The 57,671-nt window shown below is 36.8% G+C and carries 30 protein-coding genes and 1 pseudogene (2 of these 31 cut by a window edge); 8 read left to right on the forward strand and 23 right to left on the reverse strand.

The window, feature by feature from the left end:
• Positions 1-409 carry the final stretch of an accessory Sec system S-layer assembly protein gene (locus ABH966_RS11215; protein WP_370078373.1) on the forward strand. The gene continues 494 nt to the left of window position 1, outside the view, so only the last 409 of its 903 coding nucleotides appear in the window; the start codon falls outside the window, past its left edge; its stop codon occupies positions 407-409.
• Positions 410-1,156: 747 nt separating this feature from the next.
• Here ABH966_RS11215 and ABH966_RS11220 read toward each other — a convergent pair.
• Complete coding sequence (locus tag ABH966_RS11220) at positions 1,157-2,077, reverse strand: C40 family peptidase (RefSeq protein ID WP_370078375.1); 921 nt, start codon at positions 2,075-2,077, stop codon at positions 1,157-1,159.
• Between the two features lie 248 nt (positions 2,078-2,325).
• Between ABH966_RS11220 and brnQ the strand changes: the two genes are divergently transcribed.
• Positions 2,326-3,645 (forward strand): branched-chain amino acid transport system II carrier protein, encoded by a 1,320-nt coding sequence (gene brnQ / locus ABH966_RS11225; RefSeq protein WP_370078377.1) that lies wholly within the window; start codon positions 2,326-2,328, stop codon positions 3,643-3,645.
• Between the two features lie 207 nt (positions 3,646-3,852).
• Complete coding sequence (locus tag ABH966_RS11230; protein WP_370078379.1) at positions 3,853-5,238, forward strand: S41 family peptidase; 1,386 nt, start codon at positions 3,853-3,855, stop codon at positions 5,236-5,238.
• 561 nt (positions 5,239-5,799) lie between these two features.
• On the opposite strand, the gene ABH966_RS11235 is transcribed toward ABH966_RS11230, so the two are convergent.
• From ABH966_RS11235 to ABH966_RS11255, 5 genes are all read right to left on the reverse strand, one after another.
• Positions 5,800-6,396, reverse strand: a complete 597-nt coding sequence (locus tag ABH966_RS11235; protein ID WP_370078381.1) for a TetR/AcrR family transcriptional regulator — start codon at positions 6,394-6,396, stop codon at positions 5,800-5,802.
• A gap of 343 nt (positions 6,397-6,739) precedes the next feature.
• Positions 6,740-8,278, reverse strand: a complete 1,539-nt coding sequence (gene murJ, locus ABH966_RS11240; RefSeq protein ID WP_370078382.1) for a murein biosynthesis integral membrane protein MurJ — start codon at positions 8,276-8,278, stop codon at positions 6,740-6,742.
• Entirely contained in the window at positions 8,275-9,375 is a 1,101-nt protein-coding gene (locus ABH966_RS11245) for a glycosyltransferase (protein ID WP_370078384.1), read from the reverse strand. The genes murJ and ABH966_RS11245 overlap by 4 nt, the downstream gene beginning before the upstream one ends.
• Positions 9,372-10,517 (reverse strand): polysaccharide pyruvyl transferase family protein, encoded by a 1,146-nt coding sequence (locus ABH966_RS11250; RefSeq protein WP_370078386.1) that lies wholly within the window; start codon positions 10,515-10,517, stop codon positions 9,372-9,374. The genes ABH966_RS11245 and ABH966_RS11250 overlap by 4 nt, the downstream gene beginning before the upstream one ends.
• Before the next feature lie 350 nt (positions 10,518-10,867).
• The gene (locus ABH966_RS11255; protein ID WP_370078388.1) at positions 10,868-13,129 is read right to left on the reverse strand and encodes an S-layer homology domain-containing protein; all 2,262 of its coding nucleotides are present in this window, start codon (positions 13,127-13,129) and stop codon (positions 10,868-10,870) included.
• A 238-nt stretch (positions 13,130-13,367) separates the two neighbouring features.
• Between ABH966_RS11255 and ABH966_RS11260 the strand changes: the two genes are divergently transcribed.
• Complete coding sequence (locus tag ABH966_RS11260) at positions 13,368-15,323, forward strand: S-layer homology domain-containing protein (protein WP_370078390.1); 1,956 nt, start codon at positions 13,368-13,370, stop codon at positions 15,321-15,323.
• 229 nt (positions 15,324-15,552) lie between these two features.
• Here the strand turns inward: ABH966_RS11260 and ABH966_RS11265 are convergent, their stop codons facing one another.
• On the reverse strand, positions 15,553-16,836 hold the full coding sequence (locus ABH966_RS11265) for an oligosaccharide repeat unit polymerase (protein ID WP_370078392.1): 1,284 nt from the start codon (positions 16,834-16,836) through the stop codon (positions 15,553-15,555).
• A gap of 434 nt (positions 16,837-17,270) precedes the next feature.
• On the opposite strand from ABH966_RS11265, the gene ABH966_RS11270 reads away from it, so the two are divergent.
• The gene (locus ABH966_RS11270) at positions 17,271-19,196 is read left to right on the forward strand and encodes an S-layer homology domain-containing protein (RefSeq protein ID WP_370078394.1); all 1,926 of its coding nucleotides are present in this window, start codon (positions 17,271-17,273) and stop codon (positions 19,194-19,196) included.
• A 724-nt stretch (positions 19,197-19,920) separates the two neighbouring features.
• Here the strand turns inward: ABH966_RS11270 and ABH966_RS11275 are convergent.
• From ABH966_RS11275 to ABH966_RS11305, 7 genes are all read right to left on the reverse strand, one after another.
• On the reverse strand, positions 19,921-21,816 hold the full coding sequence (locus ABH966_RS11275) for an N-acetylmuramoyl-L-alanine amidase (RefSeq protein WP_370078396.1): 1,896 nt from the start codon (positions 21,814-21,816) through the stop codon (positions 19,921-19,923).
• A gap of 181 nt (positions 21,817-21,997) precedes the next feature.
• Positions 21,998-23,986 (reverse strand): N-acetylmuramoyl-L-alanine amidase, encoded by a 1,989-nt coding sequence (locus tag ABH966_RS11280; RefSeq protein ID WP_370078398.1) that lies wholly within the window; start codon positions 23,984-23,986, stop codon positions 21,998-22,000.
• Positions 23,987-24,161: 175 nt separating this feature from the next.
• Positions 24,162-26,057: an N-acetylmuramoyl-L-alanine amidase gene (locus ABH966_RS11285; protein ID WP_370078400.1), complete on the reverse strand. Its 1,896-nt coding sequence runs from the start codon at positions 26,055-26,057 to the stop codon at positions 24,162-24,164.
• 248 nt (positions 26,058-26,305) lie between these two features.
• Positions 26,306-27,229, reverse strand: a complete 924-nt coding sequence (locus ABH966_RS11290; RefSeq protein WP_370078402.1) for a C40 family peptidase — start codon at positions 27,227-27,229, stop codon at positions 26,306-26,308.
• Between the two features lie 824 nt (positions 27,230-28,053).
• On the reverse strand, positions 28,054-29,136 hold the full coding sequence (locus ABH966_RS11295) for a CAP and S-layer homology domain-containing protein (protein WP_370078404.1): 1,083 nt from the start codon (positions 29,134-29,136) through the stop codon (positions 28,054-28,056).
• A 307-nt stretch (positions 29,137-29,443) separates the two neighbouring features.
• Entirely contained in the window at positions 29,444-30,103 is a 660-nt protein-coding gene (locus ABH966_RS11300; protein WP_370078406.1) for an S-layer homology domain-containing protein, read from the reverse strand.
• 59 nt (positions 30,104-30,162) lie between these two features.
• Positions 30,163-33,639, reverse strand: coding sequence for a hypothetical protein (locus ABH966_RS11305; protein WP_370078408.1), 3,477 nt, complete (start codon positions 33,637-33,639; stop codon positions 30,163-30,165).
• 594 nt (positions 33,640-34,233) lie between these two features.
• Here ABH966_RS11305 and ABH966_RS11310 point away from each other — a divergent pair.
• From ABH966_RS11310 to ABH966_RS11320, 3 genes are read left to right on the forward strand one after another with little or no spacing between them, the layout of a single operon-like run.
• Positions 34,234-34,911: a hypothetical protein gene (locus tag ABH966_RS11310; RefSeq protein ID WP_370078410.1), complete on the forward strand. Its 678-nt coding sequence runs from the start codon at positions 34,234-34,236 to the stop codon at positions 34,909-34,911.
• Positions 34,911-36,167: an efflux RND transporter periplasmic adaptor subunit gene (locus ABH966_RS11315; protein WP_370078411.1), complete on the forward strand. Its 1,257-nt coding sequence runs from the start codon at positions 34,911-34,913 to the stop codon at positions 36,165-36,167. Before ABH966_RS11310 ends, ABH966_RS11315 begins: the two co-directional genes overlap by 1 nt.
• A gap of 19 nt (positions 36,168-36,186) precedes the next feature.
• Positions 36,187-36,549 (forward strand): hypothetical protein, encoded by a 363-nt coding sequence (locus tag ABH966_RS11320; protein ID WP_370078412.1) that lies wholly within the window; start codon positions 36,187-36,189, stop codon positions 36,547-36,549.
• On the opposite strand, the gene ABH966_RS11325 is transcribed toward ABH966_RS11320, so the two are convergent.
• The 9 genes and pseudogenes from ABH966_RS11325 to ABH966_RS11365 all read right to left on the reverse strand — a co-directional run.
• The gene (locus tag ABH966_RS11325; protein WP_370078491.1) at positions 36,538-38,037 is read right to left on the reverse strand and encodes an S-layer homology domain-containing protein; all 1,500 of its coding nucleotides are present in this window, start codon (positions 38,035-38,037) and stop codon (positions 36,538-36,540) included. The genes ABH966_RS11320 and ABH966_RS11325 overlap by 12 nt on opposite strands.
• A gap of 200 nt (positions 38,038-38,237) precedes the next feature.
• Positions 38,238-38,393 carry a hypothetical protein gene (locus ABH966_RS11330; protein ID WP_370078413.1) on the reverse strand — a complete coding sequence of 52 codons (156 nt, stop codon included), beginning with the start codon at positions 38,391-38,393 and terminating at the stop codon, positions 38,238-38,240.
• A gap of 68 nt (positions 38,394-38,461) precedes the next feature.
• Positions 38,462-41,614 carry an S-layer homology domain-containing protein gene (locus ABH966_RS11335; RefSeq protein ID WP_370078414.1) on the reverse strand — a complete coding sequence of 1,051 codons (3,153 nt, stop codon included), beginning with the start codon at positions 41,612-41,614 and terminating at the stop codon, positions 38,462-38,464.
• Positions 41,615-42,739: 1,125 nt separating this feature from the next.
• Positions 42,740-43,744, reverse strand: a complete 1,005-nt coding sequence (locus ABH966_RS11340; protein WP_370078415.1) for an acyltransferase family protein — start codon at positions 43,742-43,744, stop codon at positions 42,740-42,742.
• Between the two features lie 638 nt (positions 43,745-44,382).
• Complete coding sequence (locus tag ABH966_RS11345; protein WP_370078416.1) at positions 44,383-48,882, reverse strand: endonuclease; 4,500 nt, start codon at positions 48,880-48,882, stop codon at positions 44,383-44,385.
• Between the two features lie 86 nt (positions 48,883-48,968).
• A pseudogene (locus tag ABH966_RS11350) lies at positions 48,969-50,804 on the reverse strand (bifunctional metallophosphatase/5'-nucleotidase); the annotation flags it as partial.
• Positions 50,805-51,919: 1,115 nt separating this feature from the next.
• Positions 51,920-55,375 (reverse strand): S-layer homology domain-containing protein, encoded by a 3,456-nt coding sequence (locus ABH966_RS11355; protein WP_370078418.1) that lies wholly within the window; start codon positions 55,373-55,375, stop codon positions 51,920-51,922.
• Between the two features lie 601 nt (positions 55,376-55,976).
• Positions 55,977-56,693: a WecB/TagA/CpsF family glycosyltransferase gene (locus ABH966_RS11360; RefSeq protein ID WP_370078420.1), complete on the reverse strand. Its 717-nt coding sequence runs from the start codon at positions 56,691-56,693 to the stop codon at positions 55,977-55,979.
• Positions 56,690-57,671, reverse strand: partial view of a nucleotide sugar dehydrogenase gene (locus tag ABH966_RS11365; protein WP_370078422.1) — the 3' portion only. It continues 290 nt past the right edge of the window; 982 of the gene's 1,272 nt are visible here — the last part of the coding sequence; its start codon lies beyond the right edge, outside the window — the gene reads right to left on this strand; the stop codon is at positions 56,690-56,692. Before ABH966_RS11365 ends, ABH966_RS11360 begins: the two co-directional genes overlap by 4 nt.

A 57,671-nucleotide genomic window follows, 5' to 3' on the forward strand; every position in this document is an offset into this window, starting at 1 on the left:
TAACCTTGTTTCCCTTCGCGGTCACCAATTAGAATTAGACCCATCATGGGAAAAACAACTACCTGAAGCACAAAAAGAGGAACTTGCAAAAATCGTAAAAACTTTACCTAAGTTAGGTGAAACAGAAGTAAACTTCACCGGCCTACAAGCGAAACTTGCTGATAACGGTAATTTTAATGTGTCTATCTTCATTCGTAACGGACATAATAAAGCTATTAACCTAGAACAATTACCACTAGAAATTATTGACGCAACAGGCAAACAAATTGCAAAAGGTTCATTTAAAATGGATCCAATATTAACTGTGCAACCAAACTCAACAAAGCCATGGACATTTATCTTCCCTGCAGAGCTTGTTGACGCGAAAGATGCCGACCTTTCTCGTTGGACAGCACGCGTAACGCAATAAAGTGTTGAAAACCCTTCTTTTTATAGAAAGAAGGGTTTTTTATTTGTTTATTTTCTTCTCGGTGTAACGGCGTTGTTTGATGTTTATCAGCGAATATGACCGGCACTTTTATCAGCGATGTTCCTTGTTCTATCAGCGATTCTGGCACTTTTATCAGCGATATTCCTTGTTCTATCAGCGATTCTGGCACTTTTATCAGCTATGTTCCGGGTTCTATCAGCGATTCTGGCACTTTTATCAGCTATGTTCCGTTTTCTATCAGCGATTCTGGCACTTTTATCAGCTATGTTCCGTTTTCTGTCAGCGATTCTGACTGGCACTCTTATCAGCGATGTTCTGGGGTTTATCAGCGATTCTAGCTCTTTTATCTGCGATGTTCTGGGTTCTATCAGCGATTCCGGCACTTTTATCAGCTATGTTCCGGGTTCTATCTGCGATTCTAGTACTTTTATCTGCGATTCTAGTACTTTTATCAGCGATGTTCTGGGTTCTATCAGCGATTCTAGCACTCTTATCAGCGATGTTCCGTTTTCTGTCAGCGATTCTGACTGGCACTCTTATCAGCGATGTTCTGGGGTTTATCAGCGATTCTACCTCTTTTATCTGCGATGTTCTGGGTTCTATCAGCGATTCCGGCACTTTTATCAGCGATGCGCAACCTTTTATCAGCGATTGTTTGACTTCATACCTGCATTTTACCTAACATAAAAAAGCGATATTTGCATATTTGCAAATATCACTTTTACTTTATTTAATAGCGTCGAATCGTTTATAAGCTACTAATCTTGTAGACCAGTAAGAGTATGTAACGTCCGAAATTTCAACACCGTCTGATCCTGCATGGATAAATTTATTGTTACCTATATAAATACCCATATGAGATATTCCATCTTTATACGTATTTTGGAAAAATACTAAATCTCCCGCTGTCGGATTTTTAACTTGTGTTGTGTTACCGTAGAAATATCCTTCGCTACTGTCTCTTCCAATTTTTAAACCACCTTGATTAAAGGCGTAGTAAATAAAGCCACTGCAATCTAGGCCTTCGGATGTGTTGCCACCATAGAGATATGGTGTTCCTACTAATGAATTAGCTACGTCTACTGTTTTCTTATAAATAGCTTGTCCATTAGCTGTAGGATCTTTAGTTGTTTCTGTTGATGTTCCCACACCTGAAGATCCGTTATTATGTACTGTATCACTCTCGGGTATTGAAGCTACTGGAGATAATTTTAACACCTGTCCAACGTAAATTGTGTCTGTCGTAAGTCCATTCCAGTCTTTAATGTCCTTTACTGTCACATTATATTGCTTAGCGATTTTGGATAATGAATCGCCTTTAACGACTGTATGTGAAACAGCTGTGGGCTTTGATGGTGTTGTCGGCTTTTGTGTTGATGGATTTGTTGTTGATGGATTTGAAGGTTTTACCGCATCATTAGTAGCTTGTTTTGAAACTTCAAGCTTTTGCGCGACATAAATCAGATCATTCTTTAAATTGTTCCAGCTTTTTATGTCTTGTACTGTTACTTTATTGTTTTGAGCGATTTTAGTTAAAGTATCTCCTTTTTGCACGGTATATGTAGCTGCCTCTGCGGTCTGAAATGCTAAAAAAGAAGTAGCAATAGTACTTAAAGCAAGGATTCTTAATTTTTTTGTCTTTTTCATATCAATTTGCCTCCGTTCGTGCTAAAATATTTCCTTGTGTGTCTATCATACTAGATATTTTAGAAATCAGATATCAGATAAATTGACTATTTTTCAAACAATTTATGAAAATTACTGATTCCGACAGATTCTTACAAATTGTAATAGAATATTAATTGCAAGATTAGTATTCATGTGATAACATACACTTCTGTATTTAAAATTTTTAGAAAGTTTCATCTTTTCAATCTAAAGGAGTTTTAATTTTTATGAAGAACATCTTGCTTTTCATCAAAGAAAATTTGGCAGTAGGTTTACTATTATTTGCCTTATTTTTAGGTGCCGGAAATATTATCTTCCCCCCATTATTAGGCCAACAAGCTGGTGAACATATAACGACAGCAATGATTGGTTTCTTAATAACTGGTGTCGGATTACCGCTATTAGCAATCGTTGCAATTGCGAAGGCGGGTGGCGATCTACAAATACTAGCAAATCGTGTCGGCCCTACCTTTGGTATTATTTTTACATCAATCGTTTATTTAGCGATTGGACCATTTTTTGCAGTGCCGCGTACGGGTTCTGTATCCTATGAAATCGGGATCGTCCCATTTCTTCCAGAGGGAGTAGCAGATCATTGGGCACCACTTTTCATTACTTCTGTCATATTTTTTGCCTTAATACTATTATTAGCTATTAACCCTTCAAAACTTGTCGATCGTGTTGGGAAAATTTTAACGCCTGTTCTATTAGGTGTTATTCTATTACTAGCTATTAAAAGCTTTATTTCCCCAATGGGTGAACCAGGGGCAGCTATAGGAAAATACACTACGTCACCATTGACTGAAGGCTTTGTTAAAGGCTATTTAACAATGGATGTACTAAGTGCACTCGTATTCGGAATCGTTATTTTGCAAGCATTGCGCGACATGGGTATGTCAGATACTAAAAAGCAAGTCAAAACGACAATTTTCGCAGGAATTATTGCGGCTATTGGCTTATCATTTGTCTATATAGCACTTGGACAAATTGGTAACACTAGTGTTAGTGCAATTGGTGCTTTTGATAATGGTGGTACTATAATTGCGAAGTCAGCTGAAGCTCTTTTTGGTACACTCGGGACTATTATATTATCTGCCACAATTTTACTAGCATGTATATCTACTGCTGTAGGTTTACTGACTGCCAATGCTCAATTTTTCAATAAACTATTTCCTAGTGTTTCGTATAAAACGTTTTTGATAATTTTCACAATATTCAGTGCGGCTATTACAAACGTAGGTCTTGAAACAATTATTAGTGCATCACTACCTGTATTATTAATCATCTATCCGCTAGCAATAGTGTTAATGGTGCTGTCGCTTTTCGATAACTTCTTTAAAGGTGGAAAAATTGTTTACATTTTAGCATTAATTCCTACATTCTTTGTTAGTTTGAATGATGGTTTAAAGGAAATGGAGATTACTATTACACCATATGTGAACATTTTAAAAGCTTTACCATTATACGAGCAAAGTCTGGCATGGCTTGTACCTGCAATAATCGGTGCGCTTGTCGGCTTCATCATTCATAAGCTAATAAAAAAATAAAGCTCTTCATCTAACTAGAATCTGCTTGCTTTTTGCGAATAAGCCTCAAGCTTCTTTTAGACAACGACTGTCTAGGAATCTTGCATAAACTTATTTTTTCGCAAATGGCTAGTAGATTCTTTTTTTTGTAGGTAATCCCCTCCTTTTCCTATTCACGGTTATATGGAAATTCATGTATAATGAAGGTAATTAGAAAAGAGGTGTCCTATGAAAAAAGTATTGTGGTCTTTTGTATTCGTTCTATGCTTTTTCATCATTCCATTTACAAACGCTTCTGCTGCAAGCAATGAACAACAGCTTGTAAAGGAAATCAAGGCAATTATTGAGGAAAACTATGTTGGAACCATCCATGGAAATTTGCAAAAAGCTAAAACAATTCCTGAAATCATTGATATGCTAGACCCTTATTCTACATATTTTACGAAGAAGGAATTTGAAGAATTTATCAATAGCATCGATCTATCAACTATTGGGATTGGTGTAATCATCGAAGAACATGAAGATGGCATTCATATTTTACAAGTGTTTGAGGATAGCGGTGCATCTAATGCCGGTGTAGTTGCTGGAGACATTATTATCGCCATTAACGGACAATCCGTAGTAGGAAGCTCTACCCAAGAAGTCTCGTCCTTATTAACTGGTGATGAAAATACTAAAATTGAAGTGAAACTCCAGCATGCAGATGGTAAAACTTCAACTACAACCATTACACGAAAAAAATTCACATTACCGAATGTGGAATCTGCGTTACTATTTGGGGATGTTGGCTATATTGCTATGTCATCCTTCTCAGAAGATGGTGCAAAGCTTGTCAAGGATGCGCTTATTCAATTAAAACAGCGTGGTGCAACCTCTTTTATACTTGATTTACAAAACAATGGTGGCGGCTATGTATCAACAGCTGAGGAGATTGCAGGGCTTTTCCCGAATGCAAAAATTGCCTACTTACTGGAAGAAGCACATGCCTCTTATAAAATACGTGCAGTCAAACAAAACGAAAAATTCCCAGCTGATACACGTATTCTAGTAAACCGTTATAGCGCTAGCGCCTCTGAAATGTTATCAGCAACATTACAAGATCAGCAATCTGCTATTTTATACGGAGAAACTACGTATGGAAAAGGCTGTATGCAAGGCTTTTTTGAACTGCAGGATGGTAGCTATTTAAAGCTTACGATTGGTAATTTTACAGGTCCATTAGGGAAAACGATTAATGAGGTTGGGGTAAAACCGAACGTCCAAACAAAGACTGCTCCTATTTTCCAGGCACATTATGATGCAATTAAAGCACAATATACAAATTATAAAGAGCTTGCAAGCTTAAAAAATGTACCAACTTCTAAAACATTTACTGTAAAATTCTCACAAGCTCTCTCTTCGCAAATTGCTGAAGGTAGTGTACAACTTGTCGCTTTAGGCGGTAACGAAGTACCGATTACTACAAAAGTTGATGGTAGTTCATTACTTGTTACCCCATCAAAACCGTTAAACAGTGGGCAAGAGTATATGCTACTCGTTCATCCATCTATTCAAAAAGAAACAGGCAATAAGCTTCAAAAAGGCGTTTATCTTCATATTACAGTTAAGAAATAACAAAGAGGATGGGACATTAGTAAGTTTTTGAAGCATAATTTTAAAATTTCACATGAGAAAAGCGCAAGAAATCAACGTTTTTAAAATTGATTTCTCGCGCTTTTTTAGATTTTGACCAGTTTTCCCCAGCATCTTTTTTTCAAATTTATAAGGCTCATTACCAAAAATTGTGGATGACATTTTTTAACGTATGCCATTTATCTAAGTTGATTGGAGTGGAGACTGGGCGACTCCTTGGGGATTAGCAATAGAGGAACGAAGGCTAAAACCATCACATCCTGTGATAACGCCTTCGTGACCAACATCGGTGCTGTTGCTGTCACTTCGTTGCACTACGTTTTCGCACAGAATGAAACCCTTTTGCTGACGCTTCGTTAGCACTACGCTTTCGCGCAAAAGACATCTGTTGGCCCGAGACCCTGCAGCGAAGCGACAGCGGCAAATGTTTTATCTGTGCGAAAGCGAAGCGTCAGCAACAAATGTTTTATCTGTGCGAAAGCGAAGCGCCAGCGGCAAAGCGCCCAGTCGGAACGGAAATCAACCACACGTTTTGGTTATGAGCTATTTATAATTTGCTTCTCTTACAAAGTATAAATGAACCAAATCGCTCGCCAACTCGCATGGCTGTTTTTTTTGTTCAAGTAAATTAGTTAATATTAAACGCTCAAAGGACCCTACAAAACTATCTACAACTATGTTTATGTCTGCACAATATGATTGTAATATGTGGGTACAATCATAACGATGTATAAGGTGAGTAAATTGCTGTGTAAGTCGAGATTTAATTACAAGTGACTGCTCAGATTCGAATAATCCGATTTTTGTTAATTTAGGATTATCAGTTATATAAACGAATAACATATGTACTTTTTGCTTTAGCTCTCTAACAAAGCCTTCTAATCCCTCTTCAACTTCTTCTGATTGTTTACTCATAATTTCATCAAACCCATGCTGAAATCGTTTATTCAGATCGGTGTAGAGAGAATCCTTACTTTCAAAATATAAATAAAAAGTTGGCTGTGTTACATTAGCGGCTTTTACAATGTCACTAACCTTTGTACCATGATAACCTTTTTCAGAAAATATCTCTAAAGCCTTTTCAAGCAATAATTGTTTACTTCGTTCACCATTTGAATTAACCTTCCTACCTCTCGCCATACTTCCCCCTTATCTAATTTGCAGTAGACATAGTCCTTTAGGCATCACTGAATAATGCCAATTTATCCATATCTTCATAAAAAATTCCGCTTTTAATAAAACTAATTATAATACAGCTCCTATTTTTTCACTATAAAATATTATAAATATAACAACTTTTTTGCAGATAGATCTTATAGTGTCCAATGAAGTTTTATTTCCATAGTCGTAGTGGAATCAAATGGGTGCACCTTAGTAAAAACGAAAAATCCCTTTATCAAACAACAATAAGCACATATTTCCTAATCAACATGCCTGAAAAATAAAAAAGTGGGTATCCAGTTTATAAGATACCCACTTTTCCTTATTGTTTTAAATATTTCCGTTTTAATTTATCACTAAATTCTTTTACTTCCTTCACGCCAAATAATAAGTATGAGCCAACAACAACTGCACTAAAAATAACAATGCCTACAATGAAAGTTATCCATATGCTGTCAAATACTAAAAACTTGCTTGAAAAATACAAAACAATCGTGATTATAATCATTGGTGGAACTGATCTGAAAAATTGAAGTTCTTTGCTAAAGATCCCCATTTTCAAGTCATATTTATAGGCTGCATAAATAATCAGCATAATAAAGTTTGTTACTGAACTCACTAATGTACCCCATGCAATTGCTTCTGCTCCACACTTATCGACAAGTAACATAATAACGGCAATGTTAATAACAAATACATTTATTAAGCTGAAGATAACAGGTGCCATAGAGTCACCCTTTGCATAGTAAAAGCGCGTTATATACCCGTTTGCAGCTAAAAAATACATCGATAAACAGAAGATTGCCAGTACTGGTGTAGTAATTGCAGTTGAAGCTGCATCAAAATTACCACGTTGGTAAACAACCTGCACAAGATTCTCTGCGTAAAAATATGAGTAGACTGTTACAGGATAAAGTAACAACAATAGATAATGTAACCCTTTTGTGTATAGGCTTTTAATGGAAGTAAGGTCATTCTCTGCTTCTTTTTGACTCAAAATTGGAAAGATAACTGTCGTTACTGCTGTAATTAAAATTGCTTGCGGGAATTGCATAAGCCTTGATGCATAGTTTACAGCAGCTACTGCCCCTTCAGATAACATTCCTGCAAAAACACGCTGTAATAATGCATAAATTTGAATGGTAGCGCCACCGAGCATAATCGGTAAAGTCATTATCCACAATTGCTTTGATGCAATATTTCGTTCAAATGAAAAACCAACCTTATGTGAATCCAACTTGCGATATCCAATAATTAGGAAATATACCATTATTACCGCACTGACTAATGCACTAATACCATATCCCATTGCGTCGATGCTTGGAATTTTAGATAAACCTACAGCAATCACTAAAAAGATTGCATTATAAATTAAAATGGCAAAGCTAGACAAATGGAATTTTTGATTTGCGTTTAGCAATCCACTATACCATGAGGACAATACAAGTAAAATTGACGAAGGCATCATCCAATAATATAGATTTTTAGCTAAATCTAGCTCACTTTGACTAAACGTTTTTTTATCTTTACTTTGGTTAAACATCTCCATAATTGGGTTAGTGAACGCTAACATTAGAATTGTCATTATTGAAACCGTTAACAAGACAATTGTGAAGGACTGTTTAACAAATAGCGCACGATCCGTTGTTTCCCGATTATAAATTGAGATAACAGCAGTAGTAAATGCACCACCTACGACTAGATATAAAAAATTTGGAATTGTGTAAGCTGTGAAAATACTATCAGCAATATGGCTACTACCATATTGGTATCCGATAATCATTTCACGTAAAAATCCGAATACACGGGCCACGACATTAATAATCGCAACTGCCCCAACTATTTTTATAAACTTATTCATAGGCCATCCCCACCTTCAATGGCCGACTTATAAATCTCTATACAGCGAGCTGTTATATTTTTTTCATCGTGAATGGATAATACTTCATCGACCGCTTCACGATTCATATATTGTTCTTTTGGCGTGTTCACGGCACGCAGCATCTCCTCAGATAAAACCATCGCATTTTCGGGCTCCACTAAATGCCCTGCGCCCTCTCCAAGCAAAGATACAAGTCCGCCTACATTTGAAGCAATAACAGGTGTATCTGTCGCTAATGCCTCTAATGCCACTAATCCAAAACCTTCTAAATGGGATGGTAATACAAAGACATCACTTGCTTGGAACCACTTTACTAGTTCTTGTTGTTTTAGTGGATCTATAAATTTGACGTCTTCACTGATTAATGGTTGCAAAGATTGGAAAAATGCCTGGTCTCTTCTAGAACCTACAATATTTAACTCTAAAGGCCGAGATACTTTTGTTTTTAGCATTTGGAAAGCCTGTAACAGCTCTTCAACGCCTTTTTGTTTTATAACATTTCCTACAAATAAAAATTTGAATGGCTCAGTAGCTAATTGTAGTTCATTGCACACTGCTACTTGATTTCCTTTTGTAAAAACCTCACGATTCACACCCATACTAACAACAGAGATTTTACCTTTTTCAATCCCAAAATCTTGTTCAATTTGTTGAGCTAAGACAGGACCTACTGCGATAACATGTTCACTTTCACGTAAAATACTCGCTGTCCAATTGCGAATTCTTGTGTTCTTCTTCGCCATGCGCTCAATATCGCCACCATGAGCTGTAACGATAAATGGTATACCAAACATTTTCTTTAATAGGAGCGACAGCATACCAGATGGAAACACATAATGTGCATGTGTGACATCAATAGACTTTCTGTTTTTTAAGCCTTTCATCAATGTCGATAAACCCCATTTTGTATATTTCATAATGGTGTTTTTCTTACCTGTTGACGGATTAGTATTAACAGATATATCTACGTCTAGTCCTGCTTTTTCAAGTGCAGTGACTTGATTTTTCACAAAAATACCGAATGATAAATGATCAGATGTTGGATACATATTACTAATGACGAGTATTTTTTTCATAGACGTGTCACTGCCTTTTTCATTAATTCCTGACCACGCATGGCCTCTTTATGAATATGGGTAGCAATTTGTTTCGTCTCCGCAATCGACTGATCCCAATTGCTACTTAGTTTGCCAACTAATGTGGATAGAGCCTTCACATCATCCTCTACATCCTGCATTTGTAAGCAACGATCTGATGCGCCCACAAAGGACATAAAATCCTGTACTTTTGTATGATAGGATATCGCAATAATCGGAGTTTCTGAATTTGTTGCCAAAATAAGCGAGTGCAGACGTGTACCGATAATAATATCCTGTTCTTCAGTTACATCAAGTAATCGCTCAGGCACCAAATTTTCATCAATAATTTTTGTATGTGCATGTTGTTGCATTTTTTTCTGAATATCCTTCGTCACAGTGACGTCCTGCGGGAATTTTGTGGCAAAGAATGTAATTTCGACATTATGTTCAGAAATTACATGATCTAAATTTTTCGCCATGCCTGTAATGTACGCATCATATTTTTCAACATTGCCCTCTGGCCAATAGTTTGCATTATAGTACGGAACCGCTGATACACCTATTTTAATTGGTTTTTCGGCGTAATGTTGACGATCACCTTTTAATGTAAATGCTGGATCACCAATAATATCTATTGGCTTTTTCACCCCAATACTTTGCAAAAGCTTTTTAGACTGAGGATCACGTACAGAGATATTTGCTGCATAACGACACATTGCGCGAATACTAATTTTCCCGGAAATCGTATCAAGTGGTCCGGCGCCACATCCGTAAATAATGTAGGGAACATTACTTTGTTTTGCCATCATTGCATACGCTCCATACAGGTGAGCCTCACGTTTATAAAAATCCATAAGAATACCACCACCACCAATGATGAGGAGGTCAAATGTTGATACATATTGTTTATTGTTTTTATAAGTATGGATAAACGTTTTAAATAAATTACTCTTCCTGTAATACAATGGATAGCTATGTACCCCATAACGTTCGGATGTTTGTTGTGTGTTATTACTAAAAACGGTAATGTCATCACTAGTTACCGAAAATGTTTGTTTTACTTGTTGAAGAATGCCGTATAATATTGATTCATCACCATTATTATCATTGCCGTAATTCCCCACAATGCCTATTTTCATTAAAAAACATCCTTTTACTTTTTAATACTGAGATTATACCACAATTGCACATTTCCGTTCTTTTAAAACTAGTAAAAATAAGATGAGCTTCAAAAGTCGCTACTAATTTTGTGATATGTTTGCTCATCAACGTAACGTAAGGTTGATTTCCGTTGCGGCTTGGCGCTTTCCTGGGGACGCTAATCAACTTATATGGTTATAAATAAATATCAATTAACTATCGATTTGCAAGGTATACAAGCCTAACTGCCCAATCTATAACCTTTTTATTTAAAGAGAAAAATAGCAAACTAGGTAACATTACTAGTTTGCTATTTTTTAAATGCTAAGCCATTCTTTAAGGACGACTATTATTGATTAATTGCTCTATAAAGGAATAATCCGAAATGAGCGCGACTAATCGCTTCATCTGGCTTAAAGGTGTTATCACCATAACCAGTTGTAATTTTGTTTGCAGCTAACTGTTGAACATATGTGTATGCCCAATGATTCTTCGATACATCTTTAAAGTTTGTGCTGCTTGTTCCTTTTAGATTATAAGCTAATGCTACAACCTTCGCCATTTGTGCACGAGTTAAAGTACCATTTGGATCAAAGACATTATTGCCTTTACCACTCATAATACCAGACTCAACTACAGCTGCGATTTGTTTATAATAATCGTGATTCGCTGGAACATCCTTAAAGCCTGGATTTTTGACGTTTGATGTTTTTAAATCAAGTGCGCGGCTAATAATAACTGCTGCATGTGCACGTGTAAGTTTGTCATTTGGTCTAAATGTGCCATCTGGATGGCCTGTAATAATATTATTTTTTGTTAAATACTCAATTTCTTTATAGTACACATAATTACTTGGAATATCTTTAAACAACGCAGCCTTTGCTACAGTTACAGTAGCCTCTACACGCTTTGTTCCTAAAATCGCTACTACTTTACCAGTAGCACCTGGATTTTTAGCTGTAAACTTACCATCACTAGTAATCGTACCGATATTACCATCTACAGACCATTTCACCTGTGATGCATTGTAAACTAGAGGTTTGCCACCGTCATCCTTTGCATCTACAGTAAATTTAACAGTTTCGCCTGCTCCTACTGTTTTTGACTTTGGTGCAATGTCCAATACTGCTGGAGCATCTACTACTTTTACTTGGAATGATTCAACAGGTGAGCCATCGTGGTTGATGAAAATGCGATCATTGCCAGCTGTCGTTGAAGTATAGTTCAAGCCGTTAACTTTTAAAGTATTATTCTCAGATGTTAGCGATACATGACCGTCTAATGGTAGCGCATTATAGTTATCATCTAAAATATATTGTACTGCTATACTAGACGAAGCACCTGCTAAAAGAGTTGCATAGCTTGTACTATTCGTATATTTAATTTGTGTACCTTTGCCAGTTGGTGCCGTACTTACAGCTTGTAATGTTGCGGACACAAGACGTTGCGCATTGCCTGCATTTAAAGGTAGGTTCGCTAATATGACATTATTATTACCGGGATTTCGAATACCCATCGTTGTTGAGCCGCCACCATCTAAGTTAATTGCTCGATCAACACCAAGTGACACTAAATAGTTCGCAAGTTGAACCATATTCATCCCTGCGCTATGTTTCTGTTTTCCATCAACCGTAATAAGGTGTACTGTTTTTCCATTATTACTTGTCGCTACAATAGTACGTGCAGTAACCGCTTTTGCACGATCACTAGATGTGCCCATCATAATGTAAGGTTTATTATCTTTTACTAAATACGGACCACTTGCCATAATAAATTTCGCATCCTGCCAAAGCTTATCAATAGCGAAGTTAACACTCAGCTCATCTCCAACTGCAATTTGGCTTAGCTTACTGTGCCAATCCCCACCTTGTAAAGATACGACAAAGCCAGTTGACGGGATGGATATTTTTTCTTTTGATCCATAAGGTGTAATTTGTGTAACTTTCCCTGTTAATGTTTGACCGAATTTGTTTTCAGTAATCGGAGCTCCAGTATCTACTACGATTTCAAAACCATATTCATTTGTATTTGTTGTTTTACTATAAAATTGTGGTGTGTAAACAATCGCTTCATATATATTACGTGCACGATTCATACCTGTCATTTCATAGTCTTTACCTTTGTGAGAAAGGGTTACATTAAAATCAAAATAGTCAATGACACCACTGCCATCTGCTGCAACCCCAAAAGCTGTAGGGACATTCATATATTCATCGGAGCCGTTTGAAACAGCACCACCATTTAAAATAACATTATCTTTACTTAATAAAAATAATGGGTAACCTGCAGACATATCGAAGAAACTTGCATTAATAGCACCAACTACACGATTCCCTTCACGTGAATTACGATTAGCATTTGCTACTGTCGATTCTCTGCCATTGACATTCGCAGGCATACCTAATTGTACTTCCGTCGTTTCGTCTACATTAATAGCAAGATGATTAATAGAATTTGTATTGGTACTGCTGTATGTATATTGTTTATACTGCACACCATGTGATAATTTATAATCCTTTTTGACCGTTTGGGCTGCATAGGCATTTAACGGACTAACAACCATTGACAATAATACAACTAAAACTAGTAAATTTTTCGCTATTTTTTTCATTTTTTTTGCGCTCCTGAGTAAAATGGAGCCTTCAACTCTCCCTTCACATGTTTTACTTCTACAACACTATCAAAAATATGTCAAAATATCCATGGAACATTTATGCTATTTTCCAGTTTTATATGAATTGTCATGAAAACTATTTATATAGTCTCATTTTATGATATTTCTAACATTTGACCCTTATCGTTACTCTATAATTTTGGTAAAATGGTGTAGAAATCTAGGAGGGTAAAATATGAAAAAACTATCAATCATTGCTTTGCTCATGACAGTAATCGGCATGCTTCTTTGGCAACCCCAACTGGCATCTGCTGACGAACTAACAGGGCATTCACATGAAAAGGGTCTTCGTTATTTAATTTCCAAAAATGCATTAGTAAAAGATGCAAAAGGAAGTTATCGTCCAGATGCCAATGTGACACGCGGAGAATTTGCTTCTTATTTAACTAAAGCCATGAATCTTGAAGCGACAAGCGACATAGTCTTTAAAGATATCCCGGATACATATGTACATGCAAAGGATATTAAGCTTGCTGCTTCAGCTGGTATTATTACAGGTTACGGAGATGGTTCATTTAAGCCTAATGCCGCAATTTCAAGACAGCATATGGCGGTTATGATTGAGAGAGCTATCAATTATTTAAACATTCCTAAAGGTACTTCTTCTATTACCTTTAAGGATAATGCAGCTATATTAAAAGACTACCGTCAAGCAGTAGCTATAGGTGCACAACTAGAAATTATTAAAGGCGCAAATGGTTACTTTATGCCAGAAAAAAATGCAACTATTGGACAAGCATCTTCGTTTATTGTACGTCTAATGCAACTTGCTGGTGATCCAGACGCTGCTGAACCAAACGGTGGTAATTCTAACGGCGGTAATACTAACGGTGGCGATACAAATACCGGATCTTCTAAATATGCTGTTAAGGAAATTTCAAACGGCACATTAGTTGGTAATCAAGGATTCTCTACCTTTGAAGCTGCTGAAAAAGCTGTGACAAAAAATACACAGGTTATTGTCCAAAGTGATAAAATTGTGAAAATGTCTTCAGGCTACGTTGTTACAAATAATTATGTAGCACTAAAATCTGAAACAATTAATGACTCGCTTGGTGTTGCGGCAAATACAGAAATGGAATACCTCAGCAGTGATGCAACACAAGTAAAAGTTCGATTAGCTGGTCAAGTCGGCTACTTAAAACACGCTGATGTTACATTAATCCCATTTTCAATGAGCAAAGGTCGTTCTTACTACGAAAATGTAAATGGTGAAATTAAACATACACTTTACGATTACAACACAAATAAGTATTCTTCTAGCTATGTTTTCGGAAAAGCGCCATCATTTATGAAGCAAGGCGAAAAATACTATAGCTGGGACGGTATTTATTTCACAAACGGCAACGGCTCCTCTAAAGGTGAGGCCTATAACTATTATCAATTTTTACCTGCCCGTGCCCAAACACAATATACGGCACAAGAACTAGATGCTTATATAATGAATAAGCTAGCAGAGGTTGAGAGTACAGGAGTTAGCAGTTATAAAGATGCTACAAAGAAAAGTAAGTTAATAGGTTTAGGGAAAACATTGAAAGATGTGGAAGAAAAATCTCAAATTAACGCAATGCTTGTTTTGGCACTTGCTCAGCATGAAAGTGCTTATGGTATGAGTAATCAGGCACAAGACTTAAACAACTTATTTGGTTTGTACGTGACTGATACGAACCCAAAAAACAAAAAGTTTGATAGTGTAGTTGACAATATCAATGAGCTTGTTGAAAAATTCCTACAGCCAAACTACATTACTCCAGGGGGCTCAACTGGTAAAAACTTTGCTAACGGTGCAGTAGTAGGTTCAAAAGCTCTTGGCTTTAACGTGAAATACGCTTCTGATCCATACTGGGGTGCAAAAATTGCAGGACACTATTACCGTGCTGAAAAAGCATTAGGCTTTAAGGATGCCAAAAATCCATACACAATCGGTATAACAACAACAACCGGCTTAAACGTTCGTACAGGCGCAGCTACTAGCTTTAGCCCACTATTCACATATGCACGAAGTGGCATGCCTGTGATCATCACAAGCTCTGCGACAAACGGCTGGTATGAGGTCCTTTCTGATAAACTGTATACAGGAAAAGCTTTCGTTAGCAAAGACTATGTACAAGTGATCAATACAGTAAAATAAAAAAAGAAGTCGTCCTATAACGTAGGGCGACTTTTTATGTTGTTGAAAAGGCTATTATGGCAATGTTTATTGCCCTTCTGCAAAACAAGGGGTAACAAAATGTCATCCAACTTTTTAATTTTATCGAAACAATTTCATGTTTTATCGCCATCCACCTGCCAACTGACGGATAGGAACACCAAATAAAAAAGAGATGCCTCAAATAATATTTGAGACATCACTATTATTGTTAATATGAAAGCTTTTTCTTATCTGTTTTCATAATCGCTGACGCAATTATGACAAAGCCAAGCATTAAAATAAAGATTAAATCAAGTAAGCCTGTATGCATAGACACTGTAAATAAGGTAATGACAAATGCATAAGCTACTGAATGGAAGCTACGAATACCGCCTTGCTTCACTTTATTATAAATTAATGAGATTAATACACCATATAAGAAGAAGCCTATCGCTACAAGCAGATAACCCCCGTCTAAGAATAATTGACCAATAAATGTTGGTGTTGTTGTTCTGTTAGGACGTGTAATATATTTACCTTCAGATTCAGCTAGAGAGTTTACAACTTTTGTTACTTTCATACGTGGTGAAACTTGTTCACCCGGTAAAATTGTACTGAAGATACCAGCATGGATTTCCCCATTTAGGTAACCTTCCTCCTGCGTATATTCGATAATTTTACTTAAAACAATATGGCCTGTTACACTCTCACCATTTATTGAACGAATCCATTTTGGTGTTAAGTTAACTTGCTGCTCTACTGATAACAGCTTTTCCTTTTCTGTTTCAGTCAATTCTACATCTGGTTGTTCACGGCTATTAAATTCTTTCGTTGTATCCTCTGATACAACACGAAGGAAGCCAAACATTGAGAAGGCTACTCCGATAACAAACAGAGCTGAAAGGAACCATGTTAATTTCACTCGTTTTACAACGTAATGGAAGATGATAATACCAGTAAATAACATAATAATTAATGGTGTACGATAACCCATTAATAGGAATAAGAACATTACTGCAGCATAAATGGAGCCGTAGATTAATGTTTTTTTCCATGTTATATTTTTTTCTAAAATCATTTTATATGATAATAACAGTAAAACGCCATACCATAATAATTGAGCAAAGAAGTTTAATTTTGGATCAAGGTTACGTCGATTAGATTCATCAGAAATCCCCAATCCACCACCTTTAATCATCATTAATACATATGCAACTAAACCAAGTAAAGTTAAAAATACGATAAAATGAACAACATATTTCCCTAAGAAGGATAAACCAAATGATGGGATTGTCCATTTTAACTTATCAATAATGTACACACCAATGTAATAGCATAGTACTGCTAAAATTACTGCTGGCCAAATTGATACACGTAAATTAAATAATTCAAATCGATGGAAATCAAATAGACTTGTAAAGAAATAGAGCATTAATATAAAAGGTAAAAAGAAATACGGCGAAAACGTATCAATTTTGTTGACCTTTGCAAAAGTTTGTTTCAGTTTATTCATAAATGTCATACATCTCAGAAGATGTGATTGCCCTCCTCTATCGCGAATCAAAATTGTTTATTCTTTTATTTACTAAGCAAAACAAGAGTTATTATATCATAAATACAGGTAGACTTATAGAAAGGAATGAATTGATTTTATATATAATTATGCAATGTTTTTCTTTTTTTCCTAAATTATGAGTTTATACCCAAAATCTACTACGTAAGTTTCCCCAACAGTTGTCCCTCTTCGCTCTGGACACACAATTTTAGCCTCACATTAATCGACAATCTAATTCAAAACGCCATACGACAACAACCAATTTTTAATGTTTTATCCATTATTTAGTTGTATGATAAATAAGTAGTGCAAATTTCACGGTTTGAGCACAATTCAAAATAGGACGCAATCGCGAAATTGAAGAAAAATACAAAAATAAGGATGTGGATTTAATGAAGAAATTATTCGTTTCACTACTCGTAGCATGCTCTTTTATGCTCGTAGTTTTTTTAGCACCAACACAAGCTAAAGCTGCACAGAAAATCGGTGTCGTTTTCTCTGAAAGTAGTGAAAAATATGCCAATACTACACACCCTAGTGGAACATTTAATGGCCAACTTATTTCTGAAAAGGTTGACTATAGCTCCACATATAATAAGGAACTAAAAGCTTTTCTTCTCTATCAGCAACAAGGTTTCCAAGTAGAGAAAATTTATGAGAAAGACTTAAATAATTTAGAAAATTTAAGTCAATATGATGCAATCGTCTTTGCCTATACAGTCATGATGAATCATCAGCAACGCGAAAATGTCAAAATATACGTTCGAAATGGCGGTGGTGCAATTTTTGCCTTCCAAACAGCCCGTAATGAATCCGCAAAATTCCCTAAACTCGGTCAAATGGATCTCTCTCCATTGATCTACGATGTCGATTCTTGGGTAATGGAGTGGGATAATTTAACTGAAGTCTTCAATTCCCGTTTTATTGACGATATTGTGATAGGAAACTCTGCAATAAGCAATATAAATACTGTTCACCCAATTATTCAAAATACAACAAAAGAGCTTGGCAAAAGCAAGCTTAATCTAACAAAAACAGATCGTGATTGGGTAGAAGTCATGAAGCCTTGGCAAGGTGGATCTGCAACACCTATTTTATATTTCTCAGATTACAATTACACAGACAAACCTAAAACAATGAAAAAAAATGAATTTGGCGCAGCCCATGCGATCGAATACGGCAAAGGCAGAGTTGTTCAAATTGGATTCAAAATCTATGATTATATAAATATTAATGATAAAACGGATTGGCAAGATAACGAAAATGGTGCTGCCTATTCAACAGCTAATGGTGACAAAGATGCACAAGTATTTATGAAGCATGCTTTAAATTGGGTAGCCGAAAAACATAATGGCTATGTGCCCCGCCGTTATAACCTTTCGCTTTACTCTGACGGGGTGCAAAGTTATGTAGCACCGTCTGGTAAATTCGTTTTCTACTCCACTGTAACGGTTAAAAACAATGGTAATGTGCCTGCACGCGGTACATTGAAAGTAGAAATTTTAGACGCAAACGATAAAGTTGTTGGTAATGGACATGAACGTTACATTCCAGGACTTGCTGCGGATTCCTCAACAAACAATGCTGATCAAAAAGACATTAGTACGCATGCGGAAAAATATCAGATTTCTATGCCTGGCGATTTAGCTACCGGAACATATACGATACGTACATCCTTTATAGAGGGGCGCGATGATCGCAAAAATGCTGATGAAAAATTTGCAACGATTGCAGAAATTAAAACGCTCACACGCGCAAAAGGTTCCAACAAAGCGACAATTGCTTCCGCTCCATTCTTCTCAGATGTATCTTCGTCGAATGGTGCCTATTATGATATTAAAAACTTATATGCACTAGGCATTGTGAAAGGAACGAATGGAAAATTTAATCCACAAGGTACATTAACTCGCCTACAAGCAACAGAAATGATTTTACGAGCATTAGGGATTCCAGCATCCAGCTCAGCTACCTTAAATGCAAGTGACATCAAAGCAGGTGATTATGGCTATGCTGTTTTAGCAACAGGCCTACGCTACGGCATTATTGCAGTAGAAAATGGCAAAATCAATGCCCACCAGCCAATGACCCGCGCTGCCATGGCACGAGCACTTGTCAACGGCTTCAAGCTACAAGGTTATACGAAAAATACTTTCTCTGATGTGCCGACATCTCATGCATATTATAAAGATGTTCAAGCCTTATATGCACTTGGCATCACTACAGGCTATGCCGATAATACATTTAAACCAAATGGTACAGTAACACGTCAAAACTTTGCTCAATTCGTAAATAGAACACTTTATGCAAATGCAAAATAGCTATTAAGGTGAAAGTTGATTTTAGTGCGCTGTTTGGGATGCTTTTTTTCGTTGGTAAACACATGTATTGCGCCGGTTGGAGTTCGGTTCGCCGGTAAACCTGTGTATTGCGCCGCTTGAAGTGGGTTCGCCACTAAACTCGTGTTTTGCGCCGCTTGAAGTGCTCGGTTCGCCACTTAACCCGTGTTTTCCGCCGCTAAAAGTTCGGTTCGCCGCTAAACTCGTGTTTTGCGCCGCTAAAAGTGCTCAGTTCGCCGCTAAACCCATGAATTGCGCCGCTAAAAGTGCCCGGTTCGACGCTAAACCTGTGTTTTCCGCCGCTAAAAGTTCTCGGTTTGCCACTAAACCCGTGTTTTCCGCCGCTAAAAGTGCTCGGTTCGACGCTAAACTCGTGTTTTCGGCCGCTAAAAGTTCGGTTCGCCGCTAAACCTGTGTATTGCGCCGCTAAAAGTGCAGTTCGCCGCTAAACTCGTGTTTTCCGCCGCTAAAAGTTCTCGGTTCGACGCTAAACCCGTGTTTTCCGCCGCTAAAAGTTCTCGGTTTGCCACTAAACCCGTGTTTTCCGCCGCTAAAAGTGCTCGGTTCGACGCTAAACCTGTGTTTTCCGCCGCTAAAATACCAAATCGCTGATAGATCGCTTTTTTGCGATGGAAAAATCACTTTTAATACTAATCGAACAAAAAGAGCTACATCGTCTACTATTGAACGATGTAGCTCTTTATTATTATTGTTTTGAGTAATATTCCAAAATCCCTTTGTAGATAGATTCAGCGAATAACTCAATATATTTATCATCCGTCAACTTAGCACGGTCTTCTTTATTTGATAGGAAGCCTAGCTCGACTAAAATGGCTGGAATATTCGTATTTGCAACTACGATGTAATTCTTTTCTCTGACCTTACGATTTTCCATATTTACGTTTTTAACAATTTGGTTGTTTACAAATGTTGCAAGTTCAATATCTTCTTGATACATATCACCTGGTGTTTTAGCGTAATACGTTTCGGTACCTTTTGCTTTAGTACTATCTGCTGAGTTCACATGGATACTTACGAAGATTTCGCCGTAATTATCATGTGAAAAATCAACATGTTTTTGTGGCGGGGAGTACGTATCTCCAGTACGAGGCATCAATACCTTTGCACCTGCTGCCTCTAGTTTATCCTTTACTAGAGTACTAACCTTTAATGTTATATCTTTTTCGTAAATTTTATCGTAATGGGTTCCTACGTCCTTACCACCATGACCCGGATCAATAATGATAATTCGATCTTTTACCGGATTACCACTTTGATTTAATAGCTTTAAATAAGATTTATGGACATACCCTTTTTGACCTTGGTAAGTAACTTGTGCCCAATAACCGTTAATACTGTTCACTTGAACATATTCGCCCTTTTTCAGCTTACTTACTACCGTAGAAGTAGAGTTAGCTTCTTGGCGGATATTTAAATTATCAACCGTCACCCGACCTAATAGATCACCAGAAACTGTTGGTGGTATTGGATCTGGAGTAGAAGGTTTTTCCACTTCAACGTCCGCTGTACTATTAGCCACGATATAACCTGGTACACCGTTCACTACAGTTAGATGATAACCACTTACTGTCTTATAAACAGGTAATTTCACTTTACTATTCACAGTTGAAATTACCTTTGATGAAGAGGTTGGTTTTACGTAAAGATTAGTATTTTGTGTTGTCGCAACTTGCTTTTGGACATTTCCTAATGTGTTACCATCTGCATCTAAAAACTGCGCATATGTTTTGTAAATATAAGCAAAAGTATCTTTATAGGAAACTTTTAACCAATCTCCCTCAACTGTATAGACTGATAGTTTTCCACCTCTGTTGATAGTTCCTACAATATTAGCAGTAGATGAAGAGTCTTTTGATTTACGAATATTTAATCCGTCAGTTGTTGCAGAAACTAAGCCAATAACCTGTGATGAATCAGGTGCAGCTACAACTTTAACAGGGATATCTAAGCGGTATTTCTCTTCTTTTGCACGCGCTACAAATAACGCAAACTGTTTACGTGTCACTTGTTCATTTGGATTATAATTTTGATTGCTTCCCTTTGTAATACCATTATAGTAAATCGTATTCACATATGAAACGTACGGATTATTAATGCCTACGTCTACAAAAGGAGAATCGATATTTTCATGCTCACTTGTATCGAGCTTAAACGCGTTTGTTAACACATAACTCATTTCATCTCGAGTTAAAGGTTTGTTTGGTAAGAATTGTCCCTTGATATTTGTTTTAAAGAAGCCAAGCTGTACAGCGCGTTCCACGTAGCCTGAAAGCTCTGTGCCGGCTGTTACATCCGTGAAGCTTGATTTATTAGCAACTAATGGCTTGTTACCTGAAGCAACAACAGCCATTTTAGCAACTTGTCCACGTGTTACGGTGTTGTTAGGTTTATAATACGTTTTGCCCTTTTCTGTATACCCTTTAATAACACCTAAATTAACTAAATAATTGATTTCTTCATATGCGTCATCCTTGTTCGTAACATCTACAAAGCCGCCTTTTGCTTGTGCACTATGTATTGTAAACAATGAAGCAGAAACGAAAAGGACGCATAAGATAAGACTAATTTTTTTAAAATACAATGTCTTATTTCCTCCCTTCTTGTTCTACCATTAATATTAGCAAAATTTCTCAGTTAAAACTATTATTATACTAAAATTCTAAATAATAGAAGTTTAATCTACAATGATCATTATACGCAAAGTGCTAAATGAAACAAAAAGAGCTACATCGTCTACTATTGAACGATGTAGCTTTTCATTCTTATTGTTTTGAGTAATATTCCAAAATTCCTTTGTAGATAGAATCAGCAAATAACTCAACATATTGATCATCTGTCATTTTAGCGCGGTCTTCATTATTTGATAGGAAGCCCAGTTCGACTAGGATAGATGGAATTAGCATGTTGCGAATTACATAGTATTGCTGTTCTTTGACACCACGATTTTTCATATTTAAGTTATTTACGATTTGATTGTTTACAAATGTCGCTAAATCAATATCTTCCTTAAACATATCACCTGTTGTCACTGCATAATATGTCTCAGTACCTTGTGCAGAAGTATTTCCTGCTGAGTTTACATGGACACTTACGAAGATTTCACCGTAATTAGCATTTGTAAAATCTACACGCCCCTGTAAAGTAGGGAATGTATCACCCGTACGTGTCATCAATACATTTGCCCCTGCAGCCTCCAGTTTGTTCTTGACTATAGTACTAACCTTTAATGTAATGTCTTTTTCGAAAATAGTTTTACCAAAATTGGTTCCTGGGTCCTTACCACCATGACCTGGATCAAGAATGATAATTCGATCTTTCAACGGATTACCACTTTGATTTAATAACTTTATATAAGATTTATGGACATACCCTTTTTGACCTTGATAAGTAACTAGAGCCCAATAACCGTTAATACTGTTCACTTGAACATATTCGCCTTTTTTTAGCTTACTTACTACTGCAGAAGTAGAGTTAGCTTCTTTGCGGATATTTAAATTATCAACTGTCACTCGACCTAATAGATCCCCAGAAATTGTTGGTGGTGTTGGATCTGGTTTTGGATCTGGTTTTGGATCTGGTTTTGGATCTGGTTTTGGATCTGGTTTTGGATCTGGTGTTGGATTTGGAGTCGGAGTTGGATCTGGAGTAGAAGGTTTTTCTACTTCAACATCCGCTGTACTATTAGCCACAATATATCCTGGTACACCGTTCACTACAGTTAGATGGTAACCACTTACCGTCTTATAAACAGGTAAATTCACTTTACTATTCACAGTCGAAATTACCTTTGATGAAGAGGTTGGTTTTACGTAAAGATTTATATTTTGTGTTGTCGTAACTTGCTTTTGAACATTTCCTAATGCGTTACCATCTGCATCTAAAAACTGTGCATACGTTTTATAAATATAAGCAAAGGCATCTTTATAGGAAACTTTTAACCAGTCTCCTTCAACTGCATAGACTGATAGTTTTCCACCTTTGTTGACAGTTCCTACAATATTAGCATTAGATGAAGAATCCTTGGATTTACGAATATTTAATCCGTCAGTTGATGAAGAAACTAAGCCAATGACCTGTGATGAATCAGGTGTAGCTACAACTTTAACAGGGATATCTAAACGATATTTTTCTTCTTTGGCACGCGCTACAAATAATGCAAACTGTTTACGTGTCACTTGTTCATTGGGATTATAATTTTGATTACTTCCCTTTGTAATACCATTGTAGTAAATCGTATTCACATATGAAACGTACGGATGAGTTATACCTACGTCTACAAAAGGAGAATCGATATTTTTATACTCGCTTGTATCGAGCTTAAACGCGTTTGTTAACACATAACTCATTTCATCTCGAGTTAAAGGTTTGTTTGGTAAGAATTGTCCCTTGATATTTGTTTTAAAGAAACCAAGCTGTACAGCGCGTTCCACGTAGCCTGAAAGCTCTGTGCCGGCTGTTACATCTGAGAAGTTTGATTTATTGACAACTAGTGGCTTGTTACCTGAAGCAACAACAACCATTTTGGCAACTTGTCCACGCGTTACGGTGTTGTTAGGTTTATAATACGTTTTGCCCTTTTCTGTATACCCTTTAATAACACCTAAATTAACTAAATAATTGATTTCTTCATATGCGTCATCCTTGTTCGTAACATCTACAAAACCGCCACTTGCCTGTGCACTATGTATTGTAAATATTGAAGCAGAAACGAAAAGGACGCATAAGATAAGACTAATTTTTTTGAAATACAATGTCTTATTTCCTCCCTTCTTGTTCTACCATTAATATTAGCAAAATTTCACAGGTAAAACTATCATATAGATGAAACTGTTACAACTTAAATTCTAAATAATAGAATTTATCATAGTATTGAAAGCATCAAAAAAAGAGCTACATCGTTCATATTGAACAATGTAGCCCGTTTTATTATTTTTTCGCGTAGTATTGTGAAATTCCTTTGTAGATAGAATCAGCAAATAACTCAACATATTTATCAGTCGTCATTTTACCGCGGTCTTCATCATTTGTTAGGAAGCCTAGCTCGACTAAGATGGCTGGAATAATCGTGTTGCGAATAACATAGTATTGCTCTTCTTTAACACCACGATTTTTCATATTTAAGTTATTAACAATTTGATTATTTACAAATGTCGCAAGATCAATGTCTTCTTGATACATATCACCTGTTGAAATTGCATAATATGTTTCAGTACCTTGTGCAGAAGTATTTGCTGCTGAGTTTACATGGACACTTACGAAGATTTCACCGTAATTAGCATTTGTAAAATCAACGCGGTCTTGTAATGAAGGATACGTATCCCCTGTACGAGTCATATATACCTTCGCACCTGCAGCCTCTAGCTTTTGCTTCACAAGTGTGCTGACTTTTAATGTGATAGCTTTTTCGGAATAAGAACCTAAAACAGTTCCAGGGTCCTTACCACCATGACCTGGATCAAGAATGATAATTCGATTTTTCAATGGATTACCACTTTGATTTAGTAGCTTTAAGTATGATTTATGGACATACCCTTTTTGACCCTGATAAGTAACTTGTGCCCAATAACCGTTAATACTGTTTACTTGAATATATTCGCCCTTTTTCAGCTTACCTAGTACCGTAGAAGTTGAGTTAGCTTCTTTGCGAACATTTAAACTGTCAACCGTCACTCGACCTAATACATCACCAGAAACTGTTGGTGGAGTTGGATCTGGATTAGAAGGTTTTTCTACTTCAACGTCCTCTGTACTATTAGCCACGACATAGCCTGGTATACCGTTTACTACAGTTAGATGGTAGCCACTTACTGTCTTATAAACTGGTAATTTCGTTTTGCTATTAACTGTTGTAATAACTTTTGATGAAGAAGTTGGTTTTACGTAAACATTTAAATTTTGTGTTGCAGTAACTTGCTTTTGGACATTCCCTAATGCGTTACCGTCAGCGTCTAAAAACTGTGCATACGTTTTATGAATATAAGCAAATGCACCTTTATAAGTAACCTTTAACCAGTCCCCTTCAACTGCATAGACTGATAGTTTACCACCTTTGTTTACTGTACCTACTATATTAGCAGTAGATGAAGAATCTTTTGATTTACGAATATTTAATCCGTCAGTTGTTACAGAAACTAAGCCAATGACCTGTTTTGTATCAGGTACACCTACACCTTTAACTGGTAGCTCTAAACGATACTTTTCACTTTTCGCACGCGCTATAAATAATGCAAACTGCGCACGTGTCACTTGTTTATTTGGATAATAATTTTGACCTGTTCCCTTTGTAATACCATTATAGTAAATCGTATTCACAAATGTAACATATGGATGAGTAATCCCTACGTCCACAAAAGGAGAATCGATATTTTGATATTCACTTGTATCAAGTTTAAAGGCTTTTGTTAATACATAACTCATTTCATCACGAGTTAAAGGCTTATCCGGTAAGAATTGCCCCTGAGTATTTGTTTTAAAGAAACCAAGCTGTATAGCGCGTTCTACATAGCCTGAAAGCTCTGTGCCGACTTTTACATCGGAAAAGCTTGATTTATTGACAACTAGTGGCTGGTTACCTGAAGAAATTACAGCCATTTTGGCAACTTGTCCACGCGTTACGTTATTATAAGGTTTATAATACGTTTTGCCGTTTTCCGTATATCCTTTAATAACACCTAAACTAACTAAATAATTGATCTCTTCATACGCTTCATGATCTTTAGGAACATCTACAAACCCACCACTTGCTTGGGCACTATGTATTGTAAACATAGAAGCTGAAATGAATAAGACGCATAATATAAGACTGACTTTCTTGAGGTTCAATGTCTTATTTCCTCCCTTCCTGTTCTCGTGTTCATTTTAGCAAAACTGCACCGACAAAACTATCATACGAATGTAACTATTCCACTGTTCTCTAGGCATCACCCCTATTTTTAGTATATTTCATAAAAAGAAGAGAGTCTGCAAGTGCAAACTCCCCTCAATTTATACATTATATAAAAGAACTTCCTTGCAATGTATTACTTTAAACGTAGCCCTTGTCTAAGTAATACGGAATTTGATTATTATTGTTATTTTTGTGCGCGTTCAATAAATGTTTGAAGTTGAGAAATTTTTAACATCTCATCGTAACCGAAGTTACCATTTCCAATACCTTCTGCAATACCATTTGAAGCAAGAATTGAAATAAATTCATTTGCCCAATGATTTGCAGGAGCATCAGCAAATGTTACAACATTGCCTTGTTGCTTTAATCCGAAGGCCTGTACTAATACTTTCGAGATTTGAGCACGTGTTATCGGTGAAGATGGATTAAATTTACCACTACCATCACCAGCAAAGATACCTAACTTCGATACAGCAGCAATTGCACCAGCATGTTCATTTGTTGGTTTTACGTCTGTAAAATTCGTATTTTTATCGGATGTATCCAAGTTAAGTGCTTTAGCAATTTGCACTGCCACTTCAGCACGAGAAGCATAAACTGTAAAGTCAATCGCAGCTTCCTTTACTTCTTCTTTAACAGCTTCTGCTTGTTCACTATCAAATGTTGCTACACGTTTAGCACCAATGTAACGAGAACCCCAATAATAAGGATCATCTACATTTGAGTAACTAACACCTTTACCTGTTTGTGAATGAATCATTTTCCCGTCACCCATGTAAATAGATACATGCGAAACACCTTTACCACTAGTATTGAAGAATAGTAAATCTCCAACTTGAAGATCCTTCTTTGCTACCGCAGTACCTTGTTGATATTGTGAGCCTGATGTACGGTTTAATTCAATACCTAAATCTGCAAAGACTTTAGATGTATATCCTGAGCAATCGAGCCCTTTAGTAGTTGTACCTCCATAAAGATATGGAACACCTAAATATTTTGACGCTGTATCAGTAACATCAGATTCTGTAGCTGCTTCTGCTTTATCTATTTGAGTTGTTGTAAATAACATGAAAGATGCAAAAATCGGTAATAACCATTTCTTTTTCATATATTCGGTATACCCCTCTCAGAACTTTTTTGCCTATAAATAGACTATCATAAAAGATGCTATTTTAACTTTTCAATTGTGTAACGGTTTTTAAAGCACAAAAAAACACTGATATACCAACGTTTCGTGGTTTATCAGCGCTAAAATATGGGTATTAAATAATGGATATTCGGGATTTTTGTAACATTCCTGTAATATTCGCTACGCTTTGTCACAATAGATTACAAGATTTAGTGTAATTTCAATTTTCAACTGTTAAATATGAGCATTTACGAACCAAATTTCCCTTTAATGATGTAAGGGATTCGCGTGGTATTTGATCACCTTTTGCGGGGATTTGCCTTTGCTTCGCGCGGGTAATCGCCCCTTCTTCACGGTATTTACCTCTGCTCTGCGGGTATTCGACCCTTCTTCGCGAGTATTCACCTTTGCTCCGCGAGTATTTGCCTCTGCTTCGCGAGTATTTGTCTCCGCTTCGCGAGTATTTGCCTCTACTTCGCGAGTATTTGCCTCCGCTTCGCGAGCATTCGCCTCTGCTTCGCGAGCATTCGCCTTTGCTCCGCGAGTATTTGCCTCTACTTCGCGAGTATTTGCCTTTGCTTCGCGAGTATTCGCCTCTGCTTCGCGGGTATTTGCCTATGCTCCGCGGGGATTCGACCCTTCTTCGCGAGTATTTGCCTTTGCTTCGCGAGTATTCACCTCTGCTTCGCGGGATTCGCCTCTGCTCCGCGCGGGTAATCGCCCCTTCTTCGCGAGTATTTACCTCTGCTCCGCGATTATTCGCCTTGCTTCGCGCGGGTATCCCCTATCCCGCTTCGCATAGGCTATTGACTAGAAAATAATTGCACCCAATAGTAATATCCATTGCTATCAACTGCAATTGCTACCCCGGTATTTGTGTAATTTTCTCGTAAAATATTTTCACGATGTGCTGGTGAAGCCATCCATGCTTTGACGGCAGCTTCGGATGTTGGAATTTTTCTTCCTATATTCTCTCCTAAGCTCGTGTATGGATAATCGAATAATGTTGCCAAATCCCAGGGCATTCCGTAGTAAGGGGATTCATGCTCAAAATAATGTCGATTCACCATATCTTGTGCCTTAATAACGGCAATTTGCGTTAAAGCTGCATCATAGTTTAGGGGTTGTAGCTTTCTTTTTTGTCGTTCGACGTTGACTAATCGTATTACATCATTGGACATGGTTGGTGAATAATTTTTTGTTGGAATATAAGACTTGGATAAATAGTCGTAGGCTACCTCGAGATTTGTTATCTTCGCTGAAAAGTCGAGACTTCTTTCAACCAAAGAAGCAAATTGCGCACGTGTTACCAATCGATTTGGTGCAAATTGCTGTGCGTTGATCCCTTTAATAACACCAACATCTGCAAGTGATTCAATATAGTCTTTTGCCCAATGTCCCTCATTAACATCGCTAAACTTACTATGATTTTGAGAATCGACTTCAATTTGATACGCGAGTGTTAACATTTTGGCAATTTGTGCACGCTGTAAAGATGCATCAGGGTTGAAGTAATCACCATTTTGTAATATCCCTAATTCCACTAATGCACAAATTTCTTTATAGTACGGATGATTGGCTGATAAGTCTGTAAAATTAGGAGTGTAATCGGTATCTAGTTTTAGCTTCATGGAACGAGCAATTGCAGCTGCAGCCTCCGCCCTAGTAATCGGTTGTTCTGGTCTAAAGAAGCCATCCTGATAATTTGTCATATAATGCTTTTCTAGCATATGTTCTATTGCGCTTTTTGCCCAATGTGATTGTGAAACATCCTTTGCAATATTAGCTGCCAATACTTCTTCAGATGTGTTTGTCAGAGGCACAGCATATGATGTAGTCAGCAAAATAAGAGACATACCAACAACACTAGATACTTTTTTAAACATAGCTACCTCCTCCTTCATTCAAATTATGTATAGTACTCTAATGGAACATATTTGCCACCACATGTTTTCCTAACGACCAAAATAGGGATCGTATCCATTTCAGTATCATGTTTGATTTCCCTCATGGCCCACGTGACGAGGGAATAAAAGCAATATCATCGTTCTAATTCGCAGTTTAAAGGTCTACCGGTCCGACACCCGACTTTAGTTATGAGATACTCATATTCCATTATTACCTAATTTCACCTTTATCATTTTTAAAAAACCACTCTAAGATTGAAAATAACCTAAGAGTGAGTCTTCGCATTTATTCAACGCTAATAATATAGAAATCGTCTTCAGCTTTTTGCAAAGTGCGGTACAGGAATAAAACCATTTGACCGCGTCGAACATCTGTATAGGGTGAAAATGTTGTCGCACTAGTTCCTTGTGTAATCCCATAATCTAATAACGTTTGAATATACTTATTAGTTTCATTATCTTTAGTAAAATCTGAAAAAGTCGCAGATAATGTTGTTGCCTGCTGTAAATTAAAGCCAAGTGTCAATATCTTTGCCATTTGACTTCGTTTAATAAAATGATCTGGATTATAATTTGTACCTTTTTGGATAATACCCTTTTCAGCAAGCGCGGCAATATGCCCGTAATATTTATGAGAGGTCGGTACATCATTGAAGCCAGGATTTACAACATTTTTTGTCTCCAATTTTAGAGCTTCAGCCAAAAAGTATGCCGCTTCCCCTCGTGTTAAATTTTGATAAGGACTAAACGTAGTCGATGTTGTCCCAAATACAATTCCCTGGCTATATAATTCACTAACTGCCTTGTATAGTTCTGCTTCGCTTCCGCTATTTTTTATATCTGTAAATGGCATTGCAGCTGCTTCTGCAGGCATGGCTGCAACACAGGGAACAACTACTGCCGCAGTTGCAAAAGCCCATGCTTTATGTACCTTCTTAGTCGACAAGTTAACGCTTCCTTTCCTTATTATAAAGAAAGAAAAGAGGGACTTGCCCTCTCTCCTTATTACAAACCTAATGTTCTTATATGATCCTGTAAAATACGGTAATTATATACTAAATCCTGTTGCTCAAGAGTAAGTGCGTCGTATAGTTTTTGTGCAGCCAGTACTTTCTTTTCAAACGTTTTAGCGTCTGGATCCAGCTCGCCGATCGCATTTACTACTTTTAACACTACTGCTACATCTTTTTCTGCTTTCTTTAAAGTATCGTAGTTAAGAACTTGTCCTTTTACTTTAGAATCTAATGCTTTATATGCAGCAGAAGCATTCGCTACATCTTGAATATATGTGCTAGAAGCCGGATTAAGACCAGCTATAATCTCAACAACTTTCTTTACTTCACTCATATTTTTCTCAGCTTCAAGCAAAATATTGTAATTAGATACTCGTTGCTTATCTGTAGTACTTAAGCTATCGTAATCTTTTCGTACAGATTCTATCATACCGAAATACAATTTGTCGCTTGGCTTTAAAGCTGCAATACTTTGATAAACTTTAATAACGTTATCTATTGATAGAAGCAGCTGATCGTTATAAACATATTTACGCTGAGTGGCAGTAAGATTATCATATGCTTTTAAAATCTTTTGATATTGGCTGTCCATATTTTTCGATGTCATAAGTTTATCAATCTCATTGACAACACTAATGACAGGCTTAATAATTTTTTCTTGCTCTTGCAATGTTTTATAGTTTTCAACCGCATATTGTTGATCTTTTGGTAATGCATTATATGCTGCACGTATCTCTTCTATACGTTTAATATATTGATTTGCTGGGACAGTCGGAAGCTCATCAATCATGCGCTGTACATTTCCTGCACCTAAGATGCTTGTTTCAGCAGCTTGTAATAAATTGTAGTTTGTGACATATTGCTGCATATCCTTACTTAGAGCATTGTATAATGCTCGAGCTTGTACTGTATCTGCATTGAACGTTTTACTTGACGGCTTTAGTTTGCCAATTAATTCAATCACTTTGGCAGTTGGCTCATAGCTTTGTAGAATAGCAATATTATTGACATATAGTTTTTGGTCTTTTGTCAGTTTATCGTACGCTTTTCGCGCTGAGTTTACTTGACTGACAAATTTACTTGTGCCCGGCTCTATACCATCGATTTGCACCATAGTATTTAAAATTGCTTTTACTTCTTTTTCACGATCTGTTAACACCTTCACATTAGAGACAAGCTTTTTCTGTCCTGATGTTAGCTTATCGTAAGCAACGCGAGCATTCATAAGCTTCGTTAAATAATCTGGATCAGTAGGCACTGCCGCGTCTATCAATTCAATAACTATATGCGCAGATTTCAGCTCAGTCTCAGCTGTGACAAGCTTTTCATAGTTTGTGACAGCAGTTTGCTTTTCTGGTGGTAATGCATCGTAATTTTTGCGCGCAGAATCTAAATCATTTAAAAATGTTTTACTTGTCGGTTTCAATGTTTCAATCAAACCTATTAATGTAGCAACATCTTCAACTGCTGTTAGCTGATTGTAGTTTGTTACGCGTTTTTGTGAGGCAGAGTCTAATGCATTGTACGCCTTACGCGCTGCCAAAACCTTTTTTGTATAATCCTTATTTGCTGGATTTAAAGCTGCAATTGCATTAAAAACCTTCACAACATTGGCATTATTTTTCTCATAAGTTGTTAATGTCTTGGATTGTGTTACTAATTTTTTCGCATTTTTATCCATCGTTTTATATTCTGCAGACATAGCTGCTACTTTCGCTACAAACGTAGCATCTGGCTCATTACCTAAAGCGATAACACGATCATCGAAATTTTTAGCTGTAGTAATATAGCCGTCCGCGATTTGAAGATCAGGATAATTCGTTACAAGTTTTTTCCCGTTAGGTGATAGTTTGTCATAATCAGCAAATAACGCCTTGACTGCTTCCGTATATGTTTTTTGCGATGGGTTCAAAGCCATGATGCGTGCCACAATATCCATCGCCTCTACTTGATCCCCCAACGATTTATAGCTTTTCACATATTCGCGTTTTGCAGAATCTAGCTTTTGGTAAGCAGTATTCGCAGCCTTCGCTTTTTTAGTATAATCTTTCGCAGTTGGGTCTAGCTTTTCCACTAGCGCAATTACATTTAAAACTGCTTTATATGATGTTTCCGAGCTTGTTAGTTCTGACAAATTGTTGACGATTTTTTTGACTGTGGCAGGATCTATTTTCTTCCCATCAGGTGATACTGGTGTATTGTAAGCTGCACGCGCTTGCTCTATTTGAGTAATTTTATCGGAAGCATTAGCAATTCCAGCAATGAGTTTCTCAATTTCTTGCGCTGCCGCTATATTTGCTTCAGCTAAGTCTAAGTCAGCGCTATTTTTTACAAAATCTTTTTTGTCTAATGTTGATAAGGCATCTTTAATAGCCTTTACAGAAGTTCGATAATCTGCATTATTTGACGGTTTTAGTGCTGTAATTTGCTTGGAAATATCAGCGGCAGCTTTAAATAGCTTAAACGTTTCATAATTCGTAACTAAATTCTTTGAGCCAGCATCTAGTTTATTGTAGGCAGTTTCAATCGCTGTTACTGCACTAATAAAGTTTGTAGCAGATGCGAATTCCCCTGAGCTCTTGTTTGTCAGATCTGTAATTTTCGCAATTACTTGATCAGCTGATGATAAGTTGGCTAATACTTCTGTATATTTTTTGTATGGTGTTACCGTTGCATTATTTGGATTATAGGCTGTAATAATTTTCTTTTGATCAGCTGTGAGCTTGTTTAGTTCAGTTGTTATTTTAGCAGCAGTTTCTGCGATTTTAGTAGAATCAGGAGATTTATCGCTAAGAATCGTTACGAGTTCTTCTAATTGAATAACTGTTCCTTCCACTGCAGTTGCATCATCATGCATTTTTAAAAGTTTTGCACTATCTGCCCCGTTATTTTTGAAATAAGTATTGCGATCAGGCTCTGGAAACTCATATTGGAGTGATGTGCCTGTAACATCTTTAACTATAGCCTTAGCCCCATTATTGGTCGCAGTAATAACAGCATCTTTAAATGTATTTTGAACATACAAATAGGTATCTTTCACAGGATCTTTCTCACCTAAAAATGCCTTATATCTATCAAATGCACCGTTAACATCCTTAATGAAAGTTTTACTAGTATAGGAGATACCATTAATGCTTGTACCAATTTTCTTAAGTTCGCTTAATAAAATTATTTGTTGTTCTATATAGTTGTATTTAGCTGTAATAAATCTGATTTCATCCTCATCAAAATTATCGCTTAAAAATGCTAAATCTCTTTTTGCAGCAGCCATTTCTGGTGCTGTCGATCTGTCAGATAGTTTTCCATATTGTGCAATGGTTTGTGATTTAGCGTCTGTTGCTGCTACATTCACATTAGCTACTTGATCTGCCTGAGAGATTGTTTGAGGTTGTCCTTCTTGAGCATTGGCAATTGCTGTCGGAGTTAGTAATAGACTTGTTATTACACCAACCTGTAGTGGTTTCTTCAAAATGCCCACCCTTTCTTTTTTATAGGTAAATAGATATGTATCATTTATTTCTAATTTGCTACCTTTTGTATCGGTGCATTTTATCCTATTTCAAGCTAATCTATTAAAGAAGCTCATCCTCTTCACTAACAGAAAGATAATTTTTTTAGATTAAATAGTCTTTTTATAGGAAGTTATTGTTAGGATACTATATAATTGATTTATGTGCATTGATCTGGAAGAAATTTTGGCAAAAGATGACTAATTTCGAGTAAAAATGCTAAATAGACTTTAGCTGAACAAATTTACTACCTAAAAGATAGGTGCAGCTGACGGCAATTTTCGTGTACAAACGAAGCGTAGAGGAATCAGCGCTCGTCTGCGGAAAGCGCTACTCTATATGTACTTACACCTTATATTTTCCAGGAAATATTTTGTTGAAGCATTACTCAGATTGGTAAATAAAAGCTTTGTATAATTGTCTAAAATAACGATTAAATTTTCTCTTTTTCGAGGGAAATCAATGAAAAACTTAGCATTTCTACTATATTTTTTTCCAGTAATTAGGTGTATACTACAACTTTACTATTTAATTTACGAGAAAGGGAGCTATATATGTTTTATCAATATAAATTTTGGCACAGCTTAATGCATCCCACTTATTTTAGCCAAGCTGTTGAGCAAGGAGAAATAAGAGGCTATAAAAAGCGATCCTTCGCAGTTTTTATACTCTTTTTGCTTCTATTCATCGTTCGTGAGTTTTGGGGCATGGGTACTGAGAGCTTAACAACATTATTTGCATCGAATCATCCAACTGAATACTATACAGCCCGTTTACTATCAATGGTTGGAGTTATTGCCTGGGGAGTCATCTATTATTGCTTCCATTATTATGGCGTTACATACTTGTTACATCTATTAACAGACATTCCTTACAAATGGATTCAGAAGGTACAACTTTATGTAATGGTATTTTTACTTATTGAAAAGACAATTTTATTTGCTGTGTTTTATGCAGTTGGTTACACTACAAACTTCTCCTTCTTCTCACTTGCACCTATAGCTCAGCAAGTAATTGATAAGGATTATGTACTATTTGCTATCAATCAACTAACCGTAGCAACAGTATTAACAATTATTGTGCAATACACGTTCCTCTCAAAATGGGAGGAATGGTCAGATCGAAAGGCATTATTAGCAAAAATTATTGGGCTATATGTAGTAATGGCGATTTTTATCGGAATGATTAGTGTGTTACCACTACAAGAATGGATTACAAGGGGGTTAGGATGATGCGCTTTATTAAATCCAGACCTTGGACAAGTTTAAGTATTTTTGTGATAGCGTTATTAATTGGTGTAAATGCTTATTTTGTATTTAAGGATGATAGTAAAGTAGCAAGATCCTACTTTATCAATGAATTCCAAAGAGCTACACCTGGTGATCGTGTAGAGACGGTGGAAAAGGATGCGATTGTTGCACCAACGCAAACCTATACGATTTCAGCAGATGCGAAAAATCTTGCTGCAATAGATGTAACACGTGGGCAGGAAGTACATGCCAATGATTTACTAGCTACCTACAAAACAGAGGAAGTTGACGGTGAATTAGCAAAGCTTGAGGCTGAACGCACTGCTTACGAAACTGAATTAAGTGATTTAGAATCTGCTTTAGCGGACATAGAATCTGAATACGGAGAAGGCAATGACCCAAAAAGCTCTATTAATACCGACCAAATTAGTGAGAAGTTAAACGTCTCTGTTAAATTTGAATTAGGTCAGCAAGCTTCTCCATCAACTGCAGTGGCAATACTGAACCGTCACATTGCGGAGACCAATCGTCAAATAGCTTTAATGGATGCACAGATTGGCGAAGTTAAAGCGCGCCAAGGTGTTATTTGCCCAGTAGATGGTGTAATCTCAAAAATCACTGAAGAAGCTGGTGCGGTAACATTTGAAATCTATTCATCTGAAAAGTCTATGCTAGCTTACTTATCCGAGGATGAATGGCAAAAGGTTGAAGATGGGCAAACCGTTAGTTTTAAATTGCCGCATAACGACAATGAGCTATCAGGTATTGTATTTCAAAAACAAATGATACCAACAAATAATGAATCCCTTTGGGCAAATGCACTAGCTAAGTCTGCGAAGCTACCAAAGCCTATAAGCTATGAGGTAATATTGCATCAAGATGACATACTAGAAAACATACCATTTTCAACTGTCGGTAAGGCTTCTATTACCGTAAATCAGGCATCCAACGCACTTAAGGTGAAGTCCGCATGGGTGAAGGCTAGAAAGAATAATAAATATAGCGTTTATACGATTGATGAAAATGGCAAAATACGCCTTGAGGATATCGAGGTTGCCTTTAAAACGGCAGATTCTACTATCTTTACAGGCTATATGGATGCCGGAACACCTATTATTGCAAATGAACAACGCAATATTTTAGCTCGCTCCTTCCGTTCAATACCTCTTAAAAAAATCGAGTGGCGAGATTTTAAAGAGATTGGTTGGAAAGACTACGTGAAATATATTGTCTTTTAGTATATAAAAGCCTCCCCGAATGAAAAATTGGGGAGGCTTTTGTGTTGTTAGCGGTTTTTTGATGTTTATCAGCGATTTATCTGGCTTTATCAGCGATTCTTCGGTGTCTATCAGCGATTTATCTGGTCTTATCAGCGATTCTTTGATTTTTATCAGCGATTTACCTGGTCTTATCAGCGATTCTTTGATTTTTATCAGCGATTTACCTGGTCTTATCAGCGATTCTCCGATGTTTATCAGCGATTTATCTGACCTTATCAGCGATTCTTCGATTTTCATCAGCGATTTACCTGGTCTTATCAACGATTCTTCGATTTTTATCAGCGATTTACCTGGTTTTATCAGCGATGTTCTCTTTTCTACCAGTTTCTTAATTAAATGATGAATTTTCCATCTGTTCTTGTGTCGCTAGTTCATAGTTCATTGCTGTTATACCACTTACCTCATAGACCATGCCATGAACATATAGTTTCTCACCATTTACTCCATTTAGACGGACAGAAAAAATAGAATTACCTTTTCCGACTTTTTTTACAGTTATACCATCTGCTGAAAGCTCGACATCAACTATTTTATAATCATGCATTGCACCTGTGTATTGCTCTATTTTGAAATCTTTCACATTAAAGCCAATTTCATTTTTCGGAATGAACGTGCTGTTTTTTTCAACCGCTGATGTTGTATACAATTCATAGCCATCAGATTCTGCACGGATGCCTACACGTACCGAATGTCCTTTATTATCAGAGAAAGTCGCAATATAGTCACCTGCTTGCGATAACGAAAGCACATAGTTACCGCCCTTAGGAATCGATTGTTCCTCCCAGCCATCAAATTTATATGGCTTATAGCTGAAAACTTTATCACTAACAGCATGTCCAGCAGCTGTAGTTAGCTGAATATTTTTCGGATCAAAGCCTAAATCTTGCTCTAAAAACAGTGCTGATCCCGGGGTAACTTCATCTGTTGGCTGACAGTTAATTTGTAATTTTCCATCTACTTTTGTTACATCAATTTTATATTTTTGCAAGTCGACTATTTCATAATTTTCATCATTATCAATATTGTAGCCAACCAGCATGAAATTGCCAGACCCCTCTCGTAACGCCTCAATCTTCACATCGTTATTTGTTCGAAGAATGCGGAAAAATTCATGCTCTCCATCTGGCGCTATATTATCGTTAGAATAAGCATCAATATTAGTTGAATTAAACTCCTGTGCAGTAAATGTTTGGACCACTCGTTTAGCCTGCATAGCTTCAAGACGATGAATAAATAACGCAAGCTGCGAACGATTGATAGTCTCTTTTAAACCAAAAGTAGTTGGTGTAATCCCCTTCGTTATATTATTCTCAAACAATGGAGCGACTGCGTAATAAGCATCTGAATATTTTTCAATATCCTTAAATGGTAATGCCTGACCAAATTCAGTAGTTTCTAAATGGTATGCCGTTGTTAGCATTCGCGCTAATTGTTCACGTGTAATCGCTTGATTAACACCGAAGCTTCCATCCGCAAACCCTGAGATAATCCCTTCACTTTCCAAGGCTGCGATTGCCCCATAATATTCATCGCTCGGCTTTACATCAGTAAATTGTGGATCCATTACATTTTTAGTATCCAACCCTAGCAGACCTGCTAAAATCTTCGATGCCTGTCCACGCGTCACGTCAGCGAATGGCTTAAATGTGCCATCTGTATAACCTTTAATAATTCCGCGCTCTGCTAAATCCTTTACAGCAACACCGTATTCTTTCGTGTAATCAACATCGGAAAATTTATCTGTTGCTTGTGCAGTTGGTACTACTACAATCGCACTTGTCGCTAAAGCAGCAACTAATGCCCCATGAAATAAAGTATGCTTCTTCATCACCGGCTCAACCCCTTAACATATTTTGTCTATCATACTATTATAATACGTATAAGGGAATCCAAATATTTCATAATCAACTTATTAAGAGTCTCTTTTTTCTAGTTCTATATCGAATGTTAGGGTGAGGTATAATGTTAAGTTTCTACTAATGACTACCAAGTTCGTCGGTTCGAGATGATATCTGTTATTTTGCGGATTCAGTTCTTCGTTTCGACTTTTCTTTCCGTCGATCTAACTCTTTTATCTGTCGTTCCCGCTCTTCTTTCCATCGCTGACTTTTCTTTTCGCCGTTCTCTCTTCTTTCCATCGCTAGTTTTTCTTTCCGTCACTCTCGCTTCTCTATTCATCGCCATAATTTTCCCCATAAAAAAACAGTGGAGAGTTCGATTAACTCGACCCTCCACTGTATATAAAATATTTCTTAGTTGTTTTTGAAGTCTTGTTTAGCTGTAATTTTTACAAGCTCTGCACTTTGACCACCAATGTTTACACGAGCATTGAATACGTCTCCAGCTTTACCTGTAGCAGATGCTTCAGCTGTACCGTTTTGGCTGAATACTACTTCACCAGAAACTTTAGATAAAGTTAATGTTGTAGCAGCAGTTAATTTGCCATCAAATGTAGCTTTACCTTTATCTGCACCTGTTTCAGCAACAGTTGCCATTACGCCGTATTGGTCAGTAACAACTACGTCAGCTAATTGGAAGAATGCATCTAAGTCGAAGTTAGCAGCTACATTGTAAGAAGAAGTTGTTACGAAGTTAACAGCTTCACCATCAATGTATTGTTGAGCTTTATTGTTTTCTACTACAGCAACTTTTTCTACTTTAGGAGCAACGTTAGAGAATGTTACTTCTTTCACGATTTCTTCACCAGTAGCATTGATTGTGATTGTTACTTTTGCAGTTGCAGTTTTTGCATCTTTATCGAATTCTACTTTAGCCGCATCATCAGTAGTAATTTTACCATCTTCAACGCCTGTAAGAACTGCAGATTTTACTGTGTAGTCAGAACCAGCTTTAAGTGTAACTTCTCCACCATTAGCAGTTACTGCTTTCACTACGATGTCTTTTCCATATTCAGTTGGGATTGCAAAAGATCCTGCAGTACCAGTTACATAGATAGGTTTGATATCTTCTACTTTATAAGAAGTGAACGAGCTATCTTTTACAACTGAGAATTGTTTAGAGTAAGAGCTTGCTTCAACTGCAGTATCATCCGCAACTTTTACAAGTTTGAATGTTACATTAGCAGTTGTTTTAGTAGCGCCTGCTTTGTATGTTACTGTGATTTTGTTGTTAGCAGCATCTTTAATTTCACCTGCTACAGTGAATGGTGCATCCGCATCTGTGAATGCTTTGATTGTGTAACCTGCTGTTGCAAGTTTTGCAAGAAGCTCGTCAGTTGAAATAACTTGACCGAATTGGTCTTCAACTACGATATCTTTTGCAGCAATTTCTACTTTTTCATCAGCAAGTTCACGGATAGCTGTGCTTACTTTGCTATTTAAGCCAGTGATTACTTTTGGTTCAGTAGCTGATTTAGGGATAACTGTTTGAGTTGCAACTTTACCAGTTGAAGATGTCACAACAACAGTTACTGGTGCGTTTTCTACTACGTTAGCACCTGCTACTTTTGTATAAAGCTCACCGTCTTTTTCTACTAAAGTACCACCAGTAATAGTGATACCTTTAGAACCGCCTAATACAGCAGTATCTTTAATTGCATTACCTTGTTTGTCTAAAACAGATAATGGGAATAGGATGTCTGCTCCAGCAGTAGCAACTTTTGTTGGTGCGCCTAATGTTACTGAATCAGCACGTAAACCTTCAGCAACTTTCACTGTTGCTTGACCGTTTTTACCAGTTGCTTTAGCGATAACGATTACGTTTGTATCACCAGTTGCTACAATGTTAGTAACCGGAAGTACAACTACATCTTTACCTTCGATTGTTTGTTTTTCAAATGCACCAAATGTTGCAACAGCTTGGTTTGTATTCGTTACAAGAACCTCACCATTTAGACGGTTTAAGTCAGTAACTTCTTTACCGTATTGGTCTTTTACAGTAACAGGAAGATAGAATTTATCTTTTGCTAAAGTAGTATCTTCAGTTAAAGTTTTGCCATCTTTATTGTAAAGAGCTCCAATTGTTACATCAGATGCTACAGTTTTAGCAGAAACTGTTACAGTTTGTGTTGTTGTAGTTGCAGTTGAACCGTGGATCACTGTAAGTACTACTTTGTCGCCTTCTTTAAGACCAGCAGCTTTAGTAATAGTGATTGAGCCGTCTGCATTTGCAACTGCAGAATCAGCGCCTGCTGCAGAAAGTGTTAAAGATGAAGCATTTAATTTTGTAATATCTTCACCATATTGGTTTTTAATTTGGTAACCGATTGTAGCTGTATTATCACCAGTTGATGGAGCTACTTCACCAAGAATATCAATAGTAGAAACTTTTTCGTCTTCTGTTTTCACAGAACCAGTTAGTGCTTCATCTGAAAGGCCAGTTACGTTTACAGTGAATTCACCTTTTGTAATTTTGCTTGTTAATTCAATTGTTGCAACTGTTTTATCTTCGTTCCAAGTAATAGATGAGAAGTTAGATTTGAAGCCATCTTTTTTAAGCTCAAATTTAGCTTTTTCAGTTTCTACTGGTTTATTGAATGTTACAGCTAAAGTTTTTGCATTTACTGCATCAACAGATTTTACTTTTACCGCAGTTACATATGTAACTTCAGCAGAATAAGTTTTGCCATCGATTTCAAACTCTACTTTAGTTTCTTTGTTTTCTGGAAGTGGAGTTGGTAATGTTACCTTATGTGTTTTGTCATCAGAAAGTGTTACTTCTAATGTTGTTGCATCTACAACTTTAACTTCTTTAACAGTTAAAGATGCTTCTTCACCAAAGCTATCAATTGAACGGCTTAAGAATGATGCAAATTGACCGCGTGTTAATGAGTTTTTAGGATTGAACTGTTGTATATTTTCAACGTTTGTAATACCAGCATATTCTAATGCGATGATTGCTTCACGATTTTCTGTAGCTGTAGCTTTGTCTAAATCAGTGATAACAGATTCGAAGTCTTCATCCGCTTTGTACTCAGCTACTAAATCTACGTTATAAACAGTTTTGATAGCACGTACTAAAACAACAGCCATTTGCTCACGGTTCATGTTATTAGCTTGCATTAATTGGTTGTTTGCGCCTTTGAATACGCCAGTATCTTTAACAAGTGCTGCATATTGTAATAACTCTTTGTCAGATGTTGTTGTTGGTAAATCAGAGAAACGAGCTTCTGTTGCATAGTCTGCAGGAATTTCGTAATTTTCTGACACTAACCATTTTCCTAAGAACTTTGTTACATTACCGCGTGTAACAACAGCATTCGGCTTGAATGTACCATCTGGGTAACCAGATACGATTTTAGCGTCTGCTAATGCTAAAATAGCGTCCTCGTGATCATTGCCTTTAATATCAGAAAAGCTTGCTGCGCTTGCTGCTGGTACGATTGCTGATGCTACTAGGGCTGCTGAAGCTGCGCCTACAACCCATTTACTATATTTCTGTTTCATATGAAATTACCTCCTAGATAAATTAGCCAATATTCGTGACTACGACTTCATTATAAGAGTACGAGATAATAAATTTCAAAATGAAATACCTGGAATGAAAAATGTGGTAACACCTTAGTTTTAAAGGTTTTATACCCATATTTTGTATAAATATTGTTATGGCTACCATCCCGAAAATTAACAGACAAACCTTACTGTCACAAGGAAAATATACCATCTTACCCATGTCATTTTTACCATCCAAATTTCTACAATTTTCGACTTTTAAACAATAATTGATTAAAAACCATTAGTGAACAATTCGTGAACTCATGTCACAATTAGGTAGGTAATTTATTCTTGTATTCCCTATATTCTATCAGAATTTTCCATAAGTTTTATATATTATTAGTTTTTTGGTATATTCCATAAGCCATTTTTCGTTCAGAAATTGACTTGTGAATTGGCACTTTTTTATCAGCAATTACAGTAATTCTATCAATATTTGGTATTTTATCAACGATCTTCTTGGGGGGGATATCAGTGATTCTGTTTTTTTATCAGCGATCTTCTTGGGGGTATCAGCGATTCTTGGCTTTTTATCAGCGATCTTCTTGGGAGTATAAGCGATTCTAAGCTTTTTATCAGCGATCTTCTTGAGGGTATCAGCGATTCTTGGCTTTTTATCAGCGTTCTTCTTGAGCTTATCAGCGATTCTAAGCTTTTTATCAGCGATCTTCTTGGGGGTATCAGCGATTCTTGGCTTTTTATCAGCGATCTTCTTGAGCTTATCAGCGATTCTAAGCTTTTTATCAGCGATCTTCTTGAGCTTATCAGCGATTCTAAGCTTTTTATCAGCGATCTTCTCGTAGGTATCAGTGATTCTTGGCTCACGGGCTTTTGGAACGGAGCTTGCTGGACATTTATGGCATGGGGTTTTTATGGAATATTAATTTGTCTTGAAAATGGGTCTTATAAAAATGGTTGGAACGTATACCTCGTTTCATATGTCATATTCGTGAATCTATTGAGACTGGGAAATGGTAGATGCTATTGCTGATACTTCTATTCCTAGTGGCGCATTCCTTTTTGCTACCGAAATAAAAAAAGCAGTGATTTCTATAATTAAAGAAATCACTGCTTTTTCTATGCGGTACGTCTTTTTATTCTCCCAATTACCCACTGACTAAATGGAAGAATGGAAATCAACTTTGTCACCGTAATACAAACGATTAGCGCCCACAGCATTAGCAATGGCACTCGGACAAACGTACTATTAAAATGGTCCACAAACCATCCTGTTGATATCCGCAGAACCTCCCAATGAATGAGATAGATCATAAACGCATATCGACTTAGCAATTGAACCGTTTTCGTATAAGGTAGCGACTGCCCCCAGGCAATTACCAACAAGGCGATACTTATAACAAGCGGTATTAAATCAAGTCGTCTCGAATGCGTCTCTGTATAACCGAGCTGCAGACGGATATATAAAAAGATAGCAGATAACACAAGCAACACAATCGTCGCATAACGATACTTTTTCGCAAGCGCAGCAATCTGCGTATAATACACACCCATCGCATAAGCTATCGCAAAATAACCAAGCCAACCCGTAAATAGTAAACGCAACGTGAGTTCATTCTCTTCAAAAAATGGATATGGCAAGGCAATCAATGAATGATGGATTAACATAATCAGTACACATAACGGTAAAAACCAAGCCATAGACCATTTAAAACGCTTCATCAACGCAAAGACTACATATAACTGCATCATAACCACAACAAACCAGCCTACAAACCCGCCGTAAACAATATTACTAACAAACTTATCCCATACTAAGCCATTGTGATAAATTAACTCTACAATTACCGAATCAAGCATTGCCCATACTAAATAAGGTAGAAAAATATATTGAATTCTATTCGGCCAAAAGTTATTCGGTATTTTATCCTGATAACGATTCGCTAAAATTAAAATAGACAATAAAATAAACGTTGGCGTCGCATAACACAGCGCAATCCGTAAAAACAGATAAAACGACTGCTCTGGCTCTACACCTACCTCCATAATAATCCATGAAGAAGTGTGTAATAGTAAAATAGACAAACACGCCACCACACGCAGTAAATCCCACTCTTTAATCACTAAACATTCTCCTAAAACTATTATATCTCATTTAAGTCTGTCATAGTTTGTCGATGAATGCAATGGTGATACTTGTAATCTATGGCTATAATGAGGAGGTTATATTAATGAGAGATAGATAAGCAAAATAGATATATTTAATAGAAGAGAAGTAAAATCGATGGAGGAAGTATTAAGCGAATTAAAGCAAATTAATCATCGTCTTGATTCAATTAATAGTCGAATTGAATCGGTTGAGAATCGTCTTGAAGTAGTAGAATTTGAGTAGCAGCAAATCAAACAAGTTGTTTTAGATACAAACGAAAAAGTAAACAGACTAGTAGCTATTCACGAAAGCCAGCACCGCGCATTATTGAATTATTATCTGCCCGCTCGATCGCATGAGGCTGAGTTGAAAAGAGGAAGCGAACTACAAGGTGTTGTCTGAAAAAGTTCCTACATAAGGAAAAATCCTCTTCGCTTACCACGGAGAAGGCACAGCCATATCGGTGTACCGCTTCAATTCGTTAGCTTTATGAGTAGAATTTAAACAAACGCCACTTCATATACTTTGAAGTGGCGTTTTGAGTACTCTTCCATATTAATAAAGAAGAAAGTAATATTAATAGTTTAAGTCACTGCATTAACCAAACTTTCCATCACCAAATCTTCTCCACCCATTCAGGATGGTCTATAAACGGATTTCGATTGCCTTGGATTTCGTAAATTCTTTCATTTCTTTGTTTTTCATATTCATCTACAGGATCTTGCTTGTGCCATTGTAAAAGAACAGAGAGTTTACCGTGATAAGGGGCTGTTCTATTATTGACTTTGTCATTTAATTCAAGATCAACCTTATCTCCAGGCTCATAACGAGTTGCCATATATAATAGTATACGTGCTACATCACCTTTTACGCGATTAGGTGGTTCGAATGAATCTGAATCTTTAAAGCAGCCATTACAACCAGCGACTGTACTGCCCCCATTGTCAAAGTCTAAATTTCCTCTTGAGCTATTCACTTGTACATCGGTTGCGCGTAAATGATGAATATCTGTTCCGGGGCCTTTGCTTGTCCCAAAGTTACCGTGTGATTTTGCCCACGTATGCTCTCGGTTCCAGTTTCCTACATTGCCGCCATTGTTTGTTTTCGGACTAGATTTACCAGAGTAAAATAAAACGACATTATTCGAATTATTAGGGTCTTCATCCGTATACTTTAATGCATCCCAAACATCATCATAAGAAAGTACCTTTTGTTCAGAAATGATATCATGAAGAGCCTTTTTTAGTGCTTGACCTTCCTTGTTATATGCTCCAGCATAATAATCATTAGTAATCACTGTAACGCTGAAACTTGTAGTGACACTTTTCTTGCCATCAGATGCTGTAACGCCAACAATATGACTACCCTCATCTAAATTGAGTGTTAATAATTTTCCACTTATAGTGCCTTTTGTAGCCGTGAATGAAAGTTCATCACCATCTGGATCGGCAAAATGATCTGTTAAATCAATTTTAATTTCCTCTCCAACAGCTATAGTTTTGTTTGAAATTGGATTTTTAATGATTGGTTGATTGTTTTCAGATGGTAAAGAAGGATCCACAATGGGATCCCCTTTCGAATTTGTAAATTTAATTTGCTCAGGAGCTGCACCCTTTTTATATTGTATCGACTGAATATCAATATTTTCAGCGCCTCTTATTTCACTGACATTCGGACCTTCAATTGTGATTGTTTTCACAGCAGTGCCTTTTAGGTCGATAATCATCCCTGCTTTAACTGGACTAAAGGTAACATCAGTCGTCTTAAAGCCTTCTCCATGTAGCTCCACATAGGCACCTTTAAGGAATACACCTTTTGGAATAACAGATTGTACATCTAAATGAACTGCTATACTAGGTTTATTTATTGTCAATTTATTTGTTTTGAAGTTCTTATAATCATATACTATTTCAGGCTGAATCGGTTCAACAGTTGAGCCTTTATTAACATCGATTTGAACCATTACAGGGTCATGGTCACTTGCACGGCCAGCCATGTCTGTAAAATCAGCGTTAATATGAAGAATATCGACATCAGTTTTGTCTTTTAGATTGTTTGACACTAAAATATGATCTAATACTTGTGAGTTCCCCTGAAATACATATGTGTAACGATCAGAAGCATCTACTTTATTAATCATATTTGTCATCAATTGATCTTCATGGATTTTAAGCGCATCTGCAAATTGGTAATCATTAAAATCACCTAAAGAAACAATATTTGCATCTGGATTTTTTGATTTAATGTCCCCAACAAAATTATAAACAATGTTGGCGATTTTTTTACGTTGCACTTCACTTCCATACTTTGGCGGCTGAATCGCACCAAATAAAGGAGTATCTCCTGTTTTTGAATTCCAATGATTTGCGATAACAATTACATCTTCACCTTGGAATTCAAATTGTGCTGCTAAAGGTTTGCGGCTACTATTAAAAGCTTCATTTGCCGGATCAATTCGACCAGGGTTCAATGTTAATTTCCCATCTTTATAACCAACAGCTGTTGTGGCATCTCCTGATGGGATACCTTCCTTCAGCTTAACTCGCTTTGGATTATAAAGGAAGCCAACTCGAATATTAGCGTCCGGTGCTCCACCGTCTTGATTGTTGATTGGATCGATATTAACATACTGATACTCGACACCACCTACACCTTTAATAGCATCAATTAATCTTTTATAACTTTGATCCGCTTTGGAATCACCTGGAGATGGCCCGTTATTATCCTGCACCTCTGTTACGCCGACAATATCAGGGCTGCCCATATCAATACCAATTGCTCTTGCTAGTTTTCTCGCTTTATCATCAGTTGTAGAAGTTTTGTTATTAGAGAAGTTTTCTAAATTATATGAGGCAATTGTTAACTTATCTTCTGCCTTTTCTATTTTTGTCGTCTTTGGAGATGTATCTCCCTTTTTATAAGCTGCCTTCATCTCATCTAAAGAAGCATAAATTTTAAAGTTTTGATAAGAATAGCCTACGATTCCCGTAATTGGCCCTTTAAATTTATCACCTGTTGCCACTTCAAGATCGCGTGCAGCTCCATTCGGTTCTAATCGGAATTGAATTCTGTTTGGATTTGCATTTTCTTTCTCATACAATACCCCACCGTGAATTGTGTTTGTTGGTTCATCCTCTAGTACCGTTACTAAATCTCCATGATCCTGTGGCCCTACAGCTTTCACATTTCCAACTTCTACTCTCATTCCTTCGAGACTTTCCCAAAAATCAATTGCGTCGATTGTTGGATTAAAAATTTCAAGCTGATCACTGTCGATCTCACTAAATGACATTTTTAACTTATCTATTTCAATTGCTTTTGGTAAAGCTACACTGCTTTTAATGACTTCTACTTTTCCGTCTTGATCGTCACGCACATTAATTTGAGTTGTTTTTAAATCTGTTTGCTGCCTATCATCATAGCCATCGTAAGCATATTCGCTTACTTTTCCTTTAACAGATACTAAATCTCCTACCTTTATTGGCCATTGTTTCTTTCCACTATACAGAAAAATTCCTTCAGAAGTATTCGGATCATGATCAGCCAGTTCATCTGGCGTTTGAATCGTATAATACCAATTATTATTTAACGAAAATGAATACGTGACGATTCCTTCAATTCCTTCAACTGTCTGACCATCAAATGGAGAAGTATGCCCTGCACCTTGAATATCATGAATTTGTAATTGATCTGTAATGCTATAATCAAATGTAGTTATATTGCTAAATGTGCCATCTTTAGCTTTAACTATTGTTTTTAAAGTAGTATTTTTGCTAATCTCAATTGGTGTCTCATATTTAAGACTTTTATCAGTTGGCTCCGTGCCATCTAATGTATAATAAATTTCTGCATCGGCTGTCGGTGTTGTTAAAGTGACTGTTGTTTTTCCAACAAACGTTCCACTTCCAGGAGATGCGCTAGCAGGCTTCAATGCCGAACTGTCCACTACGATATCTGCTTTTGATCGAGGAATGACTTGATAGTCGTTATCAAACTGTTGAACAATACCAGTGATAGATTCATAGTTTGTACCGACAGTTAGATCTAGCGAATTTGTTTCATCTCGTACAAGGAAATTTGTTCCGTCATTAGCAGTAAAGTTTGCCCACCCTGCTCCTTGTTGAACATCTGTAAGCGTAACATTCTTCACTGTTACTAACTGTGATTCGCTATCTTCATTTACTTGAGCACCTGTTACAACCTTTGGAGAAGGTACACCGGCATTTTCAACCTTTTCAACGATTGTAGCACCATCTAATTGTAATAGCCCACGATAGTCAGCTAATTTACCTTTTAAAGTAACTTCATCACCAATAGTCATAGCTAAACTAGTAGGTCTTACGGCAATACCACCTGTTTCGTCTTGGACAGAGAACGTATTTTTCAAGCCCGCCGCAACTCTACCTTTGATGGTAACAGTTTCGCCTACGCCTTTAGCTCTTGCCTCTCCAATTGACAGGACGGCAGGAGTCCCCGGATCGACTGGTCCTGGATTTTCTGGATCAACAGGTTCACCTGAACTTGTATCCATAACGTGCTGGCCTAAATTAGAAAAATCATCTACCGGATATGAAGTCCATTCAAAAGCTGCATTAAATGGATCATCAATAATTGTATCACCCGACAATACTGAACTCTTTCTTACTAAAGTTACATCTTTACCAAAATCCGCTGAAGAACCAACTTGCCCAATAGAATCGACTATTTCACCAGATTTCTTTAATACAATTGGATCATTTCCATTGAAATTAATAACAGCTGAGTTTTCTAGATTTCCTTTTGCTTTAATGTTAGGCGCTGCATCTTTATGATATAAAACATAGGTAGCCCCACTTTCTAGAATACCTGTCAGATTCACTTTATTTTTCGCGGTAACTTCCCCGTTCGTATGAAGTTCTAGCGTATAATTACTTAAATCAACCGCGGCGCCTGTACCATTATAAATTTCAACCGCTTTATTGAAGGAACTTCCTTCTATATACTCTGAAATAATTAAATCCTTTGCTAATGTTTCAGCTTGTACAGTGAGAGGTGCTACTGGTGCGGCAACACTCGCGACTAAGGTTGTTGCTAAAAAGGCGTTTATCGGCTTCTTCCAATTCTTCTTTGGCATCTAGTCAATTCTCCTTTCAAATTTAGGAAAGTTAGTTTTTAAAATGCAAAGCCTTCCCTCTATTAAGAGAAGACTTTGCAAAAGAATTATAGAATTGTTTCTCCAGTAACTGTGATTCCATTAAAATTAATTTTTTTAGCATCTGTTTTTGAAAGGTCCAGATTCCCTTCTACTTGTATGTTTGAAAAAGATAATTCATCCTTTAAAGCACCTGTTATAATTAAATTTCCTTTCACTACCGCATTTTCTAATAAAGAAATATTGTTAACATCTACTGTTACATTTCCTTCATACACTTTTGGTTTGTCTGCTGTACCAGAGAATTCTGACTCTGGGATATTTTTATCAGGTACTTGACTATTAGCAACGTCTACAATTCTTCCTTCAATTTTTGGATTGACTTTGCCTAGGGACTTAAGTTGTTCAGCAAGGTTTTCCCAGTCAGATAAGCCTAAGTCTGTCACTCGCCCTTCCTCATATGCCTTTTTAAAGACATCAAAGCCATCTCCACCTTTTGCAGTGAATGCATTTGTTGCAACTGTATAAGTCTCGTTATCTTGAATTTCTTTGTAATTTCCTTGTGCATCCTTATATGAAATTTTTACGATACGTTGACCTGCTGCTTTAGAAGAATCAAACTCTACCTTTGCACCTGAAACATGTAGGAAACCACCATTTTCAGCTGGGTATTGCCCAACGCTTATTTCAAATGCTTGTTTCAATTCTTTTCCTGTCAAAGACATTGTCGCTAATGTATTACCGAAAGGAAGTACAGTTATTACTTCACCAACTGTAATAGGTCCTTGATCAATTCCAGCACGGATACCTCCACCGTTTTGAAGAGCCATAATGACATTTGCATTATACTTTTTCGCTTTCGCAAGCATGCCATCTGTAATAACATTACCTAAAGGTGTTTCGTTTCTACGTACACTTGGCTTTGTGTTATCTCCACCAGTACGTGGATTCTCTAACGCTACTAAAGCTTCTGCACCAATTTCCTTCTTTGAAACTTCTTCTACTTTTTGCTTAAAAGGCTTTAACATTTCTACTGCTTGTGCATCCTCAGCATAATCAGCTACTTTTAATAAAGCACCATTATGCTCAATGACAACACCTTTTTGGTCAAAAGTAACGTCCAAAGTACCTAAATAATCATTGTACTGATATGCTTGTACAATTACCGTTGGATCTTTTGCTTGTCCAGTCGAATTTTTATTTACAACGGTTGGTTTATCAAGCTGTGTATGACTATGCCCACCAACAATAATATCGATACCTTCTACAGATTTTGCTAGAATAAGATCATTATCATATACAGGGTTATCATCATAGCCAATATGCGTTAAGGCAATTATTTTATTGACACCTTTATCTTCAAAAGCTTTTACCGCTTTTTTCGCTTCCTCGATGTAGTTTTTGAATGCAACACTGCCTGGAGAGGAAATCTCTTTTGTTTCCGCAGTTGTTAAGCCGAAAATCCCCACCTTTTCACCATTAATTTCTTTAATAATACCGTTATAGATTTTTCCATTTTTAGGATCGCTGGAAATAAGGTCTGTAAACAAACCAGTAAATCTCGCATCCTTTGAAAAATCTACGTTAGCTGAAACGAATGGGAAATGTGCTCCCTTAATAAAATCAACTAAGGCTTGATGTCCTTCAGGTGTCGAACCTAAATCAAATTCATGGTTACCGAATGTCATCACGTCATAACGCATTAAATTCATAAATGCTAAATCAGCCTGTCCCTTAAATTCATTAAAATATAAAGTTCCAGAGAAAACATCTCCTGCATCTAATAGTAATGCATCAGGTTTTTTGGCTCTAACCTCCTTAACTGCTGTCACCTTTCTAGCAATATTATTTAAATTCGCATGAGTGTCGTTTGAATGCATTAACGACAAAGTAAACTTATCTTTGCTATTCCCACCTTATACCATATATCTCTATCTAGGCTTTCGGTTTGGGCCTACACCGTACAGGCGACTTTCATCGCATACGGCGTGCCATCAATAGTAAAACTATTCGAAACATATTTCCCCACTACATATATATGTAAACATATTATTGTTAATACACTATTTTTATAGTATTTATATTATGTTAATGAATTGTAATAGTGGAAATATACACATTCTATAGAGAATTGATAATTTACATCAGATTAATAACATATAAACAAATTAACCCTACATAGAGATTACACATTCCATCTTATTTGCATAACGATAAAAGCAAAGGCAAAATATATTTATATCAAAAGAAATAGCCTCTCAACCAGTTACAGGTTGAGAGGCTATTTTATACTTCTCTTAACTAAAAAAAGAGGCAATCTCATACATGATTGCCTCTGGAAAATACCATATTGAAAGAAACAAATTTTTGGGGAAATAAGTTTCTCCTAGAACTACTACTGACTGGGTTCCTTCGCTCCTACTAGTTTTACCCTTCTCATATGTTACCATACAAGTCCAATCGGCTAGCAATCCACACTACTATGAACCCGCTGCCATCTCTTCGGCTTCGTAGGTTTTCTATCGAACCTCTTCCGAAAAGACTTCAAACGTTCCATCGTCTTGTTCCCTCTTTTTAATGACCTTAGGCTCCCACTATACAGTATGCCCATCATCTGTTTAACAGTTCCCAAATTATGCAGATGATCTCCTCATTATTGCAAATGAAAGAATTATGCATGAACCCCTAGCAATTTACGCATACATAATCGACACATACAGCCTACATGGATTCGTCGTCCTAGCCATAGCCATTTTTTAAAGAACCCCGCCTCAATTCCTTGAGTACGACTTCACCTGACTTCACCCCTTTAAGCGGATAGACACTCGCACTGGATGCAGGAGGATTAGGCTCGTGAGCAAACGGAACTGTTCCCACGCATCAGAACTTCCCTGATGAATACAAAATCGATAGTTAGAAAAGACCCCGTAGAGTCAAACTAATTAAAGTTATATCTACGGGGCCATAATCTACTTATTTCACTAGCAAGCTAGTTTATAAAGTAACGTTTCGTTTAGTTTTATTTAGAAGTTACTGTCCACGCTTTAGTTGCTTCAACATATTTTACTTCATAAGTGAAGTTACCAGCTTTTTCAGTAGCATTTGCTGGAGTTTTAACAGTAATTGTTCCTTCACCATCAGCTGTTGGAGCATCTGCAAATGTAATTGTTGTACTAGTAGCTGCAGTGTCTACTTTAGCAACAGTACCTGCTTTAGTGTCAACAGTAATTGTTTGACCATCTTCAATTGTTACGTTTGAAGAGAATGTAACTGTAACAATTTTACCAGCAGCATCTACTGTAGCTGTAGCTGTTGGAGCTTCTGCTTTTTTCATTTCTACTAATGCTTTGATAGCAGCTTCAATAGCTTTTGCTTTAGTGTCTTTTTCTGCAGTAGTACCCTCAGCTAAATTACCTGCATCAGTTACTGCTTTATAAGATGCCGCTGTGTAATCAGCTGCATTAAGAGCATCTGCTTTTGCTTTAGCTGCTTTTAATGCAGTATCTGCAGCGTCAGCTTTTGCTACTAATCCGTTGATTGCAGCTTCAATAGCTTTTGTTTTAGCTTCTTTATCTGCAGTAGTAGTTTCAGTTAATTTTAATGCATCAGTTAATGCTTTATAAGATTCTGCAGTGTAATCAGCTTCTTTATGAGTTGCTGCTTTTTCTTTAGCTTCTTTTAAAGCTGTTGCTGCAGCATCTGCTACAGTTGCTGTATCAACTGGAGCATCAGCACTTACTGCTTTAAGGTAGAAAGTAATGTCATCACCTTTTACTTCATAAGTAACTTCTAAACCAGTTTTCCCTCCAGCTAATGCTGCAGCTTTTAATGCTTTTACGAAGTTTTCTTCTGATACTGGTCGGTTATCTTCATCACGGTAAGCATATTTTTTACCTGTTTCACCAGCAAATTTAATTGCAGTTTTACCTTCAATTGTTAATGTTTTCTTAGAAGTATCAAATGAAACGATATTTCCTTTTTCTAAGTTAGATACATCAGTTGTTGCAGTGAATTTAGCAGTTGATTCTTTTGCAATAAAGTTGAAATCTTTTTTATCGTTAGTTGCTTTACCAGTTGCTACAACTTTAACTGAACCAGATTTACCATCAACAGAACTTACTTTTAACACTTCTGAACTTGTTAATTTAACAGTTTTGCTACGGTTTGGTGAAATTTTATCGTTATCAGAAACCGTTGTTGAACCAGCGTCTCCAAGGTAAAGTACACTAGAACCAGTGTTGTAAATTGTATAAGTTACATCACCAAGTGTCCCAATCGTAGTTACCTCTCCACTTTGGTTAACTAGTTCTACTTTAAATTCTGCCGCTACATTGCCTTTTAAATCTGCTGTAGCTTTAAATTTACCATTAGCATTCTTAACTTTTAATGAAGCACCTTCTAATTTTTCTGCTTCGAAGTAAGTAATTGGTGCAACAGCTTTCGGTTCACCTTCATCAAGGACACCTTGTTTGTTTACATACGCACTGTTAATATCAATCCAAACTACAGGAGTTCCATATGTGCTTTCTTTATCATTAGCAATGATGAACTTTGCTTCACCTTTAGAGTCAGTTGTAACAGTGATATGTTTTAAATCATTTTTATAAATACGGTTGTCATTATCATCTAACTCTACGAAGTAAGCATCCGTATTTGTGCTGATGATACGGTCAATATCTTCATTAAACGCAACGTTTACTACTTCATTTTTCGCAACTTCACCATTTTTATTTTTTACAACTACTTTGTATTCACGACCATTTTCGTAACCGATAGCTGCATTTTCGCCACCCTCACGAGTAACATCGATTTTGTAGTCTGATTGTATAGCTGAGAATTTAACTTTAGCACCACGTACTTGTAAATCTGAAGCATCATATTTGTAGTCAATTACTGTTGAACCGTTTACTACTGTGTTGTTTGCTTCAAATACCACCGGTGTTACTTCAGCAGTGTTTGTACCTGATACTGTAAATGTAGCTTCACCTTTAGAATCAGTTGTAACCTGTGCAGCAACTGGAGCTGTATCATTAGTTAATTGTTTAACAGCTACACCATTAACTGTTACATTTTGTAATTTATCAGGAGTAACATTAATGTTTTCTAGGAATGAAACATTTAAGTTTTTGTTTGACACAGCTTTACCTGTAACAGCGTCTTTATAAGTAACTTTGTAAGTTTTGTTAGCACCGTTGTTGATTGTAGCACCTTCAGTTACTTCAGTAATTGAAAGGATTGTATCAACACCCCAGAATACATAACCAGTTGAGAATTTTGAACGATCACCAGTTGCATATACAGTTACAGCATCAGTTGTTGCAGCATAACGAGTATAAGTGTGAGTTGCTACACCATTTTCGTCAGTAAGTGCTTCAACAGTAACTGGAGCTTTAATTCCATCAGCAGAACCTGGTACGAATAATGTTACTGGAATACCAGCTTTAGAAGCACCTTCAGCTACAGTTACTTGTGCTTTAAGTGTTACTTGTTGCCCAAGTTTACCTTGAAGTGATTGGTCTACGATATCAACTTTAGTTGGGATTACAGCTGTAACACCTTTGAATTTACCGATTTCATCGCCAGCAAGAGATACAGTGTACTCTTTGTCAGCTGTTTGTGATGCAGTAGTTAAAACAACAACTTTTTTGTTAGTTTGTTTTACAGCTGCGTTTTTAACTTCTAAATCTTTGATTTCGAAGTTAAGAGCTTGTACGTTTTCAACTTCTTTGTCAAATGTAATTTCAACAGTTGTGTTGTTGATAGCTTTTACAGCAGCTTTTGCAGGAGCTGTGTATTCAAGTTTCATTGTACGGTCTAAGAAAGAAGCGAATTGAGCACGAGTAATTGTGTCATTTGGTTTGAATGCTTTACCTGGTAGTGTAGCTGCTTTTGTTAGTTCAGCATACTCTAAAGCAGTGATTGCTTCACGTTGTTCAGTATTAAGACCGCCTAAGTCAGAGATTTCGCTCGTGAATTTAGCATCTTTGTACTCTTTAACTAGATCTACTTCTTGGATTTCTTTGATAGCACGAACTAAAACGATTGCCATTTGTTGACGTGCCATATTTTGTGAGTAGTTTAAGTTGCCGTTTACGCCATTAAATGCGCCTGCATCTTTAGCAAGTGCAGCATATTGCACTAATTCTTTATCAGCAGTTGTTACTGGTAGATCGTTGAAGCGTTGGTTTGAATTCCAGTCAGTTGGAATTTCATAACCTTCAGTTTCTAACCAGCGACCTAATAATTTAACCACTTGACCACGAGAAACAAATTGGTCTGGTTTGAATGTGCCATCTGGATATCCTTTGATGATACCAGCGTCTACAAGAGAGCTGATTGCCTCTTTGTGCGAGTTAGTGTCTGTTACATCTGTAAAACTTGCTGCAGAAGCCACTGGTACGATAGCTGCTGCTACTAATGTAGCTGTAGCAGCTGTTGCTACGAATTTTTTGTATTTCTTTGGTTGGTTAGCCATTGAAAAATTTCCTCCTCTAAGTTCATAAAATATGTCTCTACTACAAATACATAGAATTGCAGTAAATAAACAACTACACATAAAAGTATAGTTGCATACCTAAAAGTTGTCAATCATATTTTGGGAAAGTTTCTAATTCATTTCCGGAAAAACATGGGCATGCAACTCTCTTTTACCATTGTTATCTATTTAAGCTGATTTTTCAAGTATTATTACACATCTTTTCCAACAATAATTTGGAACACAATCCTTAAATGTTCAATGTTTTTACAACAAATAACAATTATAGGTACAACATCCAATTATATAGATATGAAAATTGGTAATTCTTTTTGGTTCTATGGAAAATGTAATGGCGTAAAAAAAGAAGACGTTCCGGTGAATGTTCTGTGGGATCTTTGGATAATGCATCTATGTTTTAAGTGTAGAATTATATTTCTAGACACGAAAAAAGCTCAAGCATATAAATGCTTGAGCTTTTTTCGCTTGGGCTACCAACCGTTGTTTCCTTGCAGGGAATTCTATTTATTTCATAGAGGAAATTCCTATACAAATACAGTCTAACACTTTCAATTTAAAACGACAATACCAATTTTTAAAATTATTGACGTTTCTGCCTTGCCACTTCCAATAAAAATAATGGAAGTGCGATTTGACGCTTGATACGCTTCGGTTCTTTCATTAATCGATAAAACCATTCAAGACCAAATTTTTGGAAAACCTCTGGTGCACGTTTAACTGTACCCGCCAGCACATCGAATGATCCACCCACGCCTTGATAAATGGTTGGATGCAATTGATCGCGATTTGCATTAATCCAGTTTTCTTGCTTTGGACTGCCCATCGCTACAAAAAGTAAATCGGGTTGTGCTTCATTAATGCGGTCAAGTACCTTCTGTTCGTCCTTTTCATAGCCGTCCTGTGTGCCGACTATTTTAATAGAAGGGAATAATGATTCTAGCTTTGCTTTTGCCGCATCTGCAACACCCGGTTTCCCTCCATAAAGGAAAATAGGCTTGCCACGTTTTGCAGCTTCCTCGCAAAGCTTCATCATCATATCGACGCCTGTAACACGTTCACGAATTTGCCCTTTTTGAATTTTGGAAGCAAGAATAACACCAATGCCATCTGGAATTTGAAATTCCGCGTCGTTAAGCAGCTTCTTTAAAGCAGGGTCCTCTTTTGCCTTGATAATCTTTTCCGGATTGATGGCAACAACGAGCGCCTTTTGCTTTTTTTCAATACGCCCGAATACCATTTCCATTAATTCATCGTAGCCTTCCGTATTGACATTGATGCCAAGTACTGTTTCTTTCATCGGTTTTTCGCATCTCCTAAAAGGTGGAACTGGAAGCCTGCTTCTTCCCATTTATCGCGTTTTAAACAGTTTTTCGTATCAAAGACGATTTTTGACTTCGCTGTAACTTCAGCAGTGTCTAATGCTTTGAATTCATTATGATCCGTTAGAACAACGATGATATCTGCATCTTTTGTAGCTTCTTCTAAGCTTTGTGTTTGTGTAGCATGTTTGTTTTCTTTAATGTGTGGATCGTATGAAATAACTTCTAATCCAAGATTTTGTAACTCGTCAATAACGATTGTAGATGGACTTTCGCGCATATCATCTACGTTACCTTTGAAGGCTAGTCCAAGAACAGCTACTTTGCCACCAGCAATTTTGTTTTGATTTAAGATTGCTTGTGTTTTTTGTGCTGTAAAGCTTGGCATACTATCATTTGTATTACGAGATAAGTGAATAATTTGTGCTGTCTCGCCACCTAGCTCAACTAGGAACCAAGGGTCAACCGCGATACAGTGACCACCTACACCAGGACCTGGGAAGTGAATATTTACACGTGGGTGATAGTTCGCAAATTTAATCGCTTCCCAAATGTTTACGTCTAACTTCTCCGCTAATTTTGCAAGCTCATTGGCAAAAGCAATGTTTACATCACGGTAAGTGTTTTCCATTACTTTTACTAACTCAGCTGTAGTTGCATCTGTAAGGTGGATTGTACCATTCACAAATGTTTGATAAAGCTCTTTTGTCATTTGTGCAGACTTGTCATCAATCCCACCAACGATACGGTCGTTGTTCACTAATTCTTCAAAAATACGACCAGGAATAACACGTTCAGGTGAATGTGCTACAAATAAATCGATACCAAATTCAAGATTTGCTTTAATTAATTCTGGTAGCATAATGTGCTCTACAGTTTTCGGTGGTACTGTCGATTCAAGAATGACAAGATCACCCTTTTTCAAGAATGGCACGATCGAAGCCGTAGCTTGACGC

The organism is Lysinibacillus sp. RC46, assembly GCF_041262385.1.
Lineage (GTDB): Bacteria > Bacillota > Bacilli > Bacillales_A > Planococcaceae > Lysinibacillus.

Excerpts from the sequence above, each read along its gene's own strand:
- ABH966_RS11345 (WP_370078416.1), bottom strand. The coding sequence starts at position 48,882 with ATGCCAAAGAAGAATTGGAAGAAGCCGATAAACGCCTTTTTAGCAACA.
- murJ (WP_370078382.1), bottom strand. The coding sequence starts at position 8,278 with ATGAATAAGTTTATAAAAATAGTTGGGGCAGTTGCGATTATTAATGTC.
- ABH966_RS11260 (WP_370078390.1), top strand. The coding sequence starts at position 13,368 with ATGAAAAAACTATCAATCATTGCTTTGCTCATGACAGTAATCGGCATG.
- ABH966_RS11295 (WP_370078404.1), bottom strand. The coding sequence starts at position 29,136 with ATGTTTAAAAAAGTATCTAGTGTTGTTGGTATGTCTCTTATTTTGCTG.
- ABH966_RS11245 (WP_370078384.1), bottom strand. The coding sequence starts at position 9,375 with ATGAAAAAAATACTCGTCATTAGTAATATGTATCCAACATCTGATCAT.
- ABH966_RS11290 (WP_370078402.1), bottom strand. The coding sequence starts at position 27,229 with ATGAAAAAGAAATGGTTATTACCGATTTTTGCATCTTTCATGTTATTT.
- ABH966_RS11255 (WP_370078388.1), bottom strand. The coding sequence starts at position 13,129 with ATGAAAAAAATAGCGAAAAATTTACTAGTTTTAGTTGTATTATTGTCA.
- ABH966_RS11360 (WP_370078420.1), bottom strand. The coding sequence starts at position 56,693 with ATGAAAGAAACAGTACTTGGCATCAATGTCAATACGGAAGGCTACGAT.
- ABH966_RS11330 (WP_370078413.1), bottom strand. The coding sequence starts at position 38,393 with ATGGCGATGAATAGAGAAGCGAGAGTGACGGAAAGAAAAACTAGCGAT.
- ABH966_RS11355 (WP_370078418.1), bottom strand. The coding sequence starts at position 55,375 with ATGGCTAACCAACCAAAGAAATACAAAAAATTCGTAGCAACAGCTGCT.
- ABH966_RS11325 (WP_370078491.1), bottom strand. The coding sequence starts at position 38,037 with ATGAAGAAGCATACTTTATTTCATGGGGCATTAGTTGCTGCTTTAGCG.
- ABH966_RS11270 (WP_370078394.1), top strand. The coding sequence starts at position 17,271 with ATGAAGAAATTATTCGTTTCACTACTCGTAGCATGCTCTTTTATGCTC.
- brnQ (WP_370078377.1), top strand. The coding sequence starts at position 2,326 with ATGAAGAACATCTTGCTTTTCATCAAAGAAAATTTGGCAGTAGGTTTA.
- ABH966_RS11250 (WP_370078386.1), bottom strand. The coding sequence starts at position 10,517 with ATGAAAATAGGCATTGTGGGGAATTACGGCAATGATAATAATGGTGAT.
- ABH966_RS11320 (WP_370078412.1), top strand. The coding sequence starts at position 36,187 with ATGAAAAATTGGGGAGGCTTTTGTGTTGTTAGCGGTTTTTTGATGTTT.
- ABH966_RS11335 (WP_370078414.1), bottom strand. The coding sequence starts at position 41,614 with ATGAAACAGAAATATAGTAAATGGGTTGTAGGCGCAGCTTCAGCAGCC.
- ABH966_RS11265 (WP_370078392.1), bottom strand. The coding sequence starts at position 16,836 with ATGAATAAACTGAAACAAACTTTTGCAAAGGTCAACAAAATTGATACG.
- ABH966_RS11230 (WP_370078379.1), top strand. The coding sequence starts at position 3,853 with ATGAAAAAAGTATTGTGGTCTTTTGTATTCGTTCTATGCTTTTTCATC.
- ABH966_RS11315 (WP_370078411.1), top strand. The coding sequence starts at position 34,911 with ATGCGCTTTATTAAATCCAGACCTTGGACAAGTTTAAGTATTTTTGTG.
- ABH966_RS11310 (WP_370078410.1), top strand. The coding sequence starts at position 34,234 with ATGTTTTATCAATATAAATTTTGGCACAGCTTAATGCATCCCACTTAT.
- ABH966_RS11220 (WP_370078375.1), bottom strand. The coding sequence starts at position 2,077 with ATGAAAAAGACAAAAAAATTAAGAATCCTTGCTTTAAGTACTATTGCT.
- ABH966_RS11235 (WP_370078381.1), bottom strand. The coding sequence starts at position 6,396 with ATGGCGAGAGGTAGGAAGGTTAATTCAAATGGTGAACGAAGTAAACAA.